This is a genomic window from uncultured Clostridium sp., assembly GCF_900547735.1.
Classification (GTDB): domain Bacteria; phylum Bacillota; class Clostridia; order Lachnospirales; family Lachnospiraceae; genus Otoolea.
Genome location: NZ_URHZ01000031.1, coordinates 1 through 57,671, shown reverse-complemented (window position 1 = coordinate 57,671; position 57,671 = coordinate 1). Strand labels below are relative to the sequence as shown.

43 protein-coding genes (1 of these 43 running past the window's edge) are annotated in these 57,671 nt (G+C 50.8%); 34 read left to right on the top strand and 9 right to left on the bottom strand.

Annotated elements, in window-relative coordinates; all coding sequences use genetic code 11:
- The 11 genes from QZT18_RS11605 to QZT18_RS11555 form a co-directional block, all read left to right on the top strand.
- Positions 1-881 carry the 3' portion of an ROK family glucokinase gene (locus QZT18_RS11605; RefSeq protein ID WP_294148169.1) on the top strand. It extends 64 nt beyond the left edge of the window, so only the last 881 of its 945 coding nucleotides appear in the window; its start codon lies off the left edge, out of view; the stop codon is at positions 879-881.
- A gap of 137 nt (positions 882-1,018) precedes the next feature.
- On the top strand, positions 1,019-2,680 hold the full coding sequence (locus QZT18_RS11600) for an amidohydrolase (RefSeq protein ID WP_294148168.1): 1,662 nt from the start codon (positions 1,019-1,021) through the stop codon (positions 2,678-2,680).
- 525 nt (positions 2,681-3,205) lie between these two features.
- Complete coding sequence (locus QZT18_RS11595) at positions 3,206-8,023, top strand: hemoblobin-interacting domain-containing protein (protein ID WP_294148167.1); 4,818 nt, start codon at positions 3,206-3,208, stop codon at positions 8,021-8,023.
- A gap of 416 nt (positions 8,024-8,439) precedes the next feature.
- Positions 8,440-10,107, top strand: a complete 1,668-nt coding sequence (locus tag QZT18_RS11590) for a putative manganese-dependent inorganic diphosphatase (protein ID WP_294148166.1) — start codon at positions 8,440-8,442, stop codon at positions 10,105-10,107.
- Between the two features lie 330 nt (positions 10,108-10,437).
- On the top strand, positions 10,438-11,175 hold the full coding sequence (locus QZT18_RS11585; RefSeq protein ID WP_366925862.1) for a flavin reductase family protein: 738 nt from the start codon (positions 10,438-10,440) through the stop codon (positions 11,173-11,175).
- The gene (locus QZT18_RS11580; RefSeq protein ID WP_294148165.1) at positions 11,153-11,722 is read left to right on the top strand and encodes a shikimate kinase; all 570 of its coding nucleotides are present in this window, start codon (positions 11,153-11,155) and stop codon (positions 11,720-11,722) included. The genes QZT18_RS11585 and QZT18_RS11580 overlap by 23 nt, the downstream gene beginning before the upstream one ends.
- 204 nt (positions 11,723-11,926) lie before the next feature.
- Positions 11,927-13,291 (top strand): C-GCAxxG-C-C family (seleno)protein, encoded by a 1,365-nt coding sequence (locus tag QZT18_RS11575; RefSeq protein ID WP_294148164.1) that lies wholly within the window; start codon positions 11,927-11,929, stop codon positions 13,289-13,291.
- Positions 13,292-13,374: 83 nt separating this feature from the next.
- Positions 13,375-14,304 (top strand): cysteine synthase A, encoded by a 930-nt coding sequence (gene cysK, locus QZT18_RS11570; RefSeq protein WP_294148163.1) that lies wholly within the window; start codon positions 13,375-13,377, stop codon positions 14,302-14,304.
- Between the two features lie 24 nt (positions 14,305-14,328).
- Positions 14,329-15,606: a serine dehydratase subunit alpha family protein gene (locus tag QZT18_RS11565; RefSeq protein ID WP_294148162.1), complete on the top strand. Its 1,278-nt coding sequence runs from the start codon at positions 14,329-14,331 to the stop codon at positions 15,604-15,606.
- A 283-nt stretch (positions 15,607-15,889) separates the two neighbouring features.
- Complete coding sequence (locus QZT18_RS11560; protein WP_294148161.1) at positions 15,890-17,236, top strand: hemolysin family protein; 1,347 nt, start codon at positions 15,890-15,892, stop codon at positions 17,234-17,236.
- Between the two features lie 213 nt (positions 17,237-17,449).
- Positions 17,450-18,730, top strand: coding sequence for a DUF1576 domain-containing protein (locus tag QZT18_RS11555; protein ID WP_294148160.1), 1,281 nt, complete (start codon positions 17,450-17,452; stop codon positions 18,728-18,730).
- 166 nt (positions 18,731-18,896) lie between these two features.
- Here the strand turns inward: QZT18_RS11555 and QZT18_RS11550 are convergent, their stop codons facing one another.
- On the bottom strand, positions 18,897-19,418 hold the full coding sequence (locus QZT18_RS11550) for a hypothetical protein (protein WP_294148159.1): 522 nt from the start codon (positions 19,416-19,418) through the stop codon (positions 18,897-18,899).
- 324 nt (positions 19,419-19,742) lie between these two features.
- On the opposite strand from QZT18_RS11550, the gene QZT18_RS11545 reads away from it, so the two are divergent.
- Both QZT18_RS11545 and QZT18_RS11540 read left to right on the top strand, forming a co-directional pair.
- On the top strand, positions 19,743-22,667 hold the full coding sequence (locus QZT18_RS11545) for an EAL domain-containing protein (protein ID WP_294148158.1): 2,925 nt from the start codon (positions 19,743-19,745) through the stop codon (positions 22,665-22,667).
- Positions 22,668-22,831: 164 nt separating this feature from the next.
- Entirely contained in the window at positions 22,832-24,448 is a 1,617-nt protein-coding gene (locus tag QZT18_RS11540; protein WP_366925861.1) for a potassium/proton antiporter, read from the top strand.
- Here the strand turns inward: QZT18_RS11540 and QZT18_RS11535 are convergent.
- Positions 24,409-25,773, bottom strand: coding sequence for an MATE family efflux transporter (locus QZT18_RS11535; protein ID WP_294148157.1), 1,365 nt, complete (start codon positions 25,771-25,773; stop codon positions 24,409-24,411). The genes QZT18_RS11540 and QZT18_RS11535 overlap by 40 nt on opposite strands.
- A gap of 273 nt (positions 25,774-26,046) precedes the next feature.
- Between QZT18_RS11535 and QZT18_RS11530 the strand changes: the two genes are divergently transcribed.
- From QZT18_RS11530 to QZT18_RS11520, 3 genes are all read left to right on the top strand, one after another.
- Entirely contained in the window at positions 26,047-26,955 is a 909-nt protein-coding gene (locus QZT18_RS11530) for a LysR family transcriptional regulator (RefSeq protein WP_294148156.1), read from the top strand.
- An 89-nt stretch (positions 26,956-27,044) separates the two neighbouring features.
- Entirely contained in the window at positions 27,045-27,896 is an 852-nt protein-coding gene (locus QZT18_RS11525) for an AraC family transcriptional regulator (protein WP_294148155.1), read from the top strand.
- A 513-nt stretch (positions 27,897-28,409) separates the two neighbouring features.
- Positions 28,410-28,709, top strand: a complete 300-nt coding sequence (locus tag QZT18_RS11520) for a hypothetical protein (RefSeq protein WP_294148154.1) — start codon at positions 28,410-28,412, stop codon at positions 28,707-28,709.
- 183 nt (positions 28,710-28,892) lie between these two features.
- Here the strand turns inward: QZT18_RS11520 and gdhA are convergent, their stop codons facing one another.
- Entirely contained in the window at positions 28,893-30,227 is a 1,335-nt protein-coding gene (gdhA, locus tag QZT18_RS11515) for an NADP-specific glutamate dehydrogenase (protein WP_294148153.1), read from the bottom strand.
- Positions 30,228-30,874: 647 nt separating this feature from the next.
- Between gdhA and QZT18_RS11510 the strand changes: the two genes are divergently transcribed.
- The gene (locus QZT18_RS11510) at positions 30,875-31,732 is read left to right on the top strand and encodes an oxaloacetate decarboxylase (RefSeq protein ID WP_125141368.1); all 858 of its coding nucleotides are present in this window, start codon (positions 30,875-30,877) and stop codon (positions 31,730-31,732) included.
- 207 nt (positions 31,733-31,939) lie between these two features.
- Here the strand turns inward: QZT18_RS11510 and QZT18_RS11505 are convergent, their stop codons facing one another.
- Together QZT18_RS11505 and QZT18_RS11500 are read right to left on the bottom strand one after the other, a co-directional pair.
- Complete coding sequence (locus QZT18_RS11505) at positions 31,940-32,932, bottom strand: hypothetical protein (protein ID WP_294148152.1); 993 nt, start codon at positions 32,930-32,932, stop codon at positions 31,940-31,942.
- 468 nt (positions 32,933-33,400) lie between these two features.
- The gene (locus QZT18_RS11500) at positions 33,401-34,324 is read right to left on the bottom strand and encodes a hydroxymethylglutaryl-CoA lyase (protein WP_294148151.1); all 924 of its coding nucleotides are present in this window, start codon (positions 34,322-34,324) and stop codon (positions 33,401-33,403) included.
- 399 nt (positions 34,325-34,723) lie between these two features.
- Here QZT18_RS11500 and QZT18_RS11495 point away from each other — a divergent pair, with 399 nt between their 5' ends.
- The 8 genes from QZT18_RS11495 (at position 34,724) to QZT18_RS11460 (ending at position 43,560) form a co-directional block, all read left to right on the top strand.
- Positions 34,724-35,530 (top strand): sugar phosphate isomerase/epimerase, encoded by an 807-nt coding sequence (locus QZT18_RS11495; protein WP_294148150.1) that lies wholly within the window; start codon positions 34,724-34,726, stop codon positions 35,528-35,530.
- Between the two features lie 41 nt (positions 35,531-35,571).
- Positions 35,572-36,435, top strand: a complete 864-nt coding sequence (locus QZT18_RS11490) for a shikimate dehydrogenase (RefSeq protein ID WP_294148149.1) — start codon at positions 35,572-35,574, stop codon at positions 36,433-36,435.
- Positions 36,436-36,479: 44 nt separating this feature from the next.
- Entirely contained in the window at positions 36,480-37,034 is a 555-nt protein-coding gene (locus QZT18_RS11485; protein WP_294148148.1) for a TRAP transporter small permease, read from the top strand.
- Entirely contained in the window at positions 37,035-38,330 is a 1,296-nt protein-coding gene (locus QZT18_RS11480; protein WP_294148147.1) for a TRAP transporter large permease, read from the top strand.
- A gap of 83 nt (positions 38,331-38,413) precedes the next feature.
- On the top strand, positions 38,414-39,544 hold the full coding sequence (locus tag QZT18_RS11475; RefSeq protein ID WP_294148146.1) for a TRAP transporter substrate-binding protein: 1,131 nt from the start codon (positions 38,414-38,416) through the stop codon (positions 39,542-39,544).
- 108 nt (positions 39,545-39,652) lie between these two features.
- Positions 39,653-40,564, top strand: a complete 912-nt coding sequence (locus QZT18_RS11470) for a DMT family transporter (RefSeq protein WP_294148145.1) — start codon at positions 39,653-39,655, stop codon at positions 40,562-40,564.
- Positions 40,565-40,640: 76 nt separating this feature from the next.
- Positions 40,641-41,552 (top strand): LysR family transcriptional regulator, encoded by a 912-nt coding sequence (locus QZT18_RS11465; RefSeq protein ID WP_294148144.1) that lies wholly within the window; start codon positions 40,641-40,643, stop codon positions 41,550-41,552.
- Between the two features lie 172 nt (positions 41,553-41,724).
- Entirely contained in the window at positions 41,725-43,560 is a 1,836-nt protein-coding gene (locus QZT18_RS11460) for a thiamine pyrophosphate-binding protein (RefSeq protein WP_294148143.1), read from the top strand.
- A 181-nt stretch (positions 43,561-43,741) separates the two neighbouring features.
- On the opposite strand, the gene QZT18_RS11455 is transcribed toward QZT18_RS11460, so the two are convergent.
- Both QZT18_RS11455 and QZT18_RS11450 read right to left on the bottom strand, forming a co-directional pair.
- Positions 43,742-44,866 carry a tyramine oxidase subunit B gene (locus QZT18_RS11455; protein WP_294148142.1) on the bottom strand — a complete coding sequence of 375 codons (1,125 nt, stop codon included), beginning with the start codon at positions 44,864-44,866 and terminating at the stop codon, positions 43,742-43,744.
- Positions 44,867-44,911: 45 nt separating this feature from the next.
- The gene (locus QZT18_RS11450) at positions 44,912-46,255 is read right to left on the bottom strand and encodes a sodium/glutamate symporter (RefSeq protein ID WP_294148141.1); all 1,344 of its coding nucleotides are present in this window, start codon (positions 46,253-46,255) and stop codon (positions 44,912-44,914) included.
- Positions 46,256-46,501: 246 nt separating this feature from the next.
- On the opposite strand from QZT18_RS11450, the gene QZT18_RS11445 reads away from it, so the two are divergent.
- The gene (locus QZT18_RS11445; protein ID WP_294148140.1) at positions 46,502-47,995 is read left to right on the top strand and encodes a sigma-54-dependent Fis family transcriptional regulator; all 1,494 of its coding nucleotides are present in this window, start codon (positions 46,502-46,504) and stop codon (positions 47,993-47,995) included.
- Between the two features lie 288 nt (positions 47,996-48,283).
- On the opposite strand, the gene QZT18_RS11440 is transcribed toward QZT18_RS11445, so the two are convergent.
- Positions 48,284-49,168 carry a LysR family transcriptional regulator gene (locus QZT18_RS11440; RefSeq protein WP_125141354.1) on the bottom strand — a complete coding sequence of 295 codons (885 nt, stop codon included), beginning with the start codon at positions 49,166-49,168 and terminating at the stop codon, positions 48,284-48,286.
- 239 nt (positions 49,169-49,407) lie between these two features.
- Here QZT18_RS11440 and QZT18_RS11435 point away from each other — a divergent pair, with 239 nt between their 5' ends.
- The 8 genes from QZT18_RS11435 (at position 49,408) to QZT18_RS11400 (ending at position 57,330) form a co-directional block, all read left to right on the top strand.
- Positions 49,408-50,256, top strand: a complete 849-nt coding sequence (locus QZT18_RS11435) for a transketolase (RefSeq protein ID WP_294148139.1) — start codon at positions 49,408-49,410, stop codon at positions 50,254-50,256.
- Complete coding sequence (locus QZT18_RS11430) at positions 50,256-51,200, top strand: transketolase family protein (RefSeq protein ID WP_294148138.1); 945 nt, start codon at positions 50,256-50,258, stop codon at positions 51,198-51,200. Before QZT18_RS11435 ends, QZT18_RS11430 begins: the two co-directional genes overlap by 1 nt.
- A gap of 38 nt (positions 51,201-51,238) precedes the next feature.
- Positions 51,239-51,916 carry an aspartate/glutamate racemase family protein gene (locus QZT18_RS11425; protein WP_294148137.1) on the top strand — a complete coding sequence of 226 codons (678 nt, stop codon included), beginning with the start codon at positions 51,239-51,241 and terminating at the stop codon, positions 51,914-51,916.
- A 193-nt stretch (positions 51,917-52,109) separates the two neighbouring features.
- Positions 52,110-53,942 carry a thiamine pyrophosphate-binding protein gene (locus QZT18_RS11420; protein ID WP_294148136.1) on the top strand — a complete coding sequence of 611 codons (1,833 nt, stop codon included), beginning with the start codon at positions 52,110-52,112 and terminating at the stop codon, positions 53,940-53,942.
- A gap of 22 nt (positions 53,943-53,964) precedes the next feature.
- Positions 53,965-54,783 (top strand): sugar phosphate isomerase/epimerase, encoded by an 819-nt coding sequence (locus QZT18_RS11415; RefSeq protein ID WP_294148135.1) that lies wholly within the window; start codon positions 53,965-53,967, stop codon positions 54,781-54,783.
- 49 nt (positions 54,784-54,832) lie between these two features.
- Positions 54,833-55,474, top strand: a complete 642-nt coding sequence (gene fsa / locus QZT18_RS11410) for a fructose-6-phosphate aldolase (protein WP_294148134.1) — start codon at positions 54,833-54,835, stop codon at positions 55,472-55,474.
- Positions 55,475-55,541: 67 nt separating this feature from the next.
- Positions 55,542-56,399: a transketolase gene (locus QZT18_RS11405; protein WP_294148133.1), complete on the top strand. Its 858-nt coding sequence runs from the start codon at positions 55,542-55,544 to the stop codon at positions 56,397-56,399.
- Positions 56,389-57,330, top strand: coding sequence for a transketolase family protein (locus QZT18_RS11400; RefSeq protein WP_294148132.1), 942 nt, complete (start codon positions 56,389-56,391; stop codon positions 57,328-57,330). Before QZT18_RS11405 ends, QZT18_RS11400 begins: the two co-directional genes overlap by 11 nt.
- 154 nt (positions 57,331-57,484) lie before the next feature.
- Here QZT18_RS11400 and QZT18_RS11395 read toward each other — a convergent pair.
- On the bottom strand, positions 57,485-57,671 hold a 187-nt coding region (locus QZT18_RS11395; RefSeq protein WP_294148131.1), incomplete at its 5' end, for a hypothetical protein.

The window sequence follows — 57,671 nt, the reverse complement described above, 5'->3', positions numbered from 1 at the left end:
TGGACGGGACACTGGTAAAGAAGTGGGAAGTGCCGACCAGAAAAGAGGAGAACGGAAAATACATCCTTCCCGATGTAGCGGCATCGATCCGGAAGGTTCTAAAAGAGCAGAGTATTGCCCTGTCCGATGTGGCGGGAGTAGGGCTTGGAATTCCGGGACCGGTGCTTCCGAACGGATATGTGGAGGTCTGTGTCAATCTGGGCTGGCATGATATGAACCCGCAGGAGATCCTGAGCGGACTTCTGGACGGCATAACGGTAAAGACGGGCAACGATGCCAATGTGGCCGCCCTGGGAGAGATGTGGCAGGGCGGCGGTAAAGGATACTGTGATATCGTCATGGTGACTCTCGGGACTGGCGTCGGCGGAGGCGTTATCATTGATCAGAAGATTATACCCGGAAAACACGGTCTGGCAGGTGAGATTGGCCATATGCGGATCCGCGAGGGAGAGAAGGAACAGTGTAACTGTAAAGGTTACGGCTGTGTCGAACAGATTGCGTCGGCTACCGGCATTGCCAGGGAAGCGAGAAGGATCATGGAGAAGAGCAGCGCGGATTCCGCGATGCGTAAATTCGGAGGCCGCATCTCGGCAAAGAATGTAGTGGACTGCGCTAAGGCGGGAGATGCCCTGGCCCTGGAAGTGATGGAGACGGTCTGCTATTATCTCGGTTGGGCGCTAGCCATCGTGTCAATGACAGTGGATCCGGAAGTGTTCGTCATCGGCGGAGGCGTTTCAAAGGCCGGTACATTCCTGACGGATATGATCCGCAAGTATTATGAGGAATATACGCCCATTTCAGAGAACAAGGCCGGAATCGAACTGGCAACGCTGGGCAATGATGCCGGAATCTATGGAGCCGCAAGGCTGATTCTCGACTGATAAAGTTTAAGAACAGACGGGTCTGAGCATAATAATGGGCATAGCGGGTTACGGTTCACGCAGGATGTGCCGCATGAGGCATTTTAACCATAGAGAAGCCGGATAAAAACCGGAGTGATTCAGACAGGAGTGTTATTATGGCGAAGACTTTATATTATAATGGAACAATTATCACGATGACCGGCAGTGAGCCTGTCATCGTGGAAGCCGTGCTGACGGACGGCGGACGGATTCAGGCCGCAGGTTCCCTTGAAGAGGTGAGAGCCATGGCGGAAGAGCCGGTTTTAAAGGATTTGAAGGGAGCAGTGATGCTCCCTGCATTTATGGATCCGCACAGCCATATCACGGCGATGGCAAAGGTGCTGTCTTATGCGGTGCTTCAGGAAGCCGACAGCTTTGACGGCCTGATTGCGATCCTTAAGAAGTTTAAAGAGGAGCGGAAGCTCGGCGCAGGAGACTGGATTATCGGGACAGGCTACGACCACAATAAACTGGCGGAGGGAAGGCACCCGGACCGTTTTATGCTGGATGCTGCATTTCCCGATAACCCCGTGATGATAACCCATGCCAGCGGCCATATGGGAGTTGTAAACACTCCGGCCCTTGAGAAGATGGGAATAACAAAGGATACAAAAGACCCGGAAGGAGGCCGTATCGGCCGGACGGCAGCCGTATCCGGGAACGGGAAAAGCAGGAACGGAGAAGCCGGAAACGGCAGTAAGGACGGCTACGGGGAGCCGGACGGCTATCTGGAAGAGACCGCATTTACCGGTTCTTCTTCCGTGATCCCGGAGCCGGGCATGGAGCAGCTTGCAAGGCAGTTGGAGGCCGCGGAACAGATTTACCTGAGTCATGGAATCACGACGATCCAGGACGGACGCACCCGGAGTGATGAGTGGAAGCTCTTAAAATACGCGGCGGAGAATGAACTGCTGCATGCGGATGTAGTGGCGTACGCAGCGCTTAACGACGCTCATGAGCTGACGGAGGAAAATCCTGATTATACCGGTCAATACAACCATCATCTGCGTATCGGCGGCTATAAAATTTTCCTGGACGGCTCCCCACAGGGACGGACCGCCTGGATGAGCAGCCCATACGAGGGCGAACCGGAGGGATACTGCGGTTATCCGATTTTTAAGGATGAAGAGGTTAAGTCATATTTTGAGACGGCGCTCCGGGAGGGGCGGCAGCTTCTGGTGCATTGCAACGGGGACGCGGCGGCGCAGCAGATGATAGAGGCCTGCCGACAGGCGGTCCGGGAGACAGGCGCGGATCCGGGGCAGACCCGGCCGGTCATGATCCATGCACAGATGGTGAGGTCCGATCAGCTTGAGCAGATGGCGGAGCTTTCCATCACCGCATCCTTCTTTACGGCCCACACCTGGTACTGGGGAGACGTGCATTTGAAGAATTTTGGGGAAGCGCGAGCTCTTAAGATCAGCCCTGCAAGGACGGCCATCGACGACGGAGTCAATGTGACCTTCCATCAGGATTCACCGGTGATTCAGCCCGATATGATCGAGACAATCTGGTGCGCAGTAAACAGAATCAGCTGCGGAGGCCACCCGATGGGAGTGATGGAGCGCGTTACGCCCTATGAGGCCCTGAAAGCGGTGACAGCCAACGCGGCATACCAGTATGGGGAGGAATCGGAAAAAGGGACAATAGAGCCGGGGAAAAAAGCAGATTTCGTCATTCTTTCGGCAAACCCGCTTACCGTACCTCCAATGGAGATTAAAAAAATACGTGTTCTCGAAACAATTAAGAGTGGGAAAATCCTCTATAAAGGGTTATGATACGGAAACATTCACGATCGGACTGTCCGGAAGGCCTGCCAGACAGGGAAAATGATGAGAAGAAAACGATAAAATGAGGAGACCCCGGAGCCGTTAGGCTGCCGGGGCAATTATGAAAAATCTATGTGCAAAATCACCATAAAAGTAAGAAAAAAATAAAATTTCTTATGCTTTTAGTATAAAAATCATATGTGAATAGATTGTGAACATCCTGTTAACAGATTATGAAAGATAAGGAATAAAACACGTACAAAACATATTACAGAACACAGCTTGTGAACAGCATTTCCCGGTTCACAGGCTGTGTTTTTTTAATTCATAGGAAATATAGGAAGTTACGTCCTATGAAGCAAAAAACGCTCCGCGGGGATGCGTACTCGCGTAAAGATGTAATATGACAAATGCATATTGAGAAAAATAGTTAGTTAGAACTAACTATTGGCATTGACAACCAAATATTTCCAATGCTAGACTGTAATACGTGGTTAGAAAAGACTAACTGCAGAGGAAACAGGAGGAAAAACTATGAAAAAGTGTATGCGCAGGGCGGTCGTCCCAATATTGACGGCAGCCTGTATGACTTTCCAGACGGGAACGGCATGGGCGGCTCCCACCGGGCCGTCGCAGGAGGTTCTCACACAGGGAAGATGGGATTTCGGAGACGGAATCTGGAGGTACTATGATTCGGCAGGAACAGCACGGACGGGATGGCTTCAGACGGCCGACGGATGGTATTATCTGGATCCCGGCAATGGTTCGCTGAGGACGGGATGGCAGAATATAGACGGAAAGCTGTTTTACCTGAATACCGCACAGGACGGCGTGGAAGGAAAGATGCGTACCGGGTGGTTCCAGGACCCGTCCGGACAACGGTATTTTTTGAATACGGCCAATGACGGCAGCCAGGGTTCTGTCCTGACGGGCTGGCAGTGGATTGACGGCTACTGCTATTTCTTTGAGACGGCAGAAGGCGGTGAAAAGGGAAGAATGTATGCCGGTAAGGAAACTCCTGGAGGATTTCTGACGGATGCACAGGGAAGATGGATTGAAAAAGACGGAAGTGTTTATTACGAACCGGGCCGTGGATACTCTTCCGCAGAAAATACAAATACCGCTTCTACCGGCGGCAAAAGCTCCGGCGGCAGAAGCTCCGGCAGCGGAGGTTCCGGCAGCGGAAGTACCGGCAGTGGTAATTCCGGCAGTGGAAATACCAGCGCCTCCGGTGGAAATACAGGTAATAACGGCTCCGGAGGCAGCGGTTCCGGAAATACGGATAAGCCGAACGGGGATGACCTGAACGGAGGCGGTGAAAATTCCGGTGATGAGGGCAAATCAGGTGATTTGCTTGATCGGGATAAAACGAAATTTTTGAATCTTGGATGGATCCGATATGCCGTTATTACCTTTGATGATGGTACGATTGAAGATTACAGCGTCCGGATTGACGGCGCCGATGTTACAGATACGCTGACCAGGGTTGACGACGACGGTTCGGTTGTAAAGTGGGAAAGCACCGTGCTGAAACCCGGTTCGGTCACCGTGACTAGGGAAAGTGACGGCAGGGAGCAGACCGTGAAGCTTGGCAGCGCGGCTGCGGCAACGGCTCCGGATGCCGGAGGTGAGGATTATGCCCCCAAAGCAATTCTGACGAACGGGCCGGTGTCCCGGTTTGACTACTATCTGGATGTCTATGATAAGAATGGCCAGGTCAGAGTGGAGCCGGAGAGAACCACGTTTGATCTGAGTGACCGGAGAGGAAGCGCATCGGAGGAAATACCTTCCGCATATTATGTTCCGGATACTCTAATTGACCAGAAGACAGGAAACGGCGAAATTACGGTTAAGCTTTCACTGGAGACGAAGGCCCAGGAAGAGTGGTTTAATGGAATTAAAACGATAAAAGCGCTGAATCAGGAGAACAGCATTCTGAACAGTGAACTGGGATTCAGGAAGTCCATAGAAAATACATATGGAAAAACGGGTGTGCTGAAAATCAGCCTGCCGCAGACAAATCTTTTTTCCAGAGGCCGCTATCAGTTAAACATGGTATCCGGTTACAGCAGTGCGACGATGACGGTTCCGATCCACCTCGTGGATGACAGGACATTTACAATGAAGCTGAACACGCTGAATCTGAACCCGGAACCGGGAGAATGCTTTGCTTTTACAATCGAGGGGGAGGACGGCGCAACATTTGGCAATGAAATCCTGTCACCGATTTACAGAGTGGAGCTGACGTTCCCGTCCGGTAAAACAAAAGAACTGGAAAATATAACGGAATGGTATGAAATAGGGGATATGCTCCATATCTGCGGTACTAATACGAAAGAAGAGACAGTCACGGATGAATCCGGGATTTATACGGTAACAGCCTACGCCAACGGATATAAAACAATGACGAAATCCGTAGAAATCGGTTCTGCCGTAACAATATTCGGTAAACGCTCCGGCGGTTCCGATTACGGCATCGACGCCATTTCCGGCGCATCCTGGAACGGTTCGTCAGGATCCTCCGGGGAATCCGGTTCATCCGGAGGCGGGGATATGAACGCATTCCTGATTTTTGACCATGACCTGATTGCCAATGCGCTGATACTGGAAAAGATCGGAATGACCAATAAAGCTGCCGAAGCGGTTCTCGAACGCTGGGAGTCACAGAGTCCGGTGGCGGTAATGGACGAAAACGCAGATGAGCTGTTTGATTTTGTTACGTATTTAAATGCGGTAAAGGATGCAGGGCTGGGAGACAACGCGGTGCTTTCCTTCCGCCGGTATGCAGAGATTGGAAAAGGCCGGACGGAAAATCGGCCATATCAGGTAAAACGGGTGCTGGAGGACGGCCTTCTTGGCTCCACCTTCCTGTTTTCAGAAATGACGGGTAAACGTGCGCCCCAGTTGGAAGGTCTCAGCGGAGCATTTGGAGAAGATCTGACACTGAGCTGCAGCACGGATCCGCTGTATTTGAATAAAAACACCAGATTTTATCTGGACGGCAGTGCAACGGCTCTTCGCGACGACGATTATCTGTCCGGATATAAGTTTGATGAGGACACCGGAAAAGCTGTCATTTATTCTTCCACAAAGGGGACTGCGGGAGGAAGCATCCAACTGACTGCGGGAGTCCACGAGCTGAGAATCGTATCGGAAGGATACCAGACGGCAACAGCAGAGCTGAATATAAATAAGGCGCAGGAACAGTTTGACCTGTCTCTGGCCGATCCAAACCCGGCGGCGGGAGAAGATGCGGCAGATGTATCTGTATATTATACGGGACAGGATGTGCATGTGACGGCAGCCAGCGGAGAGGACGACGAGAGCCAGGGCGCGCTGCGCGGAGACTTCATGAAGAATCTGAAGGGAATCGAGCTCAGGAAACCGGACGGAAGCAGCTATAAAGTAACTTCCAATACGGAAGGTTCCCTTTCCGGTGATGATAATTATGTGCCCGGTAAGTTTGGATTTGTGCTCCAAAAAGGACTTTTTAAAGAGTCCGGAGATTATATGGTGACGGTACGTGCCGAAAACTATACGCCGAAAACGCTGGAATTCAGGATTGAACAGGGGGAGGAAGAGCAGAGCCCGTCTGAAACATTGACAGCACCTGAGGTGGATAAGGTAGAGAAGAAATCAGAATTCTTCTATGGGAAATATTATCGCGTATCTTTCAATTCTGATTCGGAGCAGGCGCTGGAAAAATATCTGAAAGAGCTGGAAAACAGCGAAAAAACAGAAGTTCAGGTAAATGGGAAAAAATATACTTACAGCGGCCTTTCGGTAAGCGAGAGCGATCAGTATCAATACACCGTATCCGATAATGAAGCAAATGGCGGCAGACAATATCTGGATCTCAGTATCAACGGCTTTGCGGCAGGCAAAAATACCGTAACAATTGAAGTAGAGGGCTGTGATGATTTGAGTTTTGATGTATTCCTTGATAAAAACGGGGATATAACAGAGGGAGAGGAGCAGGAGCCGCCCGCAGGACGATTGACGGCGCCGGAGGCGGAGTCTGCATCACTTTACAGCGGAAGATGTTACAGGGTGTCATTTACGGGATTAGGCGGAGAGGAACTTCAGGACTACCTGCACGCACTTGAAAACACCGACGCGGAGGTTGAAGTAAACGGCCAAAAATACCAGTACAGCTCCTGGATGATTTTTTCAAGTGATGAGCAGAAATATACGGTATCAGACAAACGGTATATGGACTTTAGCAAAGACGGCTTTGCCGAAGGAGAAAACACGGTTAATGTTAAAGCGAAGGGATATGAAGATATAAGCTTTAAGGTGACGTTGGATGAGAACGGTGAGGTTGCAGAGGAAGGCGGCACGGAGCCGTCCGATACACAGACCCCGCCGGAAGTAAAGAAGGCGGAGCTTAAGTCCTCTATATTGACGGGTAAATATTATCGTTTGACTTTTGAAAATGCAACGGAAGAAGAATTAGAGACGTATCTGAATGTACTTAAAAATAAGGATAAGACAGTGATTCAGGTGAACGGACAGGAATATACGTATAGCAGCCTGTCAATTTCTTCAGATGATGTGAATCAATACAAGGTGTCGGAGGATGAATCCTACGGAATCTTAAAATACCTTGATTTCAGTGTAAACGGATTTAACACGGAAGAAGAAAACACCATAACCATTGAGGCGGAGGGCTATGACGAACTGAGCTTTGAGGTATACCTCGACGAAAACGGAAAGGTGACGAAGCAGAAAGAGGATATTGACAACTCTGCCGTAACGGCAGCCCCGACCGAAAATGTTTTACCGCCATCTGAAGAACCGGGCCGGACAGACGGTGAAACAGAGGGAGACGGCAATAAATCGGAAGGAGATAATCAAGAGCCGGAAGACGGAAATACGGACCCGGAAACGGGAAATAAGGACCCGGAGACAGGCGGCCGGGAACCGGAAGCCGGAACTCAGAAGCCGGAGACAGGCGGCCAGGAATCAGGAACCGGAGATCAGAAGCCGGAGACAGGAGAACAGGAACCGGAAACTGGCGGCCAGGAACCGGAAACAGGAGTTCAGAAGCCGGAGACAGGCGACGAGGAACCAGGGACAGAAGACCGGGAACCGGGGACAGAAGACGAGGAACCAGGGACAGAAGACCAGGAACCGGGGACAGAAGACGAGGAACCAGGGACAGAAGACCAGGAACCGGAAACAGACGGCCAGGAACCTGAAACTGAAACTCAGAAATCGGAATCAGACGACAAAGCTCCGGAAGTTAATGCCAAGGAGCCTGAAGTAAGCAATAAAGATTCTGAAGCAGGCGATCAGGATCCGGAAGCAAGTGATAAAGACCCGGAAGCGGGCAATAAAGAGCTTAAGTGAAACGGTGAATAACCGGACATAAGGACAGAAGCAGCCGGAATCCAAAAACAGGCAATCAAAAATCTGAGAGCGCGTAATCCACCTTCGGATTGGCGGCGCCAATAATAAAAAAGCGGCAGGGCGGCACTCGGCCGCAGCAGAATGTCAGGCAGAGCAGCCGGAATTTCCGGCCGGTTCTGCCTGACATTGCTTCGATCCGGCGGTAAAAGGCCTGCAGAGCGTGATTATTCACCGTTTGAACTGTAAAAAATACAAAAAGGTAGCTGTTCGGTATTCTGCAAATGTGCTATACTGAAAACTACCTGAGAAAGAGGTTACCGTTAACACATCTGCCGGACAGCGGCTGTGCTGCGGACAGATTTAAAAAAAGTCGATTTTAAATAAATAAGACAGGACCATAAAAATTAGGAGGCCGCATGACAGTTGATAAAACGAAAAAGACGATAGTAATTGGGCATAAAAATCCGGATACGGATTCAATCTGCTCTGCCATCTGTTACGCGAATTTGAAGCAGATTACGACCGGAGGGGAGTATGTGCCGGGCCGGGCCGGGCACGTCAATTCTGAGACACAGTTTGTGCTTGATTATTTCGGGATGGCAGCGCCGAAGGAGACCCTGACGGTCAAAACCCAGGTAAAGGATATAGACATAAGAGAAACAAAGGGCGTGGCAAAGAATATATCCCTGAAAAAAGCATGGAACCTGATGCAGGACGCCGGTGTTGTGACGATTCCGGCCGTTACCGAGGACAATGTGCTGGAGGGGCTGATTACGGTAGGAGACATAACGCGTTCCTACATGAACGTGTACGACAGCAGCATTCTCTCGAAGGCGTGTACCCAGTATACGAATATCATCGAGACTCTGGAAGGGGCAATGCTCATTGGCGATGAGAAGGAATATTTCAAAGAAGGTAAGGTACTGATTGCCGCCGCCAACCCGGATATGATGGAGTATTACATTGAGAAAAATGACCTTGTAATCCTGGGCAACCGTTACGAATCCCAGCTTTGCGCGATAGAGATGGAGGCTAGCTGTATTATTGTCTGTGAGGGCGCGGGCGTATCCATGACAATCAAAAAACTGGCTCAGGAGAGAGGCTGCACCGTGATTACGACGCCTTACGATACGTATACGGCGGCGCGTCTGATCAACCAGAGTATGCCGATCAGCTTTTTCATGAAGACGGAGAACCTCATCACATTTGATACCGATGATTATATTGACGATATTAAAGAGGTGATGGCGAGCAAACGCCACCGCGATTTCCCGATTCTCGACAAGAACGGCAAGTATAAGGGAATGATATCCCGCCGGAACCTGCTGGGCGCCAGAGGGAAAAATGTAATACTTGTAGATCATAACGAGCGGAGCCAGGCCGTTGAAGGTATCGAGAATGCCAATATCCTGGAGATCATCGATCATCACCGTCTGGGTACGGTGGAGACGATGGGACCGGTATTTTTCAGGAACCAGCCGCTGGGATGCACGGCTACAATTATTTACCAGATGTATAAAGAAGCCGGAGTCACCATCGAGAAAAAGATTGCAGGACTGCTTTGCAGCGCTATCATTTCCGATACGCTTCTTTTCCGCTCACCGACCTGTACACCGGTGGATAAAGATGCGGCTTTGAAGCTCGCGGCGATTGCAGAGATCGATGTGGAACAGCTTGCCAACAAGATGTTTGCCGCCGGAAGCAAGCTGAAAGGCAAGAGCGACGCCGAGATATTCTATCAGGATTTCAAGCGCTTTACAGCCGGAAAGATTTCCTTCGGCGTGGGCCAGATCACATCCCTGAACTCCGGAGAGCTGGAGGAACTGAAAGACAGGATGTTATCCTATATGGACAGGGCCAGGGAAGATGAGAAGGTGGATATGATGTTCTTCATGCTGACCAATATCCTGACGGAGTCCACGGAGCTTATCTGCGACGGCCAGGGAGCCGAGCAACTGGCTACCGACGCCTTCCACATAGGCGAGGAAGAGAGAGATACGGAAAAACATATTGTCAGTCTGCCGGGCGTTGTTTCGAGGAAAAAACAGCTTGTTCCGGGACTGATGGTAGCGACGGAACAATAGCTCAACTGGCAGGAAATGAGGGTATACATTACCCTTATTCAGAGTGCCGACAAAGTCGCCACTCTGTAGAATTCATGGCATACGCCATAAATTCTAGTCACCGAAGGAAGAACTGCCGATTTCCTCGCGCAAGGGCTGAAGCCCCTAGAAATCGGCAGTTCAGCACTACGGCGGAACTGAATTCCGTCTTCGTGATTTAAAATGAGGGTTACACCCTCAAACTCCCAATACAGGGAAAATATAGTCTGCCTGCAGTTTGAATGAGGGTATACATTACCCTCATTTTTTGTTATTATAAAAAGCAGGCCAACACTAAGAGGGATATGATAAATGAGATATAAAAACGATAACAGAGAGATAAAAAAGGATATGGCAAAACGGGAAAACAGCGGCATCAAAACCAGTAAAAAAGACGGTACGGGCACCCCGGACTGTTCCGTTTCCCGGAAGGCGCAGTGGAAACCGGGAAATATGGTGTATCCGGTTCCAGCTGTCATGGTGACGGTTGCGGACCGGAACGGAGTGAGCAATATTATCACGATCGCCTGGACCGGCACGGTCTGTACCAACCCACCGATGGCATATATATCGGTCAGGCCGGAACGCCATTCTTACGGGATGCTGAAGGAGTCGGGAGAATTTGTCATCAATCTGACGACGGAGAAGCTGGTCCATGCAACCGACTACTGCGGAGTCAAATCAGGACGGGATACGGATAAATGGAAAGATACCGGACTTACCCCCATTCCGGCGCAGGCGGTCGGCGCTCCGCTGATTAAGGAGAGCCCCGTCAATATTGAGTGCCGTGTGACGGAGGTAAAGGAACTGGGGTCCCACCATATGTTCCTGGCCGAAGTGGTGGCCGTGGATGTGGACGAGGCCTATCTGGATGAGAAGGGCAAGTTTGAGCTGCACAAAGCGGCGCCGATTGTCTATTCCCACGGAGAATATTACGGACTTTCCAGTCTTCTGGGAACGTTCGGTTACAGCATAAGAAAAAAGACGGTATCCGTAAAAGGCGGAAGAAAAAAGGCGGGAGGAAAGCATGAAAGACAACAGGGACGATAAGACGGAAGCAGAGATGGAACTACGCAGCGCAGGGAACAACATAACATTGATTGGTATGCCGGCAGCCGGAAAGAGCACGGTCGGAGTGCTTCTCGCCAAGCGCCTCGGATACTCCTTCATCGATGTGGATATTGTGATTCAGGAAGAAAAGGGAAAGCTGCTGAAGGAAATTATTAAAGAACAGGGCCTCGACGGATTTATGGAGGTAGAAAACCAGGTCAATGCGGGGCTGAAAGCAAACCGCGCCGTGATCGCCCCCGGAGGCAGTGTAATCTACGGGAAAGAGGCGATGGAAAACCTGAAATCCCTGGGACCGGTCGTGTATCTTAAAATCAGCTATGAGGAACTGCTCAGCAGGCTTGGAGACGTGGTTGACCGCGGGGTTGTCCTGAAGGATGGAATGACGCTCAAAGATCTCTATGAAGAGAGAATTACATATTTTGAGAGGTACGCCGATATCATCATAGATGAGGAAGGAAAGGAACTGGGTTCAGTCGTGGATGAACTCCGTGAAATGATGGAAGAAAGAGGGCTGGTACTGGGATAAGGGTATAGGGACCGGGACAGTCAGGGTCAGGAAAGCCGGATTGGTGACAGCCAGGCTTATGAGGGCCTTTAGAACAGGCAGGTTTAAAAGAAGCGGGTCAGGTATGGCCGGATTCAGTACATGGCGGCAGGGGTGCCGCCGTATACGGTGTGAGTGGGATAGGAATACATAAGAATATATATATTAAAGAGAGGGAATATACAAATGAACAAACAGAAGTTACGCCACTATTATCTTGAAAAGGACTACAACTGTGCGGAGACGGTTCTCCGTGTAGCAAATGAGGAATACGATCTGGGGCTGAATGAAGACTCATTCCGGCTGGTCAGCGGATTCGGCGGCGGAATGGGCTGCGGTGAGACCTGCGGGGCGCTCAGCAGCGCGATGGCGGTTATCAGCATGTTTCTCGTGGAGGACAGGGCGCATGCTACGGAAGGGTTTAAAGAAAAATGTGCGGAATTCTGCCAGAGCTTTGAGCGGGAACTGGGAAGCACGAAGTGTTCCGTTTTGAAGGACAAATACACTGTGGAAGAGAGCAGATGCCTGAAGACGGTAGAACTCTCATACGGCCTCCTGGAGAATTTCCTGGTGGCGGAGGGCCTCATCGAGTCGGAGAAAAAAGGCGTTACGGTGAGTCCGGAGGATATCACAAGGGTTAAGGCGCTGGGATTCTTACATAATAAGGGAACAGATTGTTTCAACGGCCGAATTGTCACGAGAAACGGAAAAATAACGGCGGCTGAGAATGCCAAAATAGCGGAGGCGGCCGAGAAATACGGTGATGGACATATCGCAATGACCACGCGCCTTACAATGGAGGTAACGGGAATCCCATATGAGAATATCGAACCGTTCAGGGAGTGTCTGGCAGAGGTCGGACTGGAGACGGGAGGAACCGGTTCCAAGGTGCGCCCGGTGGTTTCCTGCAAGGGAACGACATGCCAGTACGGACTGTGCGATACATTTGCCCTGTCCGACAAGATTCATACGAGATTTTACAAGGGATACCGGGGCGTCAAACTGCCTCATAAGTTCAAAATAGCAGTCGGCGGATGTCCGAATAACTGTGTTAAGCCGAGTTTGAATGATTTTGGTATCGTAGGCCAGAATGTACCGGCTGCGGATCCGGAACTTTGCCGCGGATGTAATAAGTGTACGGTAGTCGACGCCTGTCCGGTGGGAGCGGCGGTATTGAATGACGGCGGCATCGCGGTTCAGGAAGACCAGTGCAACAACTGCGGCCGCTGTATCGGCAAATGTCCGTTCGGCGCCATGACATCTTCCTTTGAGGGCTACAAGGCCGTAATCGGGGGAAGATGGGGCAAGAAGATCGCGAAAGGGCGTCCGGTAAGGACTGTTTTCAAATCGGAAGAGGAAGTGCTTGATGTACTGGAGAAGGCCGTCCTCCTGTTCCGGGAACAGGGAATAACCGGAGAGCGTTTCTCCGATACAATAGAAAGGCTCGGATTTGACAACGTGGAAGCACAGCTTCTGGACAACGGACTTCTGGAGCGGAAGGAAGAAATCATCAATGCTCAGGTGCACCTCAAGGGAGGGGCAACCTGTTAATATCCGAATAAGAAAAGCTTTAAGCAGCAGGCGGTATAATGTGATGGCGGACAGACGCAGATCAGGAAAAGGAGAGAATTGCCATGGGAAGAATTTATCAGGGAATTGAAGAACTTGTAGGCCATACGCCGCTTGTCGGTCTGGGAAGACTGGCGGCGCAGGAAGGGGCAAAGGCAGAGATTCTTGCAAAGCTCGAATGCTACAACCCGGCAGGAAGCGCCAAGGACAGAGTGGGACTTCAGATGATACTGGACGCGGAAGCAGCGGGAATCCTGAAAGAAGGTTCGGTTATCATTGAACCGACCAGCGGCAATACGGGCGTCGGCCTGGCGGCCGTAGCGGCGGCGAGAGGATACAGAACCATCATCATCATGCCGGACAGCATGAGCATGGAACGCAGGATGCTTCTTACGGCACACGGCGCAGAGCTGATCCTGACGGAGGGAAAGAAAGGAATGCCGGGGGCGATACAGAAAGCCGAAGAACTTCAGAAAACAGTAGAAAACAGTTGGATTGCCGGACAGTTTGTCAATCCGTCCAACCCGGGCGCGCATTACAGAAGCACGGGGCCGGAAATATGGGAAGATACGGACGGCGGTGTGGATATCTTTGTGGCAACGGTGGGAACCGGTGGAACACTTACGGGAACCGGGCGCTATCTGAAGGAGAAAAATCCGTCCATCCATGTGGTTGCTGTAGAGCCGGTGAAATCTCCGGTGCTTTCGGGCGGAGTTCCGGGACCTCACGGACTCCAGGGAATCGGCGCGGGATTTATCCCGGAAATCCTGGATACCGGAATTTACGATGAAATTATGCTGGCCCAGGAAGAGGATGCCTACCGGATGGGCAGGCTGATGGCGGCCAAAGAAGGATTCCTTGTGGGAATTTCCTCCGGCGCAGCCCTTTGGGCGGCAGTAGAGCTGGCTAAACGGCCGGAAAATGAAGGAAAGAAAATCGTGGTGGTTCTTCCCGACACCGGAGAACGCTATTTATCTACGGATCTGTTTAAATAATTCGGCGGAAGGGGAATTTACAGGATGGAAAAAAGTGATATCTGTTATAAGACCTATGTGGAGATTCTGGAACGCGAACTGGTTCCGGCAATGGGATGCACGGAGCCGATTGCCCTTGCCTACTGCAGCGCAAAGGCGAGAGCCGTGCTGGGAGCGCTGCCGGATAAAGTGCTGGTGGAAGTCAGCGGCAATATTGTCAAGAATGTAAAGAGCGTTATTGTGCCCAACTCGGGAGGCCGCCGGGGAATCGAAGCGGCCGCGGCCGTAGGTATCCTTGCGGGCAGGGAGGACCTGGAACTGGAGGTTCTTTCCAAGGTAACAGAAGAGCAGAAAGCCGGTCTGGGAGCCTATATGGAGACGGCTGAAATTACGGTGGAGCCGCTCGATACACCCTACCTTCTGGATATGGCGGTAACGGTGGAGAAAGACGGTTCCACCGCGCGGGTGCGGATTGCACAGGAACATACCAATATTGTGGAGATCAGCAAAAACGGCGGGATTCTCTTTGAGAAGACGGCGGGTGAGGAGGACGAAGAGTACGTTCCAGACTATTCCCTGCTGACCATTGAGAAGATCTATGATTTTGCGGATACGGCGGACCTTCAGGATGTAAAGGCAGTCCTGGACCGCCAGATTGAGTATAATACGGCTATCGCGGAAGAAGGGCTCCGGGGGGATTACGGCGCCAACATCGGCCGCGTCCTGATGGAAGAGTACGGAGATCGGATCGAGAACCGGGCAAAGGCCATGGCGGCAGCCGGTTCCGACGCCAGGATGAACGGCTGTGATCTGCCCGTTATCATTAATTCAGGCAGCGGAAACCAGGGAATGACGGCGTCTCTCCCGGTGATTGAGTATGCAAAAGAGCTTCAGAGCGGCAGTGAGAAACTTTACCGCGCCCTTCTGCTGTCAAACCTCGTCACGCTGCACCAGAAGACCGGAATCGGCCGTCTGTCCGCTTACTGCGGCGCGGTCAGCGCGGGAGCCGGGGCAGGGGCGGGAATCGCCTATCTGGAAGGCGGCAGCCTGGAGGTTATTGCCCACACGCTGGTCAACGCCCTGGCCGTCACGTCGGGAATCGTCTGTGACGGGGCCAAGGCCTCCTGCGCGGCCAAGATTGCGGTGGCGGTGGACACCGGAATCCTGGGATACAAGATGTTTCAGAGGGGCCAGCAGTTCTATGGCGGGGACGGCCTTGTGGCCAAGGGTGTGGAAAATACCATCCGCAATATCGGACGCCTCGGCAAAGACGGGATGCGCGAGACGGATAAAGAGATTATAAGAATCATGACGGAGTGTTAAACTGCCGCTCGCTGCCATGCTAAGCTTTCGTTAAGCTCCTGCGTAAACTATTGCCGTCAGTCTGCATATCCTGTAATATAATGGTGCAGCAACAATACCGCTGCCCAATGCGGCGGCAGATCAAGAAGGAGTGTTATACAGGATGGACGACAGCGCACCAGACGCTGATGCGGAAAATAACAATTTAAATATTGAGCCATAAAGTAAAGGCGCGATCTGCATTTTTAAAGGCAGATTGTGCCTTTTCGCGCTCAAAATATAAAAATGAAAAGGAGAGATTAAAGTGGGAGAATTACCACAACAATTAATTGTACAGGCGGCGCTTATCATGTTAAATGCTTTTTTTGCCGCGACGGAGATTGCCGTTATATCATTAAATACGGCAAAACTGAGGAGAATGCAGGAAAATGGTGACAAGACGGCCGGAAGACTGCTTAAAATGGCGGAGGAACCGGCAGGTTTCCTCTCAACAATACAGATAGGAATCACCCTGGCAGGATTTCTGGGAAGTGCGTTTGCGGCGGAAAACTTTTCGGATATCCTGACGAACTGGATCTACAACGGTCTCGGCTTCAGGGCGCTGCCGGAAAGCGCTCTGGACACGGTTTCCGTTATTGTGATTACCATCATCCTGTCTTACTTTACGCTGATATTCGGAGAACTGGTGCCCAAACGTATTGCAATGCAGAAACCGTATGAGGTGGCGAAAATCGCCAGCGGTCCTGTGTCGGCCATCGCGTTCGGCATGAAACCGGTAATCGCCTTTCTGGCTTTTTCAACCAACACGACGCTCAAGCTTCTCCGCATGAAGACCGAGGCGCAGGAAGAGCAGGTGACGGAAGACGAAATCCGTATGATGATAGATCTGGGAAAAGAAAACGGGGCCATTGATGAGGAAGAAAAAGAATGGCTTCAGAATGTATTTGAATTTAACGACACCTCCGTACAGGAGGCCATGACGCGGGAATTTGAGGTGGAATCCCTCTGTATCGACGACACGGAGGAGGAGATTGTGGAGAAAATCCGGGATACCGGCCTGTCGCGTTTCCCCTTATATGATGAAGATGGCCGCGAGATACTGGGCATCCTCTATTCCAGAGAATACCTTTTAAACATGAGAACCGATAAGAAACCGTTGAAGGAACTGCTTCATGAGGCATATTTTGTGCCCGAATCCATCCATGCTGACCAGTTGTTCCGCGATATGCAGTCTAAAAAGATACATATGGCGATCGTTGTGGATGAGTACGGGGAGGTAGCCGGTATTATCACACTGGAAGACCTTTTGGAGGAAATTGTAGGCAATATCTATGATGAGTTTGACGCGGAGGAGGAGCCTGAGATTGAACAGGTGGAAGAAAACCTCTGGCGCTTTCCGGGCAGCACGCTGATTAAGGATGTCTCGGAAACGCTTGACGTGGACCTTCCGGAACCGGATGATTACGAGACAATAGGCGGGCTTGTCTTAAGCTGCCTTAATACAATCCCGGCCGACGGAACAACCCTGGATGTGGAGGCGGACGGCCTTGGAATCCACGTGGAACAGATTAAAAATATGAGAATCGAATCCGTGCTTGTAAAAAAACTGGAGCAGGAACAGGAAGAGGAGGTGATGAGAAAAAGCGGCTGAGTATAAACAATCATTTATTATTGTTATAAAACAAAAATAATAGTTGCAAATATGCCGGAAAAGAAATAAAATAGAAAAAGGATGAAAATTTAACGGTAAATTAACAGACGAACGGGGTATGCAAAGAGGCAGCGCTTGAATATTTGCATACCCTTTTTTTGAAGGTGGTGAGGAGTGAAAATCACATCCGCACCATGGAAAGGCAGTGTATTTATGATCAAAATGAAATCTCTGACCAGGGAAAAGAAATTCTTTTTACTGGCTCTGATTCCAGCTTACTTCATTGTTGCAGGACTTTTACTTCAGCCGCTGGATGGAATTCTGGAGGGCGTATATACGATGATACGCGAACCGGATTTCCTGATTACGGACTATATCGCGGTGGGCGGCATCGGGGCGGCGTTTATCAATGCGGGCGCCCTCACATTAATCAGTATCGGATTTATCTATTATCTCGACATGGAGATGGATGGGCACACCATCACATCCAGTTGTCTGATGTTCGGCTTTTCACTGTTCGGTAAAAATCTGATGAATATCTGGACGATTCTTCTGGGAGTCCTTCTCTACGCCAAATATCATCGGGTCTCGCTTTCCAAATACATATATGTGGGAATCTACGGGACCAGTTTGTCACCGATTATCACGCAGATTATGCATATTGTGGATATGCCGGTCCTCGGCCGCCTCTGCCTGACAGTGGCTGTCGGAATCTCTATCGGCTTTGTACTGCCGCCTTTATCTACCCATGTTCATTATGCCCATAAGGGGTACTCACTTTATAATGTCGGCTTTGCCGCAGGCATCATTGCAACGGTGATTGTATCGGCCCTGAAGTCATTCGGTATTGAGACAAAGGAACGCCTCATCTGGTCGACGGGCAACAACCGCCTTTTTCTGGTTCTCTTAGGAGTCCTGTTCGGGGGAATGATACTGGGAGCCCTTCTGGTAGGAGGGGAAAAGGTGATACAGTCATACTGCCGGATTCTGAAAACCTCGGGGATATCGGGAACCGATTACCTGGCCGATGAGGGCGGGGCCGCGGTCACCCTGAACATGGGAATCAACGGAATTTTCGCCACCCTGTTTGTGCTGGCGGTGGGAAGTGATCTGAACGGACCGACCATAGGCGGTATTTTTACGATTGTCGGCTTCAGCGCGACGGGAAAACACCTGAGAAATATTTTTCCGATTATGGTGGGCGTCTGTCTGGCCAGCCTGACCCATGCATGGAGCATCAATGCTCCGTCCGCCATGCTGGCGCTGCTCTTTTCCACGACGCTTGCCCCGGTGGCAGGCGAATTCGGGGTTGTTGCCGGTCTGCTGGCCGGATTCTTACATGCGTCGGTAGCGATGAACGTCGGCATCGTGTACGGAGGAATGAATCTTTACAATAACGGGTTTGCCGGCGGTATCGTGGCAATCTTCATGGTACCCGTTATCCACTCGATTATGGACAGAAGGGCCAGGGCGGGAAGTGATATTTCCCTGTAACCGGGCCTTGCGCATAGATTGGATTCACGGCAAAAAGCGCGCATCGCGGACTTTTTCACGGTCAGTCCAAAACAGAAAAGGAGATAGGGAGCCGTTCCGGCATTCCATATCTCCTTTTCTGTTTGTAAAGATAACCTGCATTTACAGGTAAATAACGGCAGGCAGGTTAGAAATTAAACCCTGTGACGGAGAGAGAACCGTCCATCCGGTTGATAATGACGTTATTTTTATTTCCCATCACAATCCCGTTTCCATAGAGCTGCTGTTCCGACGGCTCCGCGATTCCAATCTCGTGCATCAGATTTCTTGTAAAGACCGAATCTCTGCCCAGAGCGATAAAATCTTCACGGGAGGCGACGGCACATGTCTGTCCGTCCTCCATGGTGATCCGGATTGGGAAATCACAGAGATCGGCCAGCGCTTCCAGATCCTGCTCCGAAACGGTATTCTGCACCTTTGTGGCGAACGCGGTAATCTCGGCGGACGGGGAACTTTTGAGTTCCTCCGCCTCCATGGATTCCATGAATGCCCGGAGGTCTAAAGAAACCGGGATTTCTTCTGGGTCTGTGTCCGTATATGATTCTGTACCGGCGGGGCCTGCGGCCAGAGTGGTGGTCCTGTATCCCGAAACGGCGACGGCCAGTACTGCGGCTGCGGCAATGCCGGTCGCCATAAATTTTCTTTTCATATCCATAATACCTCACTTGTGTAGCTTTCCAGTCTCAGTTCACAGCGCAATATAATGTGAACTGTAACTCTTTCCAAGGGTGAAGTATAGCACCGAACCCCAGCGAACACAAGGGCCTGGTGAATTTTTGGCACTTCGCTGAAAAGACGGTGAGATTCTGTGTTTAAAGTCTGAAATATAGCTAAACGGAAAAGAGGGGACCGGTAAAAGAATTTACCGGAATGAGTACAAATTCCGGCAGAAGTGTTATAATAGCAATAAGTAAAAACCTTTACTTTTCGGTAAAGGAAGCTGTAAAATGCATCTTAAGTGGGGAGTATTGGTATGATTAATTATATAAAGCGCTTCAGGCTGTTTATACTGTCGCTTGTGCTGGTTCTGGCATTTCCGCTGGCGGCGTCTGCCGGTTCCGATGCCTCCGACGGGGAGCAGGAGACGATGAAAGTCGGATATATCAACTATGAGGGATTCATTAAACCTGAGGGCGGAGGATATTTCAGCGGCTATGGGGTGGCCTTCCTGAGTAAAATATCGCAGTATACCGGATGGAACTATGAATACGATTATTATACGTGGGAAGACTGCCTGGATGCGCTGCAGAAGGGCGAGATAGACCTGGTCTGCTGCGCCCAGAAGAATCCTCAAAGGGCGGAACTGTTTGAGTTTGCGGGATATCCGATAGGACGGGAGAGCACGTTTGTCTATACGAGAAAAGGCAGCGATGATATCTACTATCAGGATTACGGTGCAATGGACGGCACGAAAGCCGCCGTGCTGAAGGGCTCCTATCAGAGCGAAGAGTTTGCCTCTTTTGCCCGGAAGAAGGGATTTTCCTATCAGGAACTGGACTGCAGCACGGTCGATGAGATCACGGCCGCGGTTAAAAGCGGGGCCGCGGATCTGGCGGTTCTGGGCAGCCTGTCGAGACAGACGGATCTAAGGATAGTGGAGAAATTGGACACGGCTCCTTTTTATATTATTACGACAAAGGGAAACAGCGCCGTGCTGAATGCGCTGAATGATGCACTCCGCAATATTTACTCAACGTCGCCTTACATAGTGGAAGAGCTTTACCATGAATATTACGGACATAACAGCGTGTCGGAGGAACCTCTGCTTACAAGAGAAGAAATGGACTACGTAAAAGAGGGGAAAACGCTCACAGTGGCCTGCATTGACGGCTTTTATCCGCTCTCCTACACCGATCGTGAGACAGGGGAGGCATCAGGAATCCTGCCGGATATTGCAAGAAAGATTGGGGAGATAAGCGGACTCAGGCTGGAGATGGTCCCGGAGCCGGTCGGCAGCCGCCCGGAAAACCTGATGGAGGGACACCAGGTCAATATTGTGAACGGAATTCTGTTCAGCCAGGAGAGGATACAGAAAGCGGGCGGGCAGCTTACGGAGATTCTGACCTCACAGCCGGCCCTGGCGGTTGTGAATTCGGGAGTCAATATTTACGAACTCGACAAGGCGGTGCTGGCGCTTCCGTATTCCTATGAGTCCGGCCACAGTCTCATACCGGCGGAGTTCAGCAATTTTGACATAATCTATAAAGAAAATATTGAGGACTGTTTTGCAGCGGTTAAGGACCATGAGGCCGACATTACGATACAGAATACCCATGTGGCGAACTATTTCCTGCAGAAAAGGGAATACGCGGGGCTGAAAGTGGCGGCAATGGAGTCTCTGGAAGAAAAGACCTGCATGATGATTTCCGAAGGCGCGGACCGCAGGCTGATCAGTATACTGAATAAATCCATCAGCTGCCTGGACGACAACACAATCAACCAGATTATTATGGTACACACGGTGGCTCACCCCTATCACGAGACGCTGACCGATACGATGTACTATTACAGAGGCAGAATCATTCTGATTTCCCTGCTCGTGGCGGCAGTCATTATCCTGCTGGCTCTTTTATACCGCAAGCATATGAATATCAGAATGGAACTGAAGGAAAAGGAAGCATACCGGATTATAGCCGAGACGGACGAGATGACGGGAATGTATAACCGCAAGGCCTTTTATGAGAAGGCGGTCCGGTACATGGAGGCCGCGCCCGGGCGGAGCTACCAGATCCTTTTCTTCAATGTAGAGAGTTTTAAGGTAATTAATGATCTGTTCGGGGTAGAAGCGGGGGACAAGCTCCTCTTTTTCCTGGCAGGCATTATTAAAGAGTGGACGGCGGGACTCGGAGGCGTCTGCTCACGGTTTGAGGCGGATCACTTTGTCGTATGCATTGAAGGAGACGATGAGTCTGCGCCGGAGATCACGGAAAAGATTAGAAAAGAGCTGGAGGCCTATCCGATCGACATGGTTGTCGATGTCTCCTGCGGTGTGTATCACGTGCACAGTCTGGACAAGAGCATTAATATCATGTGTGACAGGGCCCACCTCGCGGTGAACAGCATAAAGGGAAACTATGCGCGCCACGTTGCCGTCTACGACGATTCCCACAGGGAGACACTAATCCACTCACAGCTTATCGTGAGCGAGATGAATGCGGCTTTGACGGAAAAGCAGTTTAAGGTCTACCTGCAGCCAAAATATAATATGAACACGGAAAAAATAATCGGCGCCGAGGCTCTGGTCCGTTGGGCGCACCCGGAGAGGGGGATCATCCCTCCCTCGGATTTTATTCCTATTTTTGAGCACAACGGTTTTATCGGACAGCTTGATACCTACATGTTCGAGGAGACTTGCAAACTGTTAAGAAAATGGCTGGACGAAGGGAGAGAGGCGGTACCCGTCTCCGTCAATCTTTCCAGAGTCGGCTTTTATAATCCAAAGCTGAGTGATAATCTGTACCGGATTGCGGAACAATACCGGATACCGCTTGATTTGATCGAACTGGAGGTGACGGAATCGGCATATGTATCCGACTCCAGAACGGTTCATGAGCATATCCAGAAGCTGAGGGAACGGGGATTCAAGATTTTGATGGATGATTTTGGAAGCGGTTATTCATCCCTCAATATGCTGAAAGAGGCGCCCGTCGATCAGATTAAACTGGACATGAAATTTTTAAGCGCATCCGATCCTTACGGCCGGGCCGAGACAATCCTCCACATGGTGATTGCCATGGGAGAAGCGCTCTCCATACCGGTACTCGCGGAGGGCGTCGAGACAAAGAGCCAGGTTGAAATGCTCAAAAGTTACTCCTGCTGTCTGGCCCAGGGATATTATTATGCCAGGCCGCTGACGGTGGAAAAATTTGAAGAACTTTTAGGAGCCCAGGAGGAATAACCGGGGTCTTAAGCTGCGGTCCGGCCCTGCTGCAAAAAGGCGGCATGACCGGACTAATACGTTCTTAACACTATCTGAACGCGATTTTATTGGTATTTTATTGCTAAAATGTTGTAAACTATAATAAAATCGCGTTAGAGGGAGTTGATATTATTACACTTACATTGTCACTGTTTATTACATCTGTTGTAATCTTCATCTGCATTCTCAGCAGTAAAATCTCAGGCCGGATCGGCGTACCTACTCTGTTTGTTTTTATTGTGCTGGGGATGTTGTTCGGGTCGGACGGAGTCTTTAAGATACCATTTGACAATTACGTATTTGCGGAACAGATCTGTTCCGTTGCCCTTATTTTCATCATGTTCTACGGCGGATTCGGCACCAGATGGAGCGAGGCAAGACCGGTGGCGTTTAAGTCCATTCTGCTTTCATCGGTCGGAGTGGTACTTACGGCCGTGCTGACGGGACTTTTCTGCTACTTTGTCCTGCGTGTGGATTTTCTGGAGGGAATGCTGATTGGTTCTGTACTTGGTTCCACCGATGCCGCCTCCGTATTCTCCATCCTGAGATCCAGAAAACTCAACCTGAAATACGGTTCCGCCTCCATGCTGGAGCTGGAAAGCGGAAGCAACGACCCGTTTTCTTATATGATGACGATAATCATTCTTTCCGCCATGTCGGGCTCGGCAAGCGGTATTGAGATTGTGGGAATGCTGGTGAGCCAGTTGTTCTTCGGCCTGCTGATCGGCGCGGCCGTGGCTTTCATTGCATCGCGTTTCCTGAACCGGTATCAGTTTTACGGCGAGGGCTTTGACACGATATTTGTCTTTGCCGTCGCAATTATTTCTTATGCCCTCTCCTCGCTTCTGGGAGGAAACGGCTACCTGAGCACATATCTGACCGGAATTATTCTGGGAAACCAGGCGCTTAAAAACCAGAAAACGCTGGTAAGCTTTTTCGATGCCTGTACCGGTCTCATGCAGATCCTGCTTTTTTTCCTTCTGGGACTTCTGGCATTTCCTTCCCGGATGCCGGCTATTATTTTACCGGCGGCGGTAATCGCGGTCTTTTTGACCTTTGTCGCACGCCCCGCGGCGGTGGGACTTTTGCTGGCCCCGTTTAAAACGCCGCTCAACCAGTATCTCGTTGTCTCATGGGCAGGACTCCGCGGAGCGGCGTCCATCGTGTTCGCCATCATGGTGATGGTGAGCGGCAGTAATATCAGTATCGACGTATTCCACATCGTGTTCTGCGTGGTTCTGTTCTCCATCATCTTTCAGGGTTCCCTGCTTCCGGTTCTGGCGAAGAAGTGCGACATGATAGATGAGAATGCCGATGTTATGAAAACATTTACCGACTATACGGAAAATACCCAGATTCAGTTTATCCAGCTTCCGATTGGGGCGGATCATCCGTGGGTGGATCAGAAGATACGCGATATTAATCTCCATCCGGGAACGCTGATCGCCGTCATCAAGAGAGGGGAGCAGGTGGTGGTCCCCAAGGGCAATACGCAGATACTTGCAGGTGATACGGTCATTCTCGGCGCGGAAGGCTTTTCCGACAACCGTGAGATCCTTCTGAAAGAGATTCGGATTACCCCGGAACACCGTTGGTGCAATAAAAAGGTATCCGAAGCTAAATTCTATAAAAATACGATTATTGTTATGATTAAGCGCGGGGATCAGGTTATTATTCCGGCAGGCAATACCGGGATTCAGGATCAGGATCTCGTGGTGGTTTATTCACAGCGTCTTCCGGCGGAAGCGGTGATTGACTGACGTTTGCGGTAACACGCCAGATAAAGAACGGTCTGGCACAGCACCAGTGCGGCCCAGCCGGTTCCGGTGGCGGCGGCTACGGCGGTGAGTCCCAGTTCCCGGATGAAAAGCCGGGAGATGACGACCCGGATAGAGATGTGGAATACGACGCTGACGGCCGATACGCCCACCTTTCCGATACCGTTAAAAAAGCCCACATAGGCGGCGCCGATATAATTAAAGAGATAGAAGAGGGAGATGACTGCCATGTAGCGCACTCCCTCTTTTATTACGATCGGGTTATCCGTGCCGGAGATAAAGGAGACACTCATACTAGCGGTTATGTACATGGCAAAGGACAGGGAGATTCCCATGGCGGCCAGCAGCAGAAATCCCTTATGGAATCCTTTTCTGACACGGTCCCGGTTTCCTGCCCCCGTGTTTTGGGCAATAAAGACCGAGAGGGCCTCCGTGCCGCTGTCGCCGAAGGAGTTGGCAAAACCTTCCGCCTTTGTCGTGGCTGTGTAGGCGGAAATCATTTCCGTACCCATGGAGTTGACCGTTCCCTGCACCAGAAGCTTTCCCAGATACAGGCTGGCTTGCTGAAGCGCGGACACAAAGCAGTAGCGCAGAGTCCTGAGAAAGAGCCCGCGGCTGAAATGCATGTCTTTTTTCCGGAAGAGCAGGGAGGGGTAACTTTTTACAAGATAAATAATTCCGAGAATGGCGGACAGGATCTGGGCGAGTATTGTCGCGGCCGCGGCTCCCGCTATCCCCATGCCGAAGTTTCTGATAAAAAGCAGATCCATGGCAAAGTTCAGTATGATGGCAGAGATTAGAATCAAAAGGGCGGCTACCGTATTGCCGATGGAGCGTAGGATAGCCGAGCAGAGATTGTAAAAAAAGACGGGTACCAGACCGGCAAATATAATCTTAAGGTAGACGGCCGCCTGCGCGGCCACTTCCGGGGGAGTCTGAAGGAACCGGAGGATGGACCCGACGCTGCAAAAAGCCAGGACGCTGATACCCAGGACGCCGATGCTGCCCAGGGTAAATGCCATGAACACCTCGCTCCGGAACTCGGAATCGTTTCCCTCACCATAATACTGGGCCAGAATGATGGCAATGCCCGAACAGCAGCCGCTGATCACAAAAATAAAGAGATTCATAATGGTTCCCGATACCCCGATGGCCGCAAAGGCCTCTAATCCGGCATATTTGCCGATTACGACGGCGTCGATGGTATTATAAAGCTGCTGGAATATATTGCCTATGATTAATGGTCCCATCAGGAACAGGAGGGAGGAGCAGATGCCGCTGTGGAGTAAGTCTTTTTCTCTTTGCATTAATTAGTTACCTGCTTTCTGCAATTAGGCTGAGATGTGATGCAAGGACACTACCGGCGGGGCAGAAAAGGGAAGGGAGCAGCCCCGGCCGGTATGATGATATTATAAGTTAGGCGGCCTATATTGTAAAATTCTGAATATCGTCTTATAATATAAACTATTAGTTATATTTTGAACTTTTGAACGTATTTTAGGCGGCCATCACAGAAGCGGCCATCACAGAAGCAGCCGTTATAAGGGCTGCTGCGGTGGGCGGCCACGGAGGAGGAGAATATGACGGAACTGGAGATTAGGGCATTTCTCACGGCTCTGCAGTCGGGCAGCATCACATCGGCTGCGGGAAAACTTTATGTGACCCAGCCGGCTCTCAGCAAGCGGATTCAGGCGTTGGAGAATGAGCTGGGGTACAGGCTTATCAAAAGGGGGAAGGGACAGAGGACGATTGAGCTGACCGAGAAAGGAGAGGCATTTGTGCCGGTCGCGGAGCGGTATCTGGAGCTGTGGAAGGAGGCCAGGGAGATTGACCGGATGGATCAGGCCGGAACACTGAGGGTTTCGGCTGTGAGCAGTATCAGCACATATCTGTTTCCCACCGTCTGTTCCTGTTTTATGGAAGAAAACCCGGAATATCTGCTGAACTTTTCCAATTATCATTCCCTGGAGGCATATGGGCATGTGGCGGAAGGGCAGATTGATCTGGCCCTGATCTCAGACGATATGGAGGTAAGGGGAGTGGAGACGGTCCCTCTCTTTGAGGAGGACATGCTGTTGGCCCTGGGGCCTGGGGCACGCTATGTGGAGGCGGTTCATCCCTCGCAGCTCAATGGATCCGATGAAATTCGGCTGCCCTGGAGCCCGGAATACGATTTGTGGCATGATTTCCGGTTTAAGTCTTCTGCGTGTGCCAGGATGGTGCTTGACCAGATGTCGCTTATGGAGTATTTTCTCGAATTCAGGGATGTCTGGGCCATTGTGCCGGCTACGGCCGCGCTGAAACTGAGAGAAAAACTGGGCATTGAAATCCGGTCCCTGGAAGATGGCCCTCCGGCCCAGATCATTTACTATCTGAAAAGAAAAACGGACCGGAACGGGGCCGCAGAAAAGTTTCTGGCGGTTATGGAGCGGGAGTTGGAACGGATTGAGGCGGTGAGCCGTCATGTCAGGCGGGCCACGGTCCGGTAACCTCTCTTTTTTGTGCATGGAAAGAGAGGAAAAGAACAGGAAAAACGGATAGAATCTCGTTAAAGAGCAAAGAGCAGGAGGAAAAAAAGATGGAGTGGATAGAACGCCTGAATAAAGCAATGAATTACATCGAAGAGCACATTGCGGAGGAAATTGATTATGGACAGCTTGCGAAGATTGCCTGCTGTTCCACCTATCATTTTCAAAGGATGTTCGGGTATATGGCGGGAGTGTCCCTGTCGGAGTATGTCCGCCGCAGGAGGATGTCCCTGGCAGCGGTGGAACTGCAGGGAAGCGATGAAAAAATCATAGACATAGCGCTGAAATACGGCTATTCTTCCCCGACCGCTTTTAACAGGGCATTCCAGGGCGTTCAGGGAATCGCGCCCTCGGCAGTCCGCAAAGGGGGAACGCCGCTCAAATCTTTTCCGCCGCTCAGCTTTAAAATCACGATTAAAGGAGTGGAAGAGATGAATTACAGAATCGAAGAAAAAGAAGCATTCCGTATTATTGGGGTATCCGGTTCCATGAGCAAAGACATTGAGGAGAATTTCGCAGTCGTTCCCGGTATGTGGCAGAAGGCGGCTATGGACGGCACGGTGCAGAAGCTGGCAGCAATGATGGACGGCATTCCCATGGGGCTTTTGGGCGTGAGCGCCTGCTATGATGAGGAAGACTGGAAGTACTTTATTGCTGTTGCAAGTTCCCACCCGGTAGAGGGTACTTCGTTTGAAGAGTTCACGGTACCGGCGGCCACCTGGGCAATATTTGGCGGCTCGGGAACCAACCGCTCCATTCAGGAGCTGGAACAGCGCATCGTGACGGAATGGCTGCCTTCGTCCGGATATGAGTACGGCAGCGCCCCGGATATCGAGGTCTACCTCAACCCGGATCCGGCGAATGCGCAGTTTGAAGTCTGGATTCCGGTTGTGAAGAAATAGATGCAGGGCAGGAGAGCATGCATGCCGCGTATGGGAAAGTCATAAAAACAGTAATGAAAATCTAGTATGAATAAAATTAGTAATGGACGGATTAGTAATTTGTAACAAAGTAAATGGAAGAGATAAGCAGTATGCAGAACTCCAAGTATCGGTATAAAAAAACAGGACACCGGATATTTTTATTATCTGGTGTCCTGTTGGCATCTGTTTGGGCTGGAATTCAATTTAAGTCTCTTCCCATACATGGCATTGCGGAGAACACCAGCCAACTGCAAAATCCATAATATCTGCGGCACAATCCCGGTAAAAGGCAGTCTTCCAAAGAGGAACGTTGCTGAACGGGATAAGAGCCATATGGTTCGCTATTCCGGGTATCCTTAAATCGATTAGAATATTGTAAACAAAGCTTAATGACTTACATACTATCCTCCCGTCACTGTTTATTTTATAATTAGGACGGAGAGCCGTTCTTTCGCAGCAATAAAACAATTTGGAATTTACGGGAGAACCCATATGAAACAATCGGAGAACCATGAGACAAAGAACGAAGAAGCAAAAAGCAGTAAACCAATGAGCGGTGAATTCATGGACACAGAATTAGAAAGTGCTGATCAGGAAAGCACAGAAGATAAAAGCGCTCAGAATAAACATATGTCGGCCGGTATATCTACAGGCCTGTGCCTGGGAGTTGTTTTTGGCATTATTTTTCATAATCTTGCGCTCGGCATTGCAATCGGTTTATGTTTTGGAACCGCCTACGGAACTTCTACGGGAAAGAAAAAAGAGAACCGGGATAATAGTGAAGATAAATAAGCATTTAAATTCAATAAACGAAGCAGGGATATTGCAAAAGTAGATGAAAAACCTACTGGAGCAGTATCCCTTTTTAGGTATAAATAAATAGAAAACGGCCTCCCTCCCCGGCACAAAATCAGAATGATTTCATACCGGGGAGGGAGGCTCTTTTTCTGTATCCATGATACAGATCAGCATTATTTATACAAATCCCTGAGCCATCATAGCGTTGGCGATTTTTTCAAAGCTGGCGATATTAGCGCCGACTACATAGTTACCGGCCTCACCGTAGCGTTTTGCGGCATCGGCCACCTTGGTATAGATTCCGGCCATGATGCTGTGGAGTTTTTCGTCCACCTCCTGGAAGGACCAGCTCATGCGGAGGCTGTTCTGGCTCATCTCTAGGGCGGAGGTTGCAACGCCGCCCGCATTGGCCGCCTTGCCCGGCATGAACAGAATGGAGTTGGAAAGGAAGAATTCAGTCGCCTCCATATCGGAAGGCATGTTGGCGCCCTCGGCCACGGCGATACAGCCGTTTGCCTTCAGACGTTTAGCGTCTTCCAGGTTCAGCTCGTTCTGGGTTGCGCATGGAAGGGCAATATCACAGGGAATGGACCAGATTCCTTTCCCTTCCGTATATACGGAGCCCGGAACCTCATCCGCGTACTCTTTGATGCGTCCGCGGCGCACTTCTTTAATCTCTTTTACCACATCCAGCTTAATTCCGTCCTTATCATAAATATAACCGTTGGAATCGCTCATGGCGACTACTTTTGCGCCGAGCTGCACCGCTTTTTCCACCGTGTAAATGGCAACGTTGCCGGAACCGGAGACAATGGCGGTTTTACCCTCCAGACTTTCCCCATGGCTCTTTAACATTTCTTCCAGTATGTAGACAAGGCCGTAGCCGGTCGCCTGGGTACGCACAAGGGAACCGCCGAATGTCAGTCCTTTTCCGGTCAGGACACCCTCATAAAGACCGGTCAGCCTCTTATACTGGCCGTACATGTAGCCCAGCTCCCTGCCGCCGACACCAATATCACCGGCCGGCACATCCTGATCGGCGCCGATATGTTTATAAAGCTCCGTCATAAAGCTCTGGCAGAATACCATCACCTCATGAGCCGATTTGCCTTTTGGATCAAAGTCGGAACCACCCTTGCCGCCGCCGATTGGAAGACCGGTCAGGGCGTTCTTAAATGTCTGCTCAAAACCCAGGAACTTGAGAATACCCTGATTTACAGACGGATGGAAGCGGAGTCCTCCTTTATAAGGCCCGATCGCATTGTTAAACTGCAGGCGGTATCCTTTATTGATGCGCGCCCGGCCCTGGTCATCCACCCAGGGTACACGGAAGGAGATAATCCGCTCCGGCTCGACAAGGCGTTCCAGCAGGGCTGTCTCACGGTACTGCTTTTCATTTGCTTCAATAACAGGTCTGAGAGAATCCAGTACCTCTTTGACCGCCTGATGGAACTCTTCCTCACCAGGATTTTCTTTGACTGTTTTGCTGTAGATTTCATCAACGTACGACATAGATTTTTCCTCCTCACATAAACTTTTACACATCCCACAGCCGTCCCCGCCGCTGTCAGAAACCTGGAAAAATTCCAAATTTAAGAAACGGCCGGCTGCATGGACCCTCGTATTTGTGTAATGCTCAGCATTGTAGCATGGTAGCATGGTAAAGTCAAGAAGAGTATTTAGATTATTCGCGCATTTTTTGGATTACAATGATAATAAAGAAGAATAAACAAAATATATTGTACTATTTATATAGTTATCTATCTTCTGGGCGGCAAAAAATTGTAAAAATGCCACAAAACGTTGATAAAGCTTCATAGAACGGTAACTATCCAGTACCTTCACAGTTACCGTTTCACGTTGCACAGAAACAGTGAAAAACGCTGTTTCGCGCTGGTAAACTCGGAATTTTCATGCAAAAACGCATGAAAACACCCCGCGGAAGACCACCTTCCGAATAGTTACATAGAACCACTCTATCAAACCGATATAAAACAGGTATTAGACTTTGGTGAGGCGGAGGCGATATAATAAAAACAATTTAAAACACCGGTAATACCAGCCGGACGGAGCAAAACCAGCAGTGTGATTCAGTGTAAGTGAAAATTGAAGAGAGTGCCGGAAAACAATGTTAAAGAGAGAAGAAAGAGGGGTTTTTTATGGGAAAACAGAGTAAAAAAATACGTAAACTTCTTGCGGAACGCGATTACCTGATCGCGCCATGTGCCTATGATGCACTGAGTGCGAGGGCGATCCAGGCTTCCGGGTTCTCCATCGCCGGCACGACCGGATATGGAATGCACGGAGTAGTGCTGGGACAGCCGGACACGGGCCTCCTGGCCCTGAATGAAACGGTTTCCATTCTCAGTAAGATGGTTGATGCGGTCGATATCCCGATCCTCGCCGATGCGGAGGGCGGTTACGGAAGCGCCTTAAACGTAATCCGTGCGGTAAAGGAATATGAGAAGACAGGCGTTGCCGGACTGTTTATTGAAGATCAGAAGCAGCCGCCGAACTGTCCGTTTATCAAAGCCCCCGAATTAATCAGTACCGACGAAATGGTTGGAAAAATTGAGGCGGCAGTTGCAACACGCGAAGATCCGGATATGGTGATTATTGCCCGGACCGATGCGCCTTTTGAAGAAGCAATTGAAAGAGCCAATGCATATATGGCAGCAGGAGCCGACATGGTTAAAATCCTGCCTAAGACAAGGCAGGAACTGGAAGCACTCCCGCCGCGAGTTAATGGTCCGATCCATCTTGGCCTCTATGCCAATAAAGGAATCAATGACGGCATGACAGCCGCCGACTGCGGAAAACTTGGATACAAGATTATCACATTCCCCGTCAGCTGCCTGTTTGCGCAGACTGCGTCCGTTCTATCACTCTTAAAGTATATCAAAGAAAATGAGACGGATGAAGGCTACAACGGAGAGTTTATGGCATTTGCCGACTATCTGAAATTTATTGGAGCCGATTACTACAAAGAGCTGGTCGATAAATATCTGAGAGATTAAGATTCAGAGAACAGCCACACCAGAGCAGATTCGATATCCCTGCTTATCATAATCCCCAAAAAGCTGCCGGAGGAAATGTGCATTCCGGAAAGCAGCTTTGCGGCAGGCGTATCTTATTTGATATAATTCCCCCTAAAGAAGCCGGCCCCGGCAGAATTGTTTAATTCTGCCGGGGCTGTGCTTATTTAGGGGGCTTTGCCGGGACAATCAGTACCGGAACCGGAACGGCCCGTATGTCTTTGTGCCGATGGAAGTCTTTTCTTCCAGTAAGTCAAAGAATTCCGCCTGGATATTCAGTTCAAACTGCGAGGGGCCGGAGCCGTCGGAACGGAATCCCAGCTCAGGAAAATAAGTGAGGGTGGCGGTCTTACCGTCGGGCAGGGATACCTCGCTGTATTTGTTGGGACCGATGACGGCCTTCAGTGAGCCGCCGTACATCATGCCCAGAGGCGCTTTTAATTCCAGATAATGCCCGGAATAATTCTCCACCCGGAGCAGAAATAACTTCCCGGCATTCCTGCTGTTGATTTCTTCCGTCACTGCATAAATTTTGATTCCGTCCCCGTCAAGGAGGCAGGAGCCTGCGAAAGGAACCACGGGCTCATCAGAGCGCGTGGAATCAGTCTCCAGCGTATATTTTTCACTCAGCAAACGGGTAGAACTTCCGCCGGATTCACCGATACGGACAAACAGTGAATTTTCAATCGTACTGATATACCGGATACCGCTTCCGGCCAGGGAAGATGGGGTCAGGGTGACGAGAGCGGGAGACTGTGTTTCACCTTTGGGAATGTCCAGCATCTCACTGCCTCCGCCCACCTGCTGACCATTTACATAACATCCCAAAGAAGAAGTCATGAGATGAACATTCTGCGAAGAACGGTTTTCCACACGGAAGATGACGGACACCTTGTAAGAGGAGTCGAAGGTATCCTCCGTAATCTCCAGATGATCGGCAGTGATCCGCAATCCGTCCGTGTCCACGATCACTTTCTTTTGCAGCGAAACACCGTCAATAAAAGATTCCGGTGACGGGTCGTTTATGTTAGCCGCGGCGGATGGGAAAGAGCAGAAAAGAGTAAATACAAAAATAAACAGAAACAGGGGAAGGGATGTAAACGACGTCACAGTTCCCGGTACGATTGCAGCACTTGCCGTGCGCAGCCGTCCCGGCTTTCGGATACAGGTCCTCATTTTCATAGATTCAGCCTCCTGACAAGGGGATGCGGTTAAAAACCGGCCTTAAAATAAGAACGGTTCAGGGTATGTGGAGCGCAGAAGTATTTATTAATTTCATTATATCAGAACGCGGGAAGACGTTCAATATACCCTTTAATTGAGAAATGAGAACGCGCCGGAACGGTCGGGGGCGGGATGGTGAGAGGAAGGTTGTGAGTCTTCAGCCCCGCCGATCCCCTGCCCAGGGAAGGAGGGAGAAAACTTTCCGAAGGGGACCTTGGAATCCGCCGGTGCTTGCTGAGGTTTTACACGAAGCTAGCACTCGCTGCGCATTCCACAAGCGGGAGCGAGTCCCCGCAGGAATTTTTTCTCCCGGATTCCCTCTCACGACACCCTAAATACCGGGACTGAAGACCTATCCCATCCCCCTTTAGCGGCAATAAAAAAGCACGCTCCCTCAGGAGCGCGCCTTTTTTATTGCCGCTAACCTCACACCTGCTGCGACTGAATCAGATCCCTGGACCTTCCGGCGCGCAGTATGTAGCTTTCCATATCATGGTTTAAAACCTCGCGGAGATTTTTGGAAAGTTCAATTACTTTCGCAATGTCGATTCCCGTGGCGATGTCTGCCTCTTCACACATGTGGAGCACGTCCTCCGTCGAAATGTTGCCGGCCGCACCCGGTACGAACGGGCATCCGCCGAGTCCGCCGAAGGAGCTGTCGAAACGGTCCATTCCGGCTTCCATGGCTGCCAGGATGTTGGCCATGGCCATGCCGCGTGTGTTGTGGAAATGCAGCCACCAGGTTGCCTGAGGATATTTCTCCTTTACATGGCAGCAGATATCGTAAACCTGGTTCGGTACCGCCATGCCGGAGGCATCGGACAGGGAGATTTCGGTGATTCCCACCTTCAGGTAAGCTTCGATGATGGCATCTACATCCTCGATCGGAATGCGTCCTTCCCATGGGGAGGCAAACGGCATGGAGATGGAACCGGAAATTTCAATTCCGTTTTCATTGGCGGCATCCACGCAGGAAGCGAAACCGGCTACACTCTCCTCGGGAGTCATGTTCAGATTTTTTAAGTTGTGCTGACGGCTGGCTGAGACGTTGAGCTTCACCTTTTTACAGCCGCAGTCGATGGCTCTCTGGATTCCTCTCAGGTTTGGGATGAGGGCGCGCAGCTCCACGCCGGGAACATCTCCGATGGCTTTAAAGACTTCATCGGTGTTTGCCATCTGAGGAACGGCTCTCGGATGCATAAAAGAGCCGACTTCAATGACCGGGAATTTTGCATCGATGAGGCCGCGCAGCAGCTCCAGCTTCTGCTCGGTGCTTAAAATATACTTTTCATTCTGAAGGCCGTCACGCAGGCCCACCTCACACAGGGTGATTGATGAGGGAAGTTTCATAAAATAGTTCCTCCTTTAATATATGTATCGTTTTTAGGTATCATTTTCAGCAAGACAAGAAGCAGCCACTTTCTGACTGCGTACGGTGTGTACGGTAATGCCGCTGCATCACTCTGAGATTCCTTATGAGTTCAGTATATCGGAGTTTTACCCTTCAATCCAATGCTTAATATGAATCAAATCATTGATAAAAGTGATGATTCGGGCTGAAATTTAGATGATTTGCTTAGTTTCTATGAACAAAAGTGAACAAAATGACGAAACCATGCAGGAAATTGATAAATCGATGAAAACTGCCCATTGGACGTTTGTGCAAATATCCAATAGAATGTAAATACAGAAAGCAAGTAATTGGTTGAAATGACTAAAGTATCAACATAGAAAGAGGAGGAATCATTGATGGAAAGAAAGTTTTCCCTGGCCTATCTTACAATCCCGGGCGTGGAGCCGCTGGACCAGATTAGAATTGCCGCTGAAGCAGGTTATGACTACGTAAGTCTTCGCACCATACCAATGGGATTACCCGGAGAGCCGCAGATATGCCTTGAGAAAGACCCTGAGCTTTTTAAGAAAGTCAAAAAGACTCTTAAGGATTATAATATGAAGCTGTTCGACATTGAACTTGTCCGCGTGCGTGAGGATCTTCCCTGCGACTTCAGAAAAGCATTTGAGTGCGGCGCCGAACTGGGAGCCACCGACGTACTGTCCAGCGTTTGGACAAAGGATCACGCATTTGCAGTAGAGCAGTATGGCAGCATCTGCGAACAGGCAAAGGAGTTTGGTCTTACGATTAACCTGGAATTTCCAATCGTATCCGGTCTTACCACACTGGATGACACAATGGCAATGCAGGATAAGGTAAATGCACCAAACATGAAGCTCCTGATGGACATGATTTACTGTCACTGGGACGGCGTAACGGCAGAGAAGATTAAGGGAATTGACCCGGCCCGCTTCGGTGTGATTCATCTCTGCGACTGCCCGAAGGATATGCAGGGACTTGAAATTGCACAGGTTGTCCGCGAAGGACGCGAATACTGCGGCAAGGGTGCGATAGACCTGGAAGGCCTGTTAAAAGCGTTTCCGGCCAACACCTGTTCCATCGAACTTCCAAATACAAAATACATAGCCGAGTACGGCGGGGCAGGCCACGCAAAACAGTGCCTGGATAATGCGAAAGCACTTTTTAAGAAGGCAGGCCTTTAAAGACAACGGTGTTTAGCGAGATTATGAAAGAAGGAAAGAGTATGAAAATCGATATTGATACTAAGATGATCACTCTGTTGGGCACACCATTAAGCCAGTCCTTCGCTGCCAGGATGCAGAATAAAGCCTACGAGGCAGCCGGGCTGAATATGTGTTATTTCTACACAGAGATTGATAATGAGCATCTGGGTGAGGTAGTGAACGGTCTCCGGTATATGAACTTTGCCGGTATGGCGGTGACCAAACCCAACAAGGTAAAGGTGCTTGAGTACCTGGATGAACTTGACCCGTTATGTGAGAAGATGGGTTCCAGCAACACGGTGGTAAAAACGCCGGAAGGCAAGCTTGTCGGTTACAATACGGATGGTGTGGGTTTCTACACTTCCCTGACCGAGGAGGGCGGCATCAAGGTGAACGAGTGCGTATTCTTCTGCTTCGGCGGAGGAGGAGCAGGACGGGCAATGTGTTCCATCCTGGCCTACCACGGAGCAAGAAAGATTTACATCACGGATGCCTATGAGGAATGTGCCAAATCTCTCGTAAGCGACATCAACGAGAAGTTTGCTCCGATTGCAGAGTTTGTTCCATCCGGTGACTTCTCAAAACTGGCTGCCTGCGACGTAGTATTAAATGCAAGCGGCATCGGTATGGGCTCTACGAAAGGCCAGAGCCTGCTTCCGAAAGAATATATCAAACCAAGCCAGTTCTACTTTGATGCATGTTACAATCCGGCTAAGACTCAGTTCTTACTGGATGCCGAAGAGAAAGGCTGCCAGATTCTGAACGGACTTGGGATGTCATTATATCAGGGCGCGGCTCAGATTGAGCTGTGGACAGATAAAAAAGCCCCGGTAGAAGTGATGCGCCAGGAGCTGCTGAAAATTGTGGCCGAGGGCAACGGCTGATATTACAATCGGCCGGGAGTATGTAAAAAACGAGGAGGTATAAGATGAAAATTGTCAAATGGCTGGATGAGCACCTGGAGGAATTTCTTCTGGTCATCCTTCTGGTAATAATTTCCTGCGTAAGCCTTCTGCAGGTTATTATCAGAAAGACACCGTGGATTCCGTCTCTGACCTGGGCAGAAGAGTTTTGCCGGTTCTGCTGGATCTGGAGCGTGTTCCTTTCCCTTCCATACACAATCAGGATGGGAAATATGCTGAGGGTAGGGGTTCTCTTAGATATGATGCCCAATGTGGTACACAAAGTAATTAATATAATCGTAGATTTCGTTACAACGGGCAGTATGGCCCTTTTGGCCTACCATTCCGTTACGGTTGTTCAGTCAATTAAGGCCAGCGGCGAGCCGTCACCGGCAATGCTGTGGCCCATGTGGATTGTATACAGTGTCATGCTGATTGGTTTCTGCCTCGCAGTGCTCCGCGGAATTCAGCAGATTGTACTCCATATAAAGAATTTTAACGAGAAAGAGTTAAGTACTCTCGAACAGACTATGCTCGAAGCGGCGGAAGAAGCTGCTCTGGCGAAAGGAGGAGAAGAATAGATGGCTGCACTGTTAGTATTTATAGTATTCTTGATTGGAATTGCGATTTCCATTCCGATCGGCGTCAGCATGATTCTTGGTTCCATCGCTCCGATTATGACAATGGGCAAAGGAGGAACGATTGTTCAGCTCCTGAATAATACATTTGCCGGAGCCAACTCCACACCTATCCTGGCGGTTCCCCTCTTCATCCTGGGCGGCGTTATCATGGCAAAGGGTGGTATTTCTAAGAAACTGTTTAACTTTTTCTCCTATTTTGCAGGCAGAATGCCGGGAGGCCTTCCCTGTGCGGTAATTCTGACCTGTCTGTTTTACGGAGCCATTTCCGGTTCCGGTCCGGCTACAACTGCAGCCGTAGGTTCCATGTGTGTTCCTTTCCTTACGGATTTGGGATACGAGAAGAAATGGAGCGCCGGCCTGATTGCAGTAGCCGGAGGACTGGGAGTTATCATCCCTCCGTCCATTCCGTTTGTACTTTATTCACTGGCAACGGGCGTTTCCACAGGCGACTTGTTCCTGGGCGGCGTATTTCCGGGTATTCTGATTGGTCTCTTCCTGATGATTTACGCGGTATTCTACTGTGTCCGTCACGGTGAGGACAGAGAGTTAATCAACGCAAGAATGCAGGAGCTGCGCTCCACCGGACTTGGAAAACTGTTTGCAGACAGCTTCTGGGCTCTGCTTTGCCCGGTAATCGTTCTCGGCGGTATCTACACAGGTTTTGTTACACCAACTGAGGCTGCGACACTTTCCGTCTTCTATGCGATTATCGTTTCCCTGTTCATCTACAAATCCATTAAGGTGAACGAACTGATTCCTTTCCTCTGTGAATCGGTTAAGACATACGGCGGCCTGGCATTCGTACTTGCATTTGCAACTGCATTCGGACGTGTGCTCTCTCTTACAAGAGCGACAAAAGCTGTTGAAACATTTATCCTCGGCAACTTCCATTCCGGTATTGCAATTCTGACCGTACTGGCTATCATCTTCCTGATTCTCGGCATGGTTATGGATACCGGCCCAGCTATCATCATTCTGGCTCCGGTTGTGCTTCCGGCCGTTCAGGCTCTGGGCGTTGACCCGGTACACTTCGGTGTTGTTCTGGTATGCTGCCTTTCCATCGGTCTGGCTACGCCGCCCTTTGGACTCGACCTGTTTGTGGCAGGTAATATTGCGGAAGAGCCGCCGATGGCGGTGGCGAAGAAGGCGGTTCCATTTATGCTGGCCTTCCTGGTTGCCCTGTTAGCTATCGTATATGTACCGTGGTTCTCCACATTCCTTCCAAATATGTTCTAAGGACAGGATTCACGGATTGATACAGAAATAAAGATACATATTTTACCGACACTTGAAAAACAAATTTAAGGAGGAATATAGTAATGAGAAAAATCACAGCATTGGTTCTGGCTACAGCAATGGCAGCATCATTAACAGCCTGCGGAGGCGGCGGAAAGACTTCCGAACCGGCGGCAACACAGGGAGCGGGAGAGGCTGCGAAGACAGAAGCGGCAGCAGCAGATACGGCAGCGCCGGCAGCAGATGCAGCAAGTTACGACGACCTGGATGCAGTATCCCTGATTGCAGCGGACAACAGCAGTAAAGGCGCGGCAGCACAGCTTTTCGGTGAGCTGGTAGCGGAAAAAGTAGATACGATTACAGGCGGAAAGCTGACAATCGAATATTTCCCGAACAGTGAGCTGGGCGATGACGGCGACCTTCTCCGTCAGCAGCAGTCCAACGATATCCAGATTGTAGTTTGCCAGACGGCTCCGGTTGTATCCTTTGTACCGGGCGTGGCGGTATTCGACCTTCCTATGGTATTCTCCAAATATGACGGCGATACAATCGACAAGGTTTTAAACGGCAGCGACTCCGCTTTCCGTCAGGAACTGAACACGGCTTATGAGGCAGCAGGCACACATCTTCTGGGAGTTCTTCAGAACGCAACTTACCGTCTGACGACTGCCAACAAAGAGCTGAACACACTGGCTGATTTCAAGGCTCTTCAGATTCGTACGATGAACAACAGCAACCATATGGCATTCTGGACGGCAATCGGCGCAGAGCCGACACCACTTGCATGGTCCGAGGTTTACTTTGCACTGCAGAGCGGAACAATTGATGCGGAAGAAAATGCGGCCGATACAATCGTGGGCGCTAACCTGAACGAAGTACAGAACGTACTGGCCTGCACAAACCATATTCTCTATGCAAACCAGATGTCCATCAACAAAGCTGCTTACGACGCCCTGGATCCTGCTTTCCAGGCAGCTCTCAACCAGGCCGTTTCAGAGGCAATGGCCGAGCTTCGCCCACAGCTTGCAGATATCGATTCAAACAACAAAAAAGCCCTTCAGGACAAAGGCATGAAACTCATCGAGTATGATAACGCTTTCTATGATGAAATCCTTGCCCTGGATACGGTTCAGAAACTCTACACCGACATTGACACACAGTGCGGCGGACTTGGAACAACTCTTCAGGATTCTCTGGAAAACGCAGCAAAATAAAGAGCTGCAGTTACTGATTCAAGCAGACGGATGTCACCGGGCGGGCGGCCTGCCGCAGCCCGGGACTCCTTATATCGCAGATGACGGCGGAAAGACCAGGAGGCAGATATGGCTCAGACCAGTCAGAAACAGGCGTTTCCATTACTATTTTTTACATTCTTCATCTGGGGAAGCATCTATGTGACCGGAAAAATGATTGCAGCCGATATACCGGCATCCCTGGTGGCATGTTTACGGTGCGTCTCCGCCATGATTCCTCTGCTGTTTATGTCACGGAAACATCTGAAAACAAAGATAGACGGCGCAGACTGGAAGTACTTTTTCCTCGTTGGTGCACTCGGTTACTTCCTGACGATTCAGATGATTCAGCTCGGCATTGCACTGACGGGGGCATCGATGGCAGCCCTGATTAATGCAATGACTCCGGTAGCGGTGACCATCCTTGCGGCATTTATCCTCAAGGAAAAAATCACTCCGGTAAAATGCCTGTGCCTCGTTCTGGCGCTGGCGGGAACCATTGTCATCACCAGCGGCACCTCCACTCACGGGGAAACACTTGGAATCGCCGTGGTTCTGGTGGGAGTTGTAGCCTTTGCCGCAGCCTCCGTTTATATGCGCAGACTGACTGCGAAGTATCCGGCGGTTCTGGTGACCACCTACAGTATGGCCATCAGCCTGATTTTCCACATACCCGTGGGAATCGTGGCAGTTTGTACACAGCCGATATCGGTTACCCCGCTCAGCGTGGCGGTAATCCTTTATCTCGGATTTGCAGGTTCCGGCCTGGCGCAGTATACCTGGACAAAATGCCTGTCCATGCTGCCGGCGAGCACCTGTTCCCTGTTTTACCCGTTACAGCCTGCTTTTGCAGCGCTTTTAGGAGCCTGGCTTCTGGGTGAGACGTTTACCCCTGCATTTTTCATTGGACTGTTCCTGATATCGCTGGATGTAGTTCTCAATACATGGGAGACGCGCCAGCTTGACAAAGAGCGGGTGGCAAGAGAATCCTCCAATATATAAAACGGTTGCGGTTTCCCGGAAACTTATAGATAATAGGAACGGGGAAACATGCAGAAAAGCGTTAGGAGGATTACATATGAATTTGCAGTGGCTGTATTATTTTAACACGATTGCAGAACTGGAGCACTACACGAGGTCGGCGGAAAAGCTGCACGTGAGTCAGTCAAACTTAAGCCATGCCATCAAGGAACTGGAAAATGAACTTGGGGCAGAGCTGTTTGAGCGGCAGGGACGCAATATCAAATTAACCAAGTATGGTGAAATATTCCAGCCATATGTTCAAAGGACTATAAATTCACTGGAGGACGGCATTACCACGCTAAAAGGGTATATTGATCCGAATGAAGGGACAATATCCCTGGCGGGATTTCCGTCGATGGCCCAATTTGCACCGGATCTCATGGTGCGGTACCAGTCGGATACGAACCGGCTGGGCGTACAGTTCCAGTACAGCCAGGAGGGGTGGAAAACACTCTACGGCATGCTGCTGGACGGTTCGGTCGACCTGATACTTTCTACAAGACTTAATCATCCGCAGGTTGAAGCTGCTTACATAGGAACGCACCGCCTGGTGGTGCTGGCGCCGGAAGGGCACCGGCTGGCCGGGGAGGGAAGCGTGGATTTGAGGGAGCTGGACGGTGAGAACTTTATCGCCTTTGACCCCAGCGGCCAACTGAGAAACCAGTTGGATGAGATTTTCAGGGAACTTGGAATCTGTCCCAATATTGTCATGGAGACACTGAGCGATCAGATTATATACGGTATGGTGGCAGCCAGACGCGGGGTAGCAATTGTACCATATCCGCTGGCCGGAGCGCCTTACAACACAGAGATTCTGCCCATTGCCAACGACATTCCCCAGCGTAAGCTGTACCTGCAGTGGAATAAGGAGCGGTATATCCCTCCGGCAGCCAAGTATTTCCGGGACTATGTCATCCGCAGCGGAGAGGTGTTCGAACAGTATATGGAACACCACGGACTGATATAGACGGAGCGGAAGCTGTTATAGGAAATCCGGATATTACAAATAAATTAAATAATATCCAAGGTGTTAAGAAATAGTTAAAAATTAGAAAAAAACAAAAAATAGAAAAAGAATCAAAAACAGATACAATAACACGCAGTAAACAAAAAGAAAGAATCTAAATGGAGGAACAACTATGAGTAAGAAACTGGTTTCCGATTTAATGGTAGATTACCTGGAACGCCGTGATGTGAAATATGTATTCGGCCTCTGCGGACATACGGTAATTGGTCTGCTGGACGCTCTGTCACGCAATGATAAAGTAAAATATATCTCAAACAGACATGAGGCGGTGGCGTCTACTGCGGCAGACGGTTATGCCCGTCTTACACACAAGGCATCCGTTGTTTTATGCCACCTTGGGCCTGGCCTTACAAACGTGCTGACCGGTGTTGCCAACGCAGCATTTGACTCTATCCCGATGGTCGTTATCGCAGGCGATGTACCGAGCTACTACTTCGGCCGCCATCCTCATCAGGAAGTAAATATGCACGGTGATGCAACACAGTACAAGATGCTTGAGCCGGTTGTAAAACGTGCTTGGCGCGTAGACGATGTGGAAGCTCTTCCAGACATCATGGATAAGGCATTCCGCCTCGCTGAGTCCGGCCGTCCGGGACCTGTCCTGATTGACATGCCGATGGATATGTTCTCACGCGAGATGGAAGATTATCTCTGGGATCGTACTTATAAAGACAGCCACATGACCATGCGTCCTGCACTGGATCCGGCAGCCGCAAAAGCCATCGCAAAGAAGCTTGTTGAGGCAAAGAACCCGGTACTTCATGCCGGCGGCGGAATCCTGCTTTCCCAGGCATCCGAAGAACTGGCTGCCCTGGCTGAGTTCCTGGATATTCCGGTATCCCGTACACTGATGGGACAGGGATGTCTCTCAGACCGTCATCCTCTTATGATTGGCCAGACAGGTTTCTGGGGACTTGAATTCACACATTCCCTTACCACAAAAGCCGATGTCATCCTTGGCCTTGGAACACGTTTCGCAGAGGCAGACAGCTCAAGCTGGTACCGCGGCGTAACATTTGACCCTGATTATACGACATTCCTTCAGATTGATATCGACCCGCTGGAAATCGGCCGCAACTATCCGGTTGAAATCGGCGCCATCGGCGACCTGAAGATTGGTCTGGCACAGATTCTGGAAGAAGTTAAGAAGATTTGTCCGGAAGGCAAAAAGAATCCTGAACTGAGGGCGAAGATTGCCGAGGCAAAGGCAGCTTTCAAGGAAAGCAGAACAGATATTGCCAACGACAGCCGTTTCCCAATGACACCTCAGCGCATCTTAAAGGATGTAAGAGAAGTTATCCCGGAGGATGCAGTAATCTTCACCGATGTAGGCTGGAACAAAAACGGCGTTGCACAGCAGTATGATATCACAATCCCGGGAACCATCCATCACTCATCCGGCCTTGCGACAATGGGCTTCGGTGCATCCGCAGTACTCGGCGGCAAGATGGCTGCTCCTGATAAAATCTGCCTCACACTGACCGGCGACGGCGGCTTCGGCGTAAACCCGACCTGCCTTGCAACCGCAGTAGAGCAGGATATCGCCTGCACATGGGTTGTTATGAACAACTCCGCATTCGGTACAATTGCAGGACTTGAGAATGCCAACTACCATACAAAATTCGGTACCGTATTCCACACACCGGACGGTGAGAGCTACACACCACGCTGGGCCGACGTTGCAAAAGCATACGGCGTAGAGTCTATCTGTGTAAACTCCGCAGAAGAGTTCAAACCGGCCCTTGAGAAAGCAATAGAAGCCAACAGGGCAGGACGTCCGTTCCTGGTAGAGGCTCCGATGGAGAACATCGTAGTTCCAACCCCAGGCTGCTGGAATATCAATGATATCTTCAGCCCGAACGACCTTGTAAAAGAAGGTAAGCTGGTGAAGGATGAGCACGGAAGATTCGTAGCTCCAAGCCATGCTAAATCCCACAATGCGAAATAAGAAATAAAGCAAAGAGGAATAAAGCAAATAGGTAATAAAGCACATAAAGTAATAAAACACATAAAGTAATAAAACACATAAAGCAATAAAGTAAAGGGAGCCGCCAAATCACATAAGTTTCAGTGATTTGGCGGCTCCCTCAATTAGTTCCGGTATAGTTAAGGCCAAGCGGTGGGGGCGCTTATGCCAAGTCCGGCTTTTCCCACAGGTTCAGCGAAGTGCCGAGTCCCAGTTTTTTTGCATTCTGGAGAAGCTGGTATCCCCAGGCCACGTCGTAGACCGGCATACCGCCCATACCGAACAGAATCTTCTCATCCTCGCTCTTACGTCCCGGGATCTTACCTGCCGTGATGTCTCCGAGATTGTCAATCTGCTTTTTCGTAATAAGGCCCTCATCAATTAAATCGAGATATTTGGTGCCGATCAGTCCCATGATATTCCAATACGGCGTTGTAAGCTCTTCGGACCATGCTTCATACATCTTCCAGTTATCTACCACGCGGCGGCAGCGGTCGCTGATCAGGAAATCGGAATCCATGTCTATACCGGCTGGGAGTGAGACAAATACGCCGGGTTTCAGCCAGTCTTCTTCAATACGCGGGTAAACTTTTCCCGAAGCCGCGACATTGACAATATCGGCTCCGCGGACAGCGTCCTCAACGCTGGAGCAGATTTCCACGTTTTTAACCGTCGGATAAGTCTCTCTGATAAAGTTTGCCAGGCGCTCGGCCGGTTCCGGGAATACGTCGTAGATGCGGACATTCTCAATTCCCGGCCTGCTGTCGATGAGGGACATAAAACAGGTGCGGCTGATAACGCCGGCTGCGATCAGGGCGCATGTTTTAGCGTCTTCTCTGGCAAGGTATTTTGCTCCCACGCCTGGGATTGCTCCCGTTCTGATTGCACTGATCAGGTTGGCGCTCATCAGGGCCAGAGGAGCTCCCGTATCCGCGTCATTGAGCATTACCATGAGGATGGAGCGGGGGAGTCCCTTCTCCAGGTTTGCCTTATTGGAGCCATACCATTTTTCTCCTGCAACATGGAAACGGCCTCCCAGATAGGTCGTCATCGCCATAAAACGGCGGTCTGGTCCGTTCTTAGGCATATTTGGGAACTGCGGCTCATCCGGGAATGAAATCAGGATGCCGTGGGAATTGTGGTTTCTTCCGCCCATGACATAGTCTCCCTGTCCCAGCAGGGTAAACACTTCCTCCATCACGCCGACACATTCATGCATGTCCTTTACACCGGCTTTAATCATCTCCTGCTCATCCAGATACAAAAAATCAATTTTTGTGCTGCTCATAATAAAAATCCTCCTTTATTTATTAAATCATTATTTGTTTTGATTTCAGGCATTAGATTTCCGAACGCTCTTATGAAATCCTTTCAGTTTCCACGTAACCAGCAGAACTATCACGAAGGCTCCCGCCAGGGCCAGCGTATAAGGCACCGCGAGTCCCGTGGCGATTAGAATCGGTCCCATCGTCACGACGGTCAGCTCCGCCCACATATTTCCAAACAGGTAAGAGAGCGAGAAATCATCCAGGGTGCCGCTCTTAAAGTTCGGATCGCAGATCCTGAGAACCGTAATACCGATTGCCGTAACTCCCGAGGCCCATCCGTAGGTAAAGATTCCCTTTTCAAACCAGTCCTTGGTAAACATCCTGGGTGCCAGCCATACGGCTACAAATATGTTGAACAGGATGCCGCAGGTGAACAGAATAGCCAGGGGCACCGCATATTTAACCACTATGCCGAGCTGGATGGAGGCCACGCCGAAACCAACCAGATAATCGGTAAATGTACTGCTGAGACGCGTAATTACCCTCCGGTCCACATATTTATCGGCTCCTCCAAGCCGCATCAGTTTCATGACGATGAAACCGACCAGCACCGCCAGGGAAAAGATCGGCAGGCTCAGCTTCGGATTCAGGTACAGGACAAAATCGGCGATTTTTTTTGCTCCGTAGGCCACCACGAAGAGAAGGGCGGTATGGACTGCCAGCGGATCTACCGAGATGGTTGAGAAGGACTCCCGGCCCATCACTTCCCGTTCCTGCTCCGGGATCAGTCCGGTACGGAAGCTCTCGGGGAGTTTGACAAAATCTGTAATATAGTTTGTATAGCCTTTTTTCGTGGCCAGTTTAATTAAAATAATTCCGCCAATCAGTCCCGACAGAATTCCCACCGTAGCGGAAGTCATGCCTAAGGCTCCGGCATCCTCCCAGCCCATTCCGGCAAAGGAATCTCCAACCGCGGCAGCCGTTCCGTGGCCGCCTACAAAGCCTGTGGGGAGCATGTAGCCAAAGCCCGGGTGAGTGCCAAAAACAGGAACGAACAGCAGAAGGCCTAAAACCATTGCCCACAGATGCTGCCCCAGGTAAGTCACCAATTGGAAACTCCACATCTGGATGACGCCGGAACTGCTTTTCTCTTTTTTGACGTTTTCCTGTGACAGCGGTAGCGCTGCGAACACCAGGACAATCAGTGCGCCGGAGTAGGAACCGAAGGCGGAGGAAAATGGAATTATCCCAAGGCCGTTTGGCCCGAAGATCAGTCCAAGTACGCCTGCCGTCAGTGATGCCGGAATAAAAAGCTCCTGAAGAATTTTCACCTTTGCCCTCAGCAGCTGTCCCAGAAGTATCAGGGCACTCATCAGGCCGAAGTCCAATATAACATCCCAAAAACTCATTGTAACCCTCCTTTTAGTTAATTAACTTGCCATGGCACTTTATTAATAAGCAACTTCCGTGCCAAAATGCCCCTCAGGGGTGAAATAGGAAAAATTAACCATTTGGATGCCATAAATCGGTTGTAAAACCCCGTGTCTTATGTGATAATTACTGTAAATAGGGTGATTTATCACCCTTGTACGTGTCATTTGAGTACGGAGTGATATCTCATGACATATCGTGTCTCACTGAAAGGAGGCTGCTGTTTGAATACTTTGCTTAGTGGAATACAAAATGAACTTCAGATTTTAGCTGACAACACTTCAAGTGCCCTGAACCTGGATATCGAATTTATTGATAAAAACCTGAGAAGGGTGGCCTGCACCGGATATGCCCGGCCTCTGGTAGGCTGTTATCTGACCCCGAACGGTGTTTTAAACCGCGCCCTTTACCAGCAGAAGGAGAGGCGTACCATCATCCACCATCCGGGAAGTGACGAGCGCTGCCGCAACTGTCCGCGCTTTCACAAGTGCCCCTGGATGGCCTCCGTCCACGCCTCAATCTGGGTGAACGACGAGCCGGTGGGAATCTTCGGCGTTACGGCTACCAATGAAACACAGGCGGAATTATTGAGCAGCCGCTTTGAGGAGATGGCTCAGTTTACAGACTCCTTTGTGGAGCTTCTGAGCGGTTACATGCAGTTTCGAAGCAGCAAGCCGCCGGTGACGCGGACCATCATCGTCCCACAGAATTCCCTGCCCCCGGCCGAACCGTTTTCCCGTATTCTGTCGGAGGATCCGTCCTTTATCCAGTTTAAGCAGAAGGCTGCGAAACTGGCCAGGTATTCGTCCACGGTTCTGCTGACCGGCGAGACGGAAACGGGAAAGGAACTCTTTTCCAGGGGAATCCATGAGCTGAGTCCCAGGAGTTCCGGGCCGTTTGTGGCAATCAACTGCGGGGCGGTCCCGGAGCAGTTGATTGAGAGTGAGTTATTCGGCTATAAAAAGGGTGCATTTACGGGAGCTTCCACGGACAAGCAGGGCCGTTTCCTTTCCGCCGACCGCGGCACCCTGTTTCTAGACGAGGTGGAAAACATGCCCCTGTATCTTCAGCAGAAACTCCTTCGCGCGCTGGAAACCCATGAGATAGAACCCCTGGGCGGTTCACGGCCCATTCCCGTTGATCTGCGTATCATAGCCGCCACCAACCGGCCGCTGGAAGAGCTGGTGGAGCGTGGTACGTTCCGCGAGGATTTGTTCCACCGCCTGAACGTGATTTCACTTAAGATCCCTCCCCTGAGGGAACGGGGCAAGGATGTGCTATATCTGTCGGGGCATATGCTCCGCAAATATAACCAGGCATTCCACAAGGAGATAGGCGGACTGAGCGAAGAGGTGCAGTCCCTGTTCCTTTCCTATCCGTGGAGGGGCAACATCAGGGAATTGCAGAACACGATGGAATATGCGGTCTGCATGTGCGAGGGCAGCCAGATTGGCCTGCAGGATCTTCCGGAATCGCTGATCACTGCGGCGCGCCGGATACTTCCGGACGGATTTAAGGCAGTTCCTGTGCCGGGAGCCTCCGCCCTGTCGTTCACCTTACCTTCATCCACATCCCTGCCCGAAGAAGCCGTGCAGCTTAAGAAGGCGCTGGAGCGCTTTGGATGGAGCGAGGAGGGACGGCTGAAGGCGGCGGCCGAGCTGGGCGTCAGCAGGGCGACCGTTTACCGGAGAATTAAAAAGTATAATTTAAAAGAATAACGTCAGGAAGGAAAAGAATCAAAAGCCGAAAACAGAGGAAAAAAGCCGAAAACAGAGGAAAAAAGCCGAAAGCAGAGGATAGAAAGCGGATAGCAGAGAATAGAATACGGAAAGCAATACAAGGATCAAAAAGCTAAAAATAAGGATTGGAATATAGAATGCTCCCATCCATACAGGTATGTTTTACTATAACAGTTACCTGTATGGACGGGAGCATCTTTTAATTGAGTGGCAATGAAAAGTTCGTGAAGCATGCTTTTCGTTGTTTGACGGGCAAGTTCTCCCCCGTCAGCCGCTGACCCACCCCTTTGCGAACCGCACGGCAGCGTCCAGGAGAGGCGACGACGCATCCCTGCGCCAGGCGATCCCCACTTCTTTTGTGATCTTTTCCTCTATTTTCAGTTCTACGACACCCGACAGAGTACGGGACAGAAATTCTTCGGACGGAAGGAAGGCCACGCCGAGACCGCCCTGGACCATGTAAAGTCCGGTGGTGGGGCTGCCGGAGCGGCAGACGATATCGGGTTCAAATCCGGCGTTCCGGCAGGCAAGGAGGCACAGCTCCGAGGCAACCTGTCCGCTCTGGTGGAAAATAAAGTGCTCATCCTTAAGTTCCTTTAAGCTCACCGTTTTCCTGCCTGCCAGCGGATGGCGGCTGGGAACGGCCAGAGAGTAGCAGTCCTCGCCCAGTTTGGCGAAATCGAGGCTTTGCGGCAGTTCCGTCAGCGGCCTGTTTAAAAAGGCCAGATCAATTTTGCGTTCCAGCAGCAGGTCCACAAGGCGGTGGGTTCCCTCCTGGATAATATTTACCGAAATATCGGGGTAGTTATAGCAGAAGGACGACAGCATCTCCCCAAAATCAATGCACTGCAGGCTGGTGATGATCCCCAGGGTCAGGCTGCCCTTGTGAAGACCGGCATAGAATGCCATCTCGGCTTCCAGGGCCTCGGTGCGCTGCACAATCTCACGCGCGCGCAGGACAAATTCCTTACCCGCATCGGTGAGCGTGGCGCCACGGGAATTGCGGTAAAACAGGGGCAGACCCAGCTCACGTTCCAGTTTTGCAATCTGCTGGGACAGTGCGGGCTGTCCCACATGGCAGGCCTGGGCGGCCAGGGAAAAATTCCCGCAGTCCGCCACGGCCAGAACATAGTTCATTGTATATAATTCCATTGGAATTCCTCCCGGCTCTTTACTTCTGGCCTTATTATATTATAAAAAAATCAAACGGACAACATTACTATCATTTTTAGTGATAGTAACTGTCAGGAAGAAGAATTGGATCTTTCTGAGCGGCTGTAGTAAGATCAAGTCAGAAACAGGAACTGAACTAAAAAGGCTGCCACCCGGGAGGAACCTGAAAGTCCAGAAAACATAAGATTTTATATATTTTAGGATAGGAAGGATTAATTATGGAAAATCGCAATTATTTCACAGAGCGTGATGTAGAACGCCTGGAGAAACAGGCGGTACAGCTCAGGCAGGATATCATTTCAATGATACATTCTGCAAAAGCCGGTCATCCGGGAGGTTCCCTGTCGGCGGTGGAAATGGTAACAGCCCTGTATTTTCATGTAATGAATATTAAACCGGAGGAGCCGGACTTCGCAGACCGGGATCGTTTCATCCTTTCCAAAGGCCACTCCTGCCCGGTACTGTATGCAGCCCTGGCACGCCGCGGATTCTTTGACCCGGCGATACTGAACACGCTGCGTCAGTATCACTCCATTCTTCAGGGACATCCGGACATGAATAAGGTGCCGGGCATCGACATGACGGCAGGTTCCCTTGGAAACGGCCTGTCGGCAGGCGTGGGAATGGCTCTTTCGGCCAGGCTCCACCACCAGGATTACATGACCTATGTCATGCTGGGTGACGGAGAGATACAGGAGGGCATGGTCTGGGAGGCTGCGATGGCGGCCAGCCACCATAACCTCAAAAACCTGGTGGCGATTGTGGACTGCAACGGAGTCCAGATTAACGGCTGGGTGAACGACATCATGACCGTTGAGCCTCTGGGAGACAAATGGCGCTCCTTCGGCTGGAGGGTTGTGGAAGTAAACGGACACAATATGAAAGATGTGCTTACGGCGCTCCACACGGCAAAGACCATGAGGAACCCTACGGTCATCCTGATGCGCACCGTCAAGGGCAAGGGCGTCTCCTTCATGGAAGACGACTCGGCATGGCATGGAGCGGCGCCCGATGACGAACAGCTTGTAAAGGCAATCTCAGAGATAGAGGAAGGAGGTGTTGTGTGATGGCAAAGACACTTGCAACCAGAATGGCATTCGGCCATGAACTGATAGAAATCGCAAAAACAAACGAAAACTTCGTAGTCTGCAACGCCGACACCAAGGCATGCGGCCTGGAGAAATTCGGAAAATACTTTCCCGAGAGGGAGTTCTCGTTCGGCATTGCCGAACAAAATATGGTGGGGGGCGCAGCCGGACTGGCAGCCTGCGGAAACAAGGTGTTCCTTGCAACATTCGCGGTATTCGCTTCCATGAGGGCCTGTGAGCAGGTAAGAACCTTCGTGTGCTACCCGAATCTGAATGTGACCGTGATAGGAACCCATACGGGACTTCAGGTCGGCGGCGACGGCGCTACCCATGCGGCGATTGAGGACGTGTCCATCATGCGGTCCTTCCCGAACATGACCGTGGTTCAGCCGGCCGACGCGGTATCCGCAAAAGCCCTGGCCCATGCGGCGGTAGATTTTACCGGCCCCCTCTATGTCAGGCTGCACCGCAATCCGGTGGAAGACATCTATGACCCGGCCTCCTATGAGTTTGAATGGGGCAAGGCGCGCACCGTAGTGGATTACGGAAACGATATGACAATGATAGTCTCCGGAATACTGCTTAAAAAAGCGCTGGATGCGGCCGCTGTTTTAAAGGAGCAGGGAATCCTTGTGAGGGTGCTCGACATGGCATCCATTAAACCGTTAGACAATGAGGCGGTAATAAAGGCGGCGCGGGAGACCGGAGCGGTCATGACAATCGAGGACCATACCATTTTCGGCGGCCTTGGTTCCGCGGTGGCGGAAGTGCTGGTGGAACAGGAACCGGTTCCGATGCAGAGGATCGGCGTCCAGGATAAATTCGGTGAATCCGGCGATCCGGAGCTGCTTTACCGTGACCACGGCATGGATGTGGATTCCATCGTGGCAAAGGCAAAGGCGCTAATCGCCAGAAAAAGATAGACGGCGCGGTAAACCCGGCCGGGAAAGGACAGGTAATTATGAAATCCCCACATGTATGTATTTTACAGACCAGTTTTGCCAAACGGGAGGATACCATCGCATTCCTGAAGGAAAAAGTCCCGGGAGTGAGGGTGGAATTTATCACCGACAGCACCCTGCTGAATGATGTCCGTGCAAACGGAGGGCCAAGCCAGGCGGTAATCGACAGGATGACTCTCTACGCAAAAGCGGCGGAAATCTCCGGAGCGGATTTAATCGTCAACTCCTGCTCCACGGTGGGAGAGGTGGCCGACATCTATGAGAAAGAAGTGAATGTCCCCGTTATGAAGGTGGATCTGCCGATGGCTGAGGAGGCGGTAAGTCTGGGAACGAAGATTGCCCTGATTGCCACGGTGGAAACAACGCTCGGTCCGAGCCAGAGACTGATTGAAAAGACAGGCGCGGCACAGGGCAAAAAGATGGATTGCACACAGTATCTGCAGAACGCCGCCTGGGATGCCCTTCAGGCAGGACATCCGGAAGAGCACAACCGCATACTGATGGAAAACATCAGAGAGCTGGATAAAATGGGGTACGACGCCATCGTAATGGCCCAGGTGTCCATGCGCGCGCTGCTGCCCGACTTAAAAGACGTAAAAACCCCCTTACTGTGCAGCTTTTTCTCGGGATACGGAAGAATTGCCGAAAAGCTGAATGAAATTGCGGCAGAAAAATAAGGATAAAACCGGGCGTTAAGAATAGAACCGGACATTAAGAATAGAACCGGACATCAAGAATAGAACCGGACATTAAGAACAGAACCAGACATCAAGAATAGAACCAGACATTAAGAACAGAACCAGACATCAAGAATAGAACCAGACATTAAGTATGAAATCGGACATAAAAGAGTAAACGGAGGAGATTAAAATGAGCAGCAAATTAGTATCTGATTTATTAGTAGATTATCTGGAACGCAGAGGCGTTACTAAGTTATTCGGTCTTTGCGGCCATACCGTAATCGGAATGCTGGACGCACTGTCCCGCAGCGAGAAAATCCAGTACATAGGAACAAGACATGAGAGCGTGGCCTCCACGGCCGCAGACGGTTATGCCCGTGTGACACATAAGGCATCGGTGGTAATGTGCCATCTGGGGCCTGGTCTTACCAATGTAATCACAGGCGTTGCCAATGCCTCGCTGGATTCCATCCCCATGGTAGTTATTGCCGGTGATGTGCCGAGCTACTACTATGGCCGCCATCCTCACCAGGAAGTGCAGATGCATGCCGACGGCGACCAGTACAAACTGCTGGAGCCGGTTGTAAAGCGCGCCTGGAGAGTGGATGATGTGGAAGCGCTTCCCGACATTCTCGAAAAGGCATTCCGCCTGGCCGAGTCCGGCCGTCCGGGACCTGTCCTTGTGGACGTTCCGATGGATATGTTCTCAAGAGAGATGGATGAGGAACTTTGGGCACGCACCTACAAAGGAAATCTCGTAACCATGCGTCCCGCCCTGGATCCTGCGGCTGCAAAGGCAATCGCAAAGAAACTGGTGGAGGCAAAGAACCCGGTTCTCCATGCAGGCGGCGGAATCCTTTTATCCCAGGCATCCGAGGAACTGGCTGCTCTGGCTGAGTTCATGGACATTCCGGTATCGCGTACACTGGCAGGACAGGGCTGCTTATCCGACTTGCACCCGCTGATGATTGGACAGACCGGTTTCTGGGGCCTTGAATTCACCCACTCACTGACCACGAATGCCGATGTAATCCTGGGCCTCGGCACCAGATTCGGCGAGGCCGACAGTTCAAGCTGGTATCAGGGAGTCACATTCGACCCTGATAAGACCACCTTTTTACAGATTGACATCGACCCGATGGAGATCGGACGCAACTATCCGGTAGAAATCGGAGCCATGGGAGACTTAAAGATTGGTCTTGCCCAGATCCTTGAAGAAGTGAAAAAGATTTGTCCGGAAGGACGAAGCAATCCGGAACTCCGGGCCAGAATTGCCAGGGCCAAGGCAGAGTTCAAACAGTCCAATGCATCGATTTCAAGTGATAACCGTTTCCCGATGACGCCTCAGAGAATCCTTAAGGACGTCAAGGAAGTGATTCCGGAGGATGCAGTGATCTTTACCGATGTAGGCTGGAACAAGAACGGCGTTGCACAGGAATTCGACATTACGCGTCCGGGAGCCATCCACCACTCATCCGGTCTGGCTACCATGGGATTCGGCCCGTCGGCTGTACTGGGCGGCAAACTGGCTGCTCCCGACAAAATTGTCCTTAACCTGACCGGAGACGGCGGTTTCGGCATCAATCCGTCCTGTCTGGCCACTGCGGTAGAGCAGGGAATCGCCTGCACCTGGGTGGTTATGAATAACTCGGCCTTCGGTACAATCGCAGGACTTGAAAATGCCAATTATAAAACAAAATTCGGTACGGTATTCTATAAAGCCGACGGAGAGCGTTACACCATTTCCTGGGCGGACGTGGCAAAGAGCTACGGAATCGAGTCCATCTGCATTAATTCTGCGGAAGAATTCAAACCGGCCATGGAAAAGGCCATCGAAGCCAATAAGGCGGGCCGCCCGTTCTTAGTGGAGGCTCCAATGGAGAACATCGTAGTGCCGACGCCGGGCTGCTGGAATATCAACGATATTTATACGCCGAACGCACTCGTTAAAGAAGGAAAACTGATTAAGAAAGAGAACGGCCGTTATGTAGCGCCAAGCCATTCGAAATCTCATGATGCATAATTGCATGAAACGGAGGTAAACGATGAAAAATTTATTTTCTTTATCTTATCTGACCGTGCCGGGTACCCACCCGGCCGATCAGGTAGAAATCGCAGCCCGATGCGGCTACGAGGGAGTCAGTCTGCGCCCGATCTCAATGAAAATGCCGGGGGAGCCTGACTTCAGGCTGGCAAATGAGGTGATTTTTAAAAATGTCAGGGCGGCCCTTGAACGAACCGGAGTGCGCCTGATGGATATTGAGCTGGCGCGCGTGGGAGACGGACTTGATGTGGCCTCCTACGAGGCGGACTTTGAGAAAGCCGCCGAGCTGGGGGCAAAATACGTGATTTCCAGTGTCTGGACCCTGGATCGGGAAGCGGCTCTTCGTCAGCTTGAAATGATATGTGATATGGCTGCAAAGTATGATCTGCTTGTGAACCTGGAATTTATGGCATTTGCCAATGTACGGACTCTCGAAGAATCTCTGGAGGTAATGGATATTCTGAAGCGTCCCAATTTAAAGCTTATGGTGGATACGCTCCATGCCCACAGAGCCGGTGTGACGCAGGAAATGCTGAAAGAGATACCGGCAGAGCGGTTCGGCTTTGTCCATCTGTGTGACGGACCCGGATTTATCCCTCCGTTAGACCATCCCGATATGACCGGCGTAGCCCGTTCCGGACGTCTGTACGTCGGAGAGGGAGAGATTGATATCGCCGGAATGCTGCATGGAATCGCCAATATCCCGTACTATGCCATCGAACTGCCCAACGCCGCCGAGATGGAGGTTAGAGGTAAGCTGGGACACGCGGGCCGCTGCCTGGAGACGGCGAAAAAATACCTTGCGGCGAACGGTCTCTGATGAAGAGAAACGGTGAGTTCTAAAGGCAGCATTTCTAAGGGAGGACAGTATGAAATTTTTTATAGATACGGCTAACGTAGACGAGATCAGGGAAGCTAATGAGATGGGAATTATCTGCGGAGTGACGACAAATCCGTCCCTGATCGCAAAGGAAGGCCGCGACTTCTCTGAGGTAATCAAGGAGATTACGGAAATTGTGGACGGTCCCGTATCCGGGGAAGTGAAGGCGGATGCGGAAAAAGCGGAGGAAATGATTGCACAGGGCAGGGAGATTGCCAAAATCCACCCTAATATGGTCGTCAAAATTCCGATGACGGCGGAGGGACTTAAGGCGGTGAAATCGCTTTCGGCGGAAGGAATCAGAACGAATGTGACCCTCATTTTCACCGCCAGCCAGGCTCTTCTGGCCGCCCGGGCGGGCGCATCCTATGTGTCTCCTTTCCTCGGAAGACTGGACGACATTTCCACCTGCGGTACAGACCTGATTTATGATATTACGCAGATATTCGGCAATTACCCGGACATCAGTACGGAGATTATCTGCGCGTCCACGAGACATCCGCTGCACATTATTGAGTGTGCAAAGGCGGGAGGCGACATCGCCACCGTGCCGTATAAGGTCCTCATGCAGATGGTGAAACATCCTCTGACCGATGCGGGAATTGAGAAGTTTAAAGAAGACAGTAAGTGATAAGAGAGCCTGCGCCCTGCCGTTAATGGATTAAGGAGCAGGCTCTTTTCAGAAAAGGAGTTTTTCTATGAATCTATTGAAGCTTAAAACAACGGCAAATGAAGTCAGAAAAGGAATCCTAACTTCCGTACACGCGGCAAAGTCCGGCCATCCGGGCGGTTCCCTTTCGGCCGCGGACATTCTGACTTATCTGTATTTTGAGGAGATGAATATTGATCCCTCCCGGCCGGACTGGGAGGGCAGGGACCGTTTCGTACTGTCCAAAGGACACAATGCGCCGGGGCTGTATGCGGCTTTAGCGGAAAGAGGATATATCCCAAAGGAGGATCTGGTGACGCTGCGCCACACCGGCTCCTATCTCCAGGGGCATCCCGATATGAAACACATAAACGGCGTCGACATGTCCAGCGGTTCCCTGGGACAGGGAATCTCGGCGGCGGTAGGAATGGCGCTGGCCGCTAAGATGGACGGCAAATCCCACCGGGTGTATGCGCTTCTGGGAGACGGGGAGCTTCAGGAGGGCCAGGTCTGGGAGGCCGCCATGTTCGCCGGGTTCCGGGAACTTGACAACCTTGTGGTGATTGTGGACAACAATAATCTCCAGATAGACGGCTCCCTCGAAGAAGTCTGTTCCGCCTATCCGATTGATAAGAAATTTGAGGCGTTTCATTTCCATGTCATCTGTGTAGACGACGGAAATGATATGGAAAAGCTGAGGAGCGCGTTCCGGGAGGCCCGGACGGTGACCGGTAAACCGACCGCGATTATCGCGGAAACCATTAAGGGAAAAGGAATTTCCTTTATGGAGGATAAAGCGTCCTGGCACGGCAAGGCCCCGAATGACGCGGAATATAAGACCGCCATGGAGGAACTGGAAAGTCTCGGGGAAAAACTTGAAAGGGAGGGATGCAAAGATGGAGAATAAAAAGATTGCAACCAGGGAGAGCTACGGCAACGCCCTGGCGGAGCTTGGAAAACTGCATGAGGATCTGGTTGTGCTGGATGCCGATCTGGCGGAGGCAACGAAGACCGCGATTTTCCGCAGCGCTTTTCCCGAACGCCACATCGACTGCGGAATTGCGGAATGTAATATGATTGGGATTGCAGCCGGACTTGCGGCGTCGGGTAAAGTGCCTTTTGCCAGCTCTTTTGCCATGTTTGCGGCAGGCCGCGCCTTTGAGCAGGTCAGAAACTCCGTGGGTTACCCCCATCTCAATGTGAAAATTGCAGCCACCCATGCCGGAATCTCCGTTGGGGAGGACGGGGCTACCCACCAGTGCAACGAGGATATCGCTCTGATGAGGACAATCCCGGGAATGACCGTCATCTGCCCAGCCGACGATGTGGAGGCGAGAGCGGCGGTGAAGGCCGCCTATGAGCATGACGGCCCGGTGTACCTGCGGTTCGGCCGCCTTCCCGTTCCGGTTATTAACGAAAACGCCGGTTACCGGTTTGAACTGGGAAAAGGAATCGTGCTGCGGGAGGGGACCGATCTGACGATCGTGACCACCGGCCTGTGCGTTCCCGCCTGCCTGGAAGCGGCAAAAATGCTTGCAAAAGAGGGCATCAGCGCGGAGGTGGTGAATATCCACACAATCAAACCCATCGATGAAGAACTGCTGTTAAAGGAGGCAAAAAAGACCGGAAGGATCGTCACGGTGGAGGAACATTCCATCATCGGCGGCCTGGGCAGCGCCGTCTGCGAGGCGCTGTCGGAACAATACCCCGTTCCGGTCCACAAAATCGGCATCCGTGATACATTCGGAGAGTCCGGCCCCGCCGGAGAACTTCTAAAAAAATACGGACTGGATGCAGAGGGAATCGGGGAAGAAATCCGAAGACAATTCAGGCACTGATTCAACAGGGAACCCTTGTAAAACAAGGGTTCTTTTCTATTATAGAAATTCTCTATGGACATGAGAGAATTCCGGTATTAGACTTTTGAGGCCACGGCATATATACTGAAATTACCGTAAGGACGAGGTAAAAGGTCAAATATCCCACAGCAAATTACGGAGCATTTGACCCCGCGGGCAGCCGCCGATTGGCCATACAGACATGGCCGCCAGGCACACTGCTTTCGCGAGAAAAAACAATATAGTGTAAAGGAGATTTATTGTTATGGCAAAAGAAGTAACCCCAGAGCAGATCCAGATGATCGAAGAAATGGTAGCACGCGCACGCGTTGCAGCCGACA

Coding starts and splice junctions, on each gene's coding strand:
- QZT18_RS11505 (WP_294148152.1), bottom strand. CDS start 32,932: ATGAAAATGAGGACCTGTATCCGAAAGCCGGGACGGCTGCGCACGGCA.
- QZT18_RS11550 (WP_294148159.1), bottom strand. CDS start 19,418: ATGAAAAGAAAATTTATGGCGACCGGCATTGCCGCAGCCGCAGTACTG.
- QZT18_RS11545 (WP_294148158.1), top strand. CDS start 19,743: ATGATTAATTATATAAAGCGCTTCAGGCTGTTTATACTGTCGCTTGTG.
- QZT18_RS11450 (WP_294148141.1), bottom strand. CDS start 46,255: ATGAGTTTTTGGGATGTTATATTGGACTTCGGCCTGATGAGTGCCCTG.
- QZT18_RS11585 (WP_366925862.1), top strand. CDS start 10,438: ATGAGATATAAAAACGATAACAGAGAGATAAAAAAGGATATGGCAAAA.
- QZT18_RS11535 (WP_294148157.1), bottom strand. CDS start 25,773: ATGCAAAGAGAAAAAGACTTACTCCACAGCGGCATCTGCTCCTCCCTC.
- QZT18_RS11590 (WP_294148166.1), top strand. CDS start 8,440: ATGACAGTTGATAAAACGAAAAAGACGATAGTAATTGGGCATAAAAAT.
- QZT18_RS11460 (WP_294148143.1), top strand. CDS start 41,725: ATGAGTAAGAAACTGGTTTCCGATTTAATGGTAGATTACCTGGAACGC.
- QZT18_RS11495 (WP_294148150.1), top strand. CDS start 34,724: ATGGAAAGAAAGTTTTCCCTGGCCTATCTTACAATCCCGGGCGTGGAG.
- QZT18_RS11440 (WP_125141354.1), bottom strand. CDS start 49,168: ATGGAATTATATACAATGAACTATGTTCTGGCCGTGGCGGACTGCGGG.
- QZT18_RS11490 (WP_294148149.1), top strand. CDS start 35,572: ATGAAAATCGATATTGATACTAAGATGATCACTCTGTTGGGCACACCA.
- QZT18_RS11475 (WP_294148146.1), top strand. CDS start 38,414: ATGAGAAAAATCACAGCATTGGTTCTGGCTACAGCAATGGCAGCATCA.
- QZT18_RS11400 (WP_294148132.1), top strand. CDS start 56,389: ATGGAGAATAAAAAGATTGCAACCAGGGAGAGCTACGGCAACGCCCTG.
- QZT18_RS11480 (WP_294148147.1), top strand. CDS start 37,035: ATGGCTGCACTGTTAGTATTTATAGTATTCTTGATTGGAATTGCGATT.
- QZT18_RS11485 (WP_294148148.1), top strand. CDS start 36,480: ATGAAAATTGTCAAATGGCTGGATGAGCACCTGGAGGAATTTCTTCTG.
- QZT18_RS11465 (WP_294148144.1), top strand. CDS start 40,641: ATGAATTTGCAGTGGCTGTATTATTTTAACACGATTGCAGAACTGGAG.
- QZT18_RS11575 (WP_294148164.1), top strand. CDS start 11,927: ATGAACAAACAGAAGTTACGCCACTATTATCTTGAAAAGGACTACAAC.
- QZT18_RS11405 (WP_294148133.1), top strand. CDS start 55,542: ATGAATCTATTGAAGCTTAAAACAACGGCAAATGAAGTCAGAAAAGGA.
- cysK (WP_294148163.1), top strand. CDS start 13,375: ATGGGAAGAATTTATCAGGGAATTGAAGAACTTGTAGGCCATACGCCG.
- QZT18_RS11500 (WP_294148151.1), bottom strand. CDS start 34,324: ATGAAACTTCCCTCATCAATCACCCTGTGTGAGGTGGGCCTGCGTGAC.
- QZT18_RS11425 (WP_294148137.1), top strand. CDS start 51,239: ATGAAATCCCCACATGTATGTATTTTACAGACCAGTTTTGCCAAACGG.
- QZT18_RS11510 (WP_125141368.1), top strand. CDS start 30,875: ATGGGAAAACAGAGTAAAAAAATACGTAAACTTCTTGCGGAACGCGAT.
- QZT18_RS11420 (WP_294148136.1), top strand. CDS start 52,110: ATGAGCAGCAAATTAGTATCTGATTTATTAGTAGATTATCTGGAACGC.
- QZT18_RS11435 (WP_294148139.1), top strand. CDS start 49,408: ATGGAAAATCGCAATTATTTCACAGAGCGTGATGTAGAACGCCTGGAG.
- QZT18_RS11455 (WP_294148142.1), bottom strand. CDS start 44,866: ATGAGCAGCACAAAAATTGATTTTTTGTATCTGGATGAGCAGGAGATG.
- QZT18_RS11520 (WP_294148154.1), top strand. CDS start 28,410: ATGAAACAATCGGAGAACCATGAGACAAAGAACGAAGAAGCAAAAAGC.
- QZT18_RS11430 (WP_294148138.1), top strand. CDS start 50,256: ATGGCAAAGACACTTGCAACCAGAATGGCATTCGGCCATGAACTGATA.
- QZT18_RS11530 (WP_294148156.1), top strand. CDS start 26,047: ATGACGGAACTGGAGATTAGGGCATTTCTCACGGCTCTGCAGTCGGGC.
- QZT18_RS11565 (WP_294148162.1), top strand. CDS start 14,329: ATGGAAAAAAGTGATATCTGTTATAAGACCTATGTGGAGATTCTGGAA.
- QZT18_RS11580 (WP_294148165.1), top strand. CDS start 11,153: ATGAAAGACAACAGGGACGATAAGACGGAAGCAGAGATGGAACTACGC.
- QZT18_RS11415 (WP_294148135.1), top strand. CDS start 53,965: ATGAAAAATTTATTTTCTTTATCTTATCTGACCGTGCCGGGTACCCAC.
- QZT18_RS11555 (WP_294148160.1), top strand. CDS start 17,450: ATGATCAAAATGAAATCTCTGACCAGGGAAAAGAAATTCTTTTTACTG.
- QZT18_RS11600 (WP_294148168.1), top strand. CDS start 1,019: ATGGCGAAGACTTTATATTATAATGGAACAATTATCACGATGACCGGC.
- fsa (WP_294148134.1), top strand. CDS start 54,833: ATGAAATTTTTTATAGATACGGCTAACGTAGACGAGATCAGGGAAGCT.
- QZT18_RS11595 (WP_294148167.1), top strand. CDS start 3,206: ATGAAAAAGTGTATGCGCAGGGCGGTCGTCCCAATATTGACGGCAGCC.
- gdhA (WP_294148153.1), bottom strand. CDS start 30,227: ATGTCGTACGTTGATGAAATCTACAGCAAAACAGTCAAAGAAAATCCT.
- QZT18_RS11525 (WP_294148155.1), top strand. CDS start 27,045: ATGGAGTGGATAGAACGCCTGAATAAAGCAATGAATTACATCGAAGAG.
- QZT18_RS11470 (WP_294148145.1), top strand. CDS start 39,653: ATGGCTCAGACCAGTCAGAAACAGGCGTTTCCATTACTATTTTTTACA.